This is a genomic window from Pseudomonas sp. PA-7-1E (assembly GCF_021605325.1).
Lineage (GTDB): Bacteria > Pseudomonadota > Gammaproteobacteria > Pseudomonadales > Pseudomonadaceae > Aquipseudomonas > Aquipseudomonas fluorescens_BV.
Genome location: NZ_WKFA01000013.1, coordinates 56,512 through 111,382 on the forward strand (window position 1 = coordinate 56,512; position 54,871 = coordinate 111,382).

Sequence of the window (54,871 nt, forward strand, 5' to 3'; positions counted from 1 at the left end):
GGCGTGGTACGCGCCCGCCGCTGGCACGGCGACGGCGACGTGCGCGGCTACCGTCCGCCCTCGGGCTGGTCAGCCCGCGCCGACCTCACCGACATTCACCCCATCACGGGCCGCGCCTTGCCGCGTGCCGTGTGGTGGCTCATCGAGACGAAGGAATAACCCGAACAGCACCGCGCCCAGGCCGTTCCGCCCTGGGCGCGGTGAAAAGAAAATCCGGGCGCGGCGGTGGCCGCGCCCGGTGTTCAAGGCCAACAGCCGAATCAGAACGCCGCCGCCTTCGCGGTGGCTCAGGCGGCGGCGTTAGAGCAGCCGAGCATTCGCCCGGCCCATACCTGCGCGCTACGCTTATGTCCAGGGGAAAGCCCTGCGGGCTATCCCCCGCCGCGCAATGCTTGGCGCCCCTTGATGCCGCCGAACCGGCTGCGCCGGATCGGCTCGGCCAGCGCCCCGCCGCGATGGACGGCGTGCCGGCGAACACGCTGGCGCTTGCTGCGGCGGGTTGTGCAAATGCGTGCGGTCCTCAACGCTGGCGGTTCCTGCCTGTCACGTCACGAAGGACGGTTCACGGACAACCCGCCCGACATCGCTATGGAGCTTCCACACCACGCCTCAAGACCGGCACCGCAAGGTGCGGCAGGGGCGTTCTCGCCTGTCGTCGGGTGGTTGACCTGGCCCGCGTCAGCGGGCGAGCCGGAGCAGCCTTCATGCGGGGATGCCGAGCCGGCCCCATCTCCTTTCGGAGCGGTTCGGCCCAAGGCGTCCTTGTCTCGTTGTGAATCCTGGCGGTGGCGCGGCTGCGCCTCGGGCTTCATGACTGCAACCGTCCGGCGAAAACAATTTCCCCGCCGCTGCGCGGCTTCCTCGCGCAGCAAATTCTTTTCGCCTTCCGGTTCTCCACTGCGTTTCGACCGCAAGCGGTGCAGCCAGCCCGTCTCCCGCCAGCCGGATCACAACAAGGACGCGATGGGCGCGAACCTTGTTCAACCGACAGGAGAAAACATCATGGCCAACATCGGCACCTTCACCGCAGACAAAGACGGCTTCACCGGCACGCTTCGCACCCTGACGCTCAATGTCAAGGTCAAACTGGTTCCCAACGACAAGGGCAGCAGCGAGAACGCTCCCGACTTCCGGCTCCAGGCCGCCGGTCACGACATCGGCGCGGCATGGAACAAGAAAAGCGAGGCCGGGCGGGATTACAAGTCCGTGAGCATTGACGATCCTTCGTTCCCGGCGCCGGTCTATGCCCGCCTGATCGAAGGCGAGGACGGCACGCACGACCTGATCTGGTCGCGCAGCAAGCCCCAGGCGGCGTGACCGCCACAGCGCCCCGCCCATCGCGGCGGGGCGCTGTGCTGCTGATCGCAGCACATCACCGCATCACGCACGCGGCTTCGCCGCGTCGCGTTCGCTCAACACCGCCTCTAGCTCCTGGCGCACCTGCGCCAGCAGCTCGTCGGCCTTGCTCGGGCTGTTGCCCGCATAGGCCAGCGTCAGCAGCGTGAGCGGGTGGATCTCCATCACCTCGCACAACTCCGCCAGCTTGTAGAAGGTCGGGCTTTTCAGATCGCGTTCGAGGGTACTCATATAGGTGCGGCTGGACACGTCAGAGAAGGCTTCCTGGCTCAAGCCACGCGCCTTTCTGACCGTCTTCAACGCCTTTGCCAATGAATACCCAGCCGCCACCTATGGTTTCCCTCAAAAAACCAAGATGACAGCCCATTGCGCCCTATAGGACTACAATCTATAGTGTTCATTTGGTGTTGCTATCCGTTTTTGTGCCTTTACGGAAATCCGCATCGGCGGGTTCCAGCAAAGCCACGGAACCGCGTCCGTGCTTGCGCACGAAGGCACAAATCCGGCTCGGCAGTTCTGCGCTTTGGCGCGAAACCGCATCCGTGCATCATTGGATTCGTGGGATTACCGACCATGCCCCAGCCACTCGCCACCGACCCAGAGCGCGCGCAACTGCTCGCCAACGGCGAGGCCCGTGCCGCTGGCCGGGCCATCGACCCGGTGCCCGTGGTGCGGCTGTTCACGCCCGACGCGCATGTGACTTGGCTGCTGGCGGCGCTCGATCCCGCCGATGGCGACACCGCTTGGGGCCTTATCGACCTGGGGATCGGGATGCCCGCGCAGGGCACCGTCAAGCTGTCCGAGCTGGCCGGCATCGTCGGGCCGCGCCAGCAGCCCGTACTGCGCGACCTCTATTTCCGGCCCACGCGCACGCTGTCGGAGTACACCCGCCTAGCCGAGCGAGACGGGGCCATTCCAGATTGACCACCGCCGACTGTGACTTTTTCAGTCTTTTGTCATACCGGGCAAGTCTCAATCGGGATTATTGCGGCATACCCACGCCAGTCTGATCCAAATAGACATGATGCCCCGCGCGGGCTGCGGCAGGCTGGACGATACGGCGTCCCACGGCTGGGGCGCCGCTGCCCCGCCATTGAGACGACTACCGCAACGCGTCGGAGCCAATCGGTCTTGACAGGTCCATCCATCTTTTTTAACCCATGACGTTCTGACGATACCGATGTAGCGCGTAGTTCTTCCGTGGCGGCCAGTCCTGTTCGCAGGGAGGTTGCGTCATGGTCGATCGCAGCGCCGAGCCTTGGTATCCGACTGCCGCGTACCTGTACGCGCTGCATTTGGACGACCTCGCGCTCGCCTGGGAATACCTGCGCAGGCATCCCGACTACCGGCTCGACTGGCTGCGCCGTCATCGCCGGCCGCAGGCGGCACAGGACGCGGCGCATCGCTGGGGCTTGCGCCTTCTGGAAGACCCGGTGCTGGATGTGCGCGACGCGCATCCAGCCTGGCTGCCCGGCCACGCTGCCGTGGTGCAGCTCTATCCCGACGCCGACCCGCCGCTCGATGCGGCGGTCTTTGCGTTCTGGCACATCCCTGGGCACAAGCAACTGCTGCATGACGGCAAAGGGCTGGCGCTGATCGCGCGCAGCCCTGGCCGATGCGTGCGCTTCGTGCTGGCGCCCGGCCTGGAGGACGGCATGGCTGTCGCCTATGCCCACCGCGGCGGCGCTGCCGCGCCGGTGCATGGGCATCTGCCCAGCTCCGACATGGCCGATACGAAGCCCCGGCCGACACTCGCCGCGCTGCTGGAACTGCACACCTTGCAGGCGCTCGACGCAGCCCTGGCGGGCGCGTCCTTGCGCGAAATCGCCGAAGGGCTGTTCGGCGCCGATGCCGTGGCGGCCGACTGGCACGCCGACGGTGATCTGCGCGCCCGCGTGCGCCGTCTGGTACGGCGCGGCGATGCGCTGATGCGCGGCGGCTATCGCCGCCTAGCACAGCTTGCGCCGCTTGAGAAGGGACGTTTTGCAGCCGACGCAAAACGTCCCTGATCGAAAACCCCTCGCTTCTTGAGACTGCCTCCATCCGGTCGCGCTGTGTGGCTGGTCGTTTTCAACCGATGGAGGTTCACACCATGCGTCCCGCTCCCTTGCGGCCTGCCGCCACTGTCTCGACCGCTGCCGCGCAGCCGCAGCGTTACCTCACCAACGACGAAGCCGCCGAGTACCTGCGCCTGTCGCCGCGCACGCTGGAAAAGCAGCGCGTGATCGGCGGCGGCCCACGCTTTCGCAAGTTCGGCCGGCGCGTCATGTACGCCGTGGCCGACCTCGATGCTTGGGCCGCCGACCGCAGCTTCGAGACGACTTCCGATCCCGAGTACGCCGAGCACCACTCGGCGGACAGCCGTGCGCGCTGATCGCTGGCGCGCGTCAGGCCATCGTCATGTCCAGCCCCGCGCTGCCCGTGCGGCAGCGGCCGATGCAAGAGCGCGAACAGCTCGACCTGTTCCGCGCCTTGCCGGGCGACATGGCGCCGCGCGACAGCCAGGACTTGATGGCCTTTCCGTTCTTCTCGCTGGCGAAGTCTCGGCGCGTTGCGCCAATCGACTTCCGGGCCGGCAACGTCACGATCCGCGTGGAGGGCACAGCCGAGCACGGCATCGCCACGATTTGGGATGCCGACATTCTGATCTGGGCCGCCAGCCAGATCGTGGAAGCGCGCGACGCGGGCCTGCGCCCGTCGCGGCTGATGCAGGCCACGCCCTACGAGATCCTGCGCTTCATCGGGCGCGGCACGTCGCTGCGCGACTACCAGCGCCTCAAAGCGGCCTTGGATCGCCTGCAATCGACCACCGTGGCCACGTCCATCCGCGAGACGACAGGCCGGCGCCTGCATCGGTTCTCATGGATCAACGAATGGAAGGAACTGGCCGATGCCAGCGGCACGCCGCTGGGCATCGAGCTGATCCTGCCGGACTGGTTCTATGCGGGCGTGATCGACGCCGCCCTGGTGCTGACCATCGACCCGGCGTATTTCCGATTGACCGGCGGCATCGAGCGGTGGCTGTACCGCCTGGTGCGCAAGCACGGCGGCAGGCAGGAACACGGCTGGCAGTTCGACTTTCAGCACCTGTACCGCAAATCGGGCAGCGTGGCGCGCTACTACGACTTCGCCGCCGACCTGCGGGCATTGGTCGCGCGGCAGTCCTTGCCCGGCTACCACTTGGGCATCGAGCACGTATCCGGGCTTTCGTCGCCGCTGCTCACGTTCCGGCCCGTGCCGTCCACGGCACGGGGATAAGTGCGGGAGAGCCTGTGGACGGACTCGTGCTATCAGGCAACAGAAGTATCGTGCTATCAGGCAACGAACTATCGTGCTATCAGGCAACAAAATCGGCCGCAAACCCGCGCCAGCACTGGGTTTGCGCGCCCTCTAACTTCCCTAACTTAATTTCTCTAACTTTTAGTAGGGAAACGCCGCTGCGGTGGATAACCGCCACGCGGCCATCAACGCAGCAGCAACAGCCGGGCTTTCCAACATGGAGGGCCAAGCCATGATCGTCGCGCTACTCAACCAGAAAGGCGGCGTGGGCAAGACCACGCTCGCCACCCACATCGCTGGCGAACTGGCAATGCGCGGCCAGCACGTCGTGCTGCTGGACGCCGACCCGCAGGGTTCATCACTGGACTGGACGCAACGCAGAAGCCAGCAAGGCTTGCCACGGCTGTTCAGCGCCGTGGGCCTCGCACGCGAGACGCTGCATCAGGAAGCGCCAGAGCTGGCACGCCGCGCCGATCACGTCGTCATCGACGGCCCGCCGCGCATCGCCGCCTTGGCGCGCTCCGCGCTGCTGGCGGCCGAGCGCGTGCTGATCCCGGTGCAACCCAGCCCCTACGACTTGTGGGCCAGCGCCGAGATGGTGGCGCTGATCCGCGAGGCGCAAGTCTTTCGGCCTGCGCTGCGCGCGGCCTTCGTCATCAACCGGCGTGTCAGTACCACCGTGATCGGGCGCGAAGCACGCCAGGCGCTCGCCGACCAGCCGCTTCCTGCGCTGCGCGCGGAAGTGCATCAGCGCATCGTGTTCGCCGACAGCGTGGCCGCTGGCCGGCTTGCACGCGAGACGGCACCGGACAGCGCCGCCGCCCGTGAAATCACCGTCCTGGTGGACGAACTGCTGCGGTGGACGACATGACAGCGAAGCCACCACCGAACGGCAAGCGCGCAGCAAAGCGCGTCGGCATAGGCGCGCGTCCGCCCGCGAATCCGCACGCTGAAGCGTGGATTCGGCAAGGCGACGCCGATGCGCTGGGCAAGGGCGACCTCTACACCGCCCGCCTCACGCTCGACATCACGCCCGCCATGCGGGCGCGCATCAAGGTATCGGCCTTCACGCAAGGCGTGACCGTGGCCGACCTGCTGCGCGGCCTGCTGGAGCGGGAGTTTTCCGAGAACCGCAGGGAGAACACACCATGACCGCATCCACTGCACCTGCTGCCGCGCCTGCCGCTGGCGCGGCCACGGCTGCGCCACAGCCATCATTCAGCGCGCCTTCCGGCCAGCCCGCCAGCGCGCCGCTGACGCGCGTGGCGCTGGCCTACATCGAGGCCCGTTTCAAGCTCTACCTGCGCTTCGGCGAACCCGCGCGCACGCACCAGCTCGACCGCTGGCGGCGTAGCGCGGTGTTCCTGCCGGGTGCGGTGTTCTGCCGCGTGCGCTGGCAGTCCAACGATTTCGGCACCGTGCGCTGGCAGCTCATGGTGATGCAGGCTTGCACGCCGCTGGACGGCGCGCAGCGCATCCCCGGCGTGCAGCCGGGCGCGCGCCTGCTGCTGCACGCCGAGGGCGACGGGCAAGTGCGCGCCGTGCTGGAGCGCATCGACGCCATCGAGGCGCTGGGCATCGCAGCCATCGCCGTCTCGCCCGCGTACTGGCGCACGCTCGCCAACCGGCTTGCTGCGCGCCTGCCGCTGCCCGAATACACCACCGAGCGGCACGCCGCCTGGCTGACCGGGAGGGCGCTGCCATGACCGCCGTTTCCACTGGCGGCACTGCGCCGCGTCCTCGCTCGCACACCCGCTCACGCTTGCGCGCTCGCATCGTGCTCGCGGGCCTCGCCGCCTGCGGCCTCGCTGCGCTGGCCTGGGCGTCCTTCGTTCATCCGCTGCCGCGCCTGATCTACAACCCGTCCGACAGCGTGGCGGTCGGCTGGTATCGCATCGACCCGTTCGACCCACGCACCGCCTCGCTGCCACGTCCCTTGTCCGTGGACAGCATCGTGCTGGTGCCGCTGCCGACCACGGCCGCCGCACTCGCTGCGCAGCGCGGCTATCTGCCGGTGCGCGTGCCGCTGCTCAAACGTGTAGGCGCAGTCGCGCCGCAGCACGTTTGCGTTTTCGATGCGCTGGTGTGGATCGACGGCGTGCCGGTGGCTGCCGTTCGGCCCGCCGACCGGCTGGGCCGCCCGCTGCCATCCTGGCCGCAGTGCCGGCAGCTTCGGCCTGGCGAACTGTTCCTTCTCAGTGTGACCAATCCGGCGTCGTTCGACAGCCGGTATTTCGGGCCGGTCAGCGCATCTGCCGTGATCGGCGTCGCGCGCCCGATCTGGCTGGAGGCCCACCCATGATGGCCGCCGACTCACTGCACGTTGCCGTGCATCTTGTCGTGCCATCGGGCGTGCCGATCCCGTGGCTTTCCTCATGTCGTCGCGCGTGCCGTGCGAGCGCCGATCCTACGTATCGGGCGCCGCACTTCGCGCTGCCTTCCCATGTGCAGGCGTCTTGCCTCGAATGCGCCCGGCCTTTGGCCGTCGCTGCGTTCGCCGGCGCGCTGGCTGCTCGCGCAGCAACGCCGCCGGGCCGCCGCTGCCCGGAGCGTCAGCGAGGGGCAAAGGCGGAAGGCAAGACAAAAGGGTTCGGCACTCTGCCGCCCGCAAAGCCAGTCTGCACGTGGGGGTGGCGCGGCACGGCGCGGCTTCGCCGCCGTGCCGCGTGGGGCGCGAGGCACGCGCCGATGCAGGCATGTCCGCGTGCTTCGCACGCTCGGACACGCCGGAGCTTGCAGGGAGCACAGCCATGACCGACCGCGGCGACCATGATTTCTGGGTGCGCCCTGGCGCGCCGAAGAACCGAGGCAAAGGCCAGGGCCAGAGCTTCGTTTCCAAGGTGCTCAAGCAGGCTGGCAAGGCCAGCGGCGGCAAGTCGGCGGTGCGCCGTCCTACCGCTGGCGGGAGCGGCCAGCACGCCGGCCAGCGGCCCGGCTCACGGCTTGGACGCGGCCATACGGCGGCGCGCTTCGCAGGCGCAAAGCTGACCCCTATGTCACGGCGCGTGACCATCAAGACGCTGCTGGTCAACCAGCGCAACGCCAGTCCGCAGTCGCTCGCCAAGCACCTGCGCTACATCGAGCGCGACGGTGCCGGCCGGAACGGCGAGCCGGGCCGTGCCTACGGGCCGCAGACCGACGAAGCCGACCTCGATGCCTTCAAGGAACGCTGCCAGGACGACCGACATCATTTCCGCTTCATCGTCTCACCTGAAGACAGTGCGGAGCTGGACGACCTGCGCACCTACACCCGGCACCTGATGAACCGGATGGAGGCCGACCTGGGGACGCGGCTGGATTGGGTGGCGGTCGATCACTGGAACACCGACAACCCGCACACGCACCTGATCGTGCGCGGACGCGACGATACCGGCAAAGACCTCATCATCGCGGGCGACTACATCGCCCACGGCTTCCGCCATCGCGCCGCCGAGCTGGCGACGGAATGGCTGGGGCCGCGCACCGAACTGGAGATCCAGCAGACCTTGCAGCGCGAGGTGGAGCAAGAGCGGTGGACGAGCCTCGACCGCACGTTGCAGCGCGAGGCCGGCGAGGATGGCCGGGTGCAGATCGAACGCTTCAACGAACCCCGGCTGCAACGCCAGCGCCTGCTGCTGATCGGCCGCCTGCAACACTTGCAGCGCCTGGGCCTGGCCGACGAGGTGCAGCCCGGCACCTGGGCCGTCCATGCGGACGCGGAGAAGACCTTGCGTGCCCTGGGCGAGCGTGGCGACATCATCCGAACGATGCAGCGGGCCATGAGCGGCAAGCCTCGCGAGCTGGCGGTGTTCGAGCCGGGCGACGACGGCCGCACTATCGTCGGTCGCGTGGCTGCTAAGGGTCTGGCCGACGAGCTGCACGACCGCGGCTATCTGGTCATCGACGGGTTGGACGGCAAAGCCCACTACGTCGCGTTGGACGCCCGCGACGAGCTGGCGAACTATCCCATCGGCGCGGTGGTGGAGGTACGCGGTTCCGCCGAGGTGCGGGCGGCCGACAAGAACATCGCCACGCTGGCGAGCAATGGCCTGTACCGCACCGATCACCACCTGGCGATCGAGCAAGGCCGAGCCAAGCCCGGCCGCGACCCGCAAGAGGCTGTGGCGGCCCATATCCGCCGGCTGGAAGCCCTACGGCGGGCCGGCATCGTGGAGCGCGTGGCCGAGGGGTTATGGAAGGTGCCGGACGACTTGGCCGAGCGTGGCCGCCAGTACGACGCGCAGCGGCTGGGCGGCGTGGCGGTCGAACTGAAATCGCATCTGCCGATTGAACGGCAGGCCCGCGTCATCGGCGCGACCTGGCTGGATCAGCAGTTGATCGGCGGCGGCAAGGGACTGGGCGACCTGGGCTTTGGCGGCGATGCTAGGCAAGCCTTGCAGCAGCGCGCCGACTTCCTCGAAGAACAGGGGCTGGCCCAGCGGCGCGGGCAGCGGCTGATTCTCTCCCGGAATCTGCTGGAAACGCTGCGCAATCGGGAGCTGGCGCAGGCCGCCCAGCACATTGCCGCCGATAGCGGATTGGAGCATCGGCACGTCACAGACGGGCAGCGCGTAGCCGGCATCTACCGGCGCTCGGTCATGCTCGCCAGCGGTCGCTATGCGCTGCTCGATGACGGCATGGGATTCAGTCTGGTGCCTTGGCGGCCGATAATCGAGCCACGACTGGGGCAGCAGATCGCCGCGACTGTACGCGGCGGCGGTGTGTCATGGGAGGTTGGACGGCAAAGAGGTCCTGGGATTGGATCGGGGCCGTAGGCTGTCGTACCGAGTTAAGGTGTCGAGCAGCGTTTTGGCCCTAGCTTCTGTGCTCCGTTAAGACGACTAGTCTGTGCTTATCGACGACGCTGTGGGTGCATGGTTGCTTGCCAATTCCGGTGCAACTCGCAAACGCGCTGCCCCGACCTGAACTGCCCATTCAACGATCTGCCCGGCCAATATATCCGTGGCGACACCGAACGCGCTCACCACATCGGCCTCTCGCTTGCTGCCTGTGGCTTGGATTGCTTCGAAGCGTCTACTGGCAATAGCAGTCCGTTTGGCCGGATCGACCAGTTGCACATCGAGCCGAACCGCGGCGATCGCTTCAGTGCCGCGGTATTCGAGCTGGAACGCCCGCAGCGTACTGCGCAACTCCATATCGGCGCTCATTGGGGTGCTATCGGTAATCACGGAAGTCGACCGCCCATCGCGCATGAAGGCTTCGACGATTCGGTCACGCAGCAGCACCGGTGCGGGGTCGGCCCAACGCACTCCTTGCCAAGCCGACAAGCGACCATCGGGCTGCGCAATGAACAGCCGCTCCGAATCCAGGACGCGACTACTCTCAGGGGCGTAGACGCGCAGCGCCCCGGGTCCCGGAACGGCGCGCGGCGTACTCTCCGCCTGGGCGATGTGATAGTCGGGCAATTTGTAGGTGACCATTGGAGCTGCTTTGGGAAGCACACTGCACGCGGACAAGCCGAGTACTAGCGTCATAGTCACGGCAGCGACGGGAATCATCCTGGCGGAAGTGTTCACGGCTTGGTTTCCTCAATGTTCTCTCCACCGAGCAGGTATTGCGCCGGATTGCGATCCAGTCGGCGCAGCACGGTGTTTAGATTGGCCAGCGCCTGCTGGAGTTCGTGCATGGCAGGACCTGTGGCGGCCAAGCCCTGGTTCAGCGATTCCTGATTGTTTTGCAGTAGCGTCTCAACCCTGAAAGCGGCGCGTTCGAGGGATGCCGTTGCATCACGCGTGTTCACCATGATTTGCTTACCATCGTTATTTAGTAGCAGGTTGGCATCGCGAAGAGTGCTATTTGCTTGGCGCACGGCAGCTGTCGATTCTCTGCTTGCTTCGGTCAGATTGCTGATTAACGTCGCGATCTCGGCCCTCTGGTCAGCGACCGCGCCCGTGGTCTGTTCAAGATTCACCAGACTGCGGTGCACAAGAGCCAAATTCTCCTTCGACAGTAACTCCTGCGTGCGCAGCAAGATGCCGTTGAGTGTCGTCATGCTGTTCCCCTCACCGGAGACCAGGGATGCCATCGCCGAACGTGGTGCGAGGATCAACGGTTCCTCGTCCTCTCTCCGATCCAGCAATGGCACGTTTGGCCCACCGTCGCTCAACTCGATCACCGCGTTGCCGGTAATTCCCGTGATGACCAATTCAGCGCGGGTATCCTGCCGGACCGGGATGGTGGCATTGATGCGTACGCGCGCTATCGCCCGCCTTGGGTCTCGCGGTGAAAGAGAAAGTGCAACGACTTCGCCAATCGTGATTCCGCTGTACTGAACCTGGCTGCCGGGCGTAAGCCCGGTCACTGGCTCATCGAACATAATCCGGTAATACTGGTAATCGTGGTCGGAACGTGTGTCGCTGAGCCAAAGCGCGAAGCCAATACCAATCGCACCGAGCAGCACGACGAACAGACCAATGAATACATGATGGGCACGTGGTTCCATGATCAGACCACCTCGTTCTCAGAGTTTAAATATTGCGTGCGCCCAGCCCAATGCGTGCGCGACGGAAGAATGATGCAGATGCGGAGGGGTTTCATGGCTGCGTCTCTTGGCTGGAAGCACCAGTGGCCTGTGCGGCCGCACGGCCACGGGGGCCGTGAAAGTATTCCTGTATCCACGGGTGCTTGAAGCGCTCGACTGCCTCGATGCCGTCGTTGATGAGTACCTTCTGGTTCGCCAGGACCGCGACACGGTCGCATATGGTGTACAGCGTATCGAGGTCGTGGGTTACCAGAAACACCGTGAGGCCCAGTGCATTGCGCAGGGTCAGAATCAATTGGTCGAAAGATGCAGCCCCGATTGGATCCAGTCCTGCGGTGGGTTCGTCAAGAAACAGGATGTTCGCATCAAGCGCCAAGGCTCTCGCCAGTGCTGCTCGTTTCACCATGCCTCCGGACAACGAGGCCGGATACTTGTCTCCCGCTCCGGCAGGCAACCCCACCAAGCCCAGCTTGCTTCTTGCCAAACGCTCGGCAAGAGGCCGCGCCAGACCGACATGCTCGATCAAAGGAAGAGCGACGTTCTCCAAGACGGTCAGCGATGAATACAACGCGCCCTTCTGGAACAGAATGCCGAACCTTCGCTCCATACGCGCGCGCGCAAGCCATTGGGCTCGCAGTAGGTCGCGCCCCCCGATACGGACCACGCCCGAATGCGGCTTCTGCAGCCCGACGACGCTACGCAAGAGCACGGATTTCCCGGTGCCTGACCCTCCCACCACGCCAAGGATTTCCCCGCGCCGCACGTCCAGGTCTAGGTCCTGATGGACCTGCTGGGTTCCAAACCTGTTGTCCAGGCCGCGCACTTCAATAGCGTGTCGCACACCGTTGTCGGTGTCTTGCTTCACCGCGCTCACCAGCCCATCTCCATGAAGAACAGTGCAGCGATGGCGTCTATCAGGATCACCATGAAGATTGATTGCACGACACTAGACGTCGTGTGGTCGCCTACCGACTCAGCGCTACCGGCGACCTTGAACCCTTCATGGCAGCCGATAGCGGCGATCATCACCGCGAAGAGCGGGGACTTGCTCATTCCGACAAGAAAATGGCGCACCTCGATTTTTTCCTGCACGATGGCAAGGAACTGTGCGGGAGGAATTTCCAAGCTCAGTGCGCATACGGTGGCGCCGCCCGCAATGCCAGCCAAGATGCCTACTAAGGTGAGCAGTGGCAAGGACACAAGAAGCGCCAGCACGCGTGGCAGCACCAGTAACTCGATGGGGTCGAGCGCGTTGGAGCGAAGCGCATCGATCTCTTCATTTGCCTTCATCGAACCGATTTGGGCGGTGTACGCGCTTGCGGTACGGCCTGCAATCAATATGGCCGGGAGCAGCACTCCGAACTCGCGCATGAACGAGAAGGCGACCAGATGCACCGAGAAGATGCTCGCACCGAAGTTGGCCAGCACCGTTGCTCCCAGGAACGCCACCACCATTCCTACCATGAAGCTCAGTAGCGCCACGATGGGAATGGCGTCCACCGCTGATCGCTGGATTTGAGCGATCACCGAGGTCGCGCGCCAGCGACGCGGGTGACGAACGGTACGGCTCCATGTTTCGATGATCTGGCCCACGAACCCGGCCAGACCAAGACACGCACGACAGCCCTGTTCCAAGGTCAGGCCTATGCGTCCCAGACCGCGGAGCAGAGGATTCCCGCTCACCGCTGCTTTCTCCGTCTTCTGCTGATCGGTAGCAGCGGCGGCCAGCGCTCTCATTAGGGCGAGGCGATCCGAGGACAGATTTGGAGCTGCCTCCGGCCGGTCGAGTATCGAGTCTGGCCCGAGAATTTCCACCAGCAGAGCCGCGCCGGCGGTGTCCAGTCTCTGGACTTGCGTCCAGTCGAGTAAGGGAGTGGCGTACCCCTCGGCATGACTGATGCGGGCGGCGGACACGGATTTTGCCAGACTGGCGTAGTGCTCTATCGTCCAGTCGCCACCCGCCAGCCATTTGTGATCACCGCCGACCATGGCATCCTGCCGGAGCCAAGCCTGTGAAGCGTTGCTCATGGCTGCGTGTCCCGCCAAGCGCTGTCGATGCGCTCGATGCAGTTCGTGATCGCCGCTTTGGCATGACCCAGCAATGTGTACGAACCGGCGAACTCTTTAATGACGTTGCCGCGCTCGAAGCAACTGGCGGCAGCAACCCGGCGTCCCGTCCTTAAATCGACTGCTTCGAACTCTAGGCTGGCACCACCCGTCGTCACGGGTCCAACCAGCAGGGTCGTCATTGCATTGACTGCCCGATTCGGTGTCTGCAGTTCGGTGACCGCTACACGCACCCGAACCTGTCCCGCGCCACCTGGGGGGGCGGGACTTTTGCCTTCCTGGCGTTTCAGTTCGCTCGTCACATGGTCTAGCACTTCGCGCTGCTGCGCGTCATCGAGCCCATCGATGCGACCCGAGGCGGTCTTGATCTGCGCTTCTTCCACCACGACAGCGGCATAACGCTTGGGCTCGAATCCCGCTGCGCGGTACATCAGTACGTTCTCGTATCGTGTCGGCGATAACTTCTCGTAGTCGCCGAGAAATCCGGAGCGCGTCATGCTGTTGGTCGCGCATCCAGAGAGCGCGCCTGCTACGCAAAAAAAGATGCCGCCGCGGATCAATGCAGTTTTGCTCTTCATAATGGGTCTCCTTGATCAAACGAAACTAAGACAGGCAATGCCTGCTGCGATGAGGGCGGTGCCAGACCAGCGCGTTACCGATGCGACATCGCCTAGTAGGAGGGCGCCGACGCCCAAGTTTCCAAGTAGCCCGATTCCTGCCCAGGCTGCAGAGGCCGCGCTGATCGGAATCCGCTTGAGCGCGAACCACAAAAGTGCGCCGCTGGCCGCCATGCACGTCACTGCCACACAGAGGCCGACCCAGCGCATCGGACCGCCCGCCGTGATGGCCCGCAGGCCCAGTGGATAGCCCGCTCCTAGAACCCCTGCGGCAATGACAATCGACCAGGATTTCCAGATCAGCGGATGGGTGCTGAATCGCATAAGCCTAGCGAGACATACGCATGAAGCGTGGGTGCATACGAATTCTGAGAATGCGCAGCACGCGGCGGCTCGCAAGAGACTCATGAGCGATCTCCATGCGCGGTGGCGACACTCAGGTTCCACGGCCCAATTCGCTTGATTCCAAACAGGACTTCGTAAAGCAGCGGAATCAAGCCCAACGTCACCAGCGTTCCGAGTGCCAGCCCACCGATCATCGCGATCGCCATCCCTTTCCATAATGGTCCGGAGAAGAGCATGAGTGGCACCAGTCCCGAAATGCAGGTGACCTTGGTCATCACGATTGGACGAAGCCGTTGTATCGCGGCCCCAACCAAGGCTTCATGGCGTGGCAGGCCTTCCGCTAGCCCCTGGTCGATGCGTTCCAGCAAGAGCACGGCGTTGTTGACAATGATCCCGAACAGGGCCAGTACGCCGAAGGTCGCCATGAAGCTGAAAGGTGTGCCGGTCAGCTTCAGAGCCAATACCACGCCGATAAGCGTGAAAGGGATCGTCGCGAGGATCACACCGAGCTTGCGGAAAGAATTGAACTGCCATACGAACAGCATCAGCATCGCCAGAAATGCGAGGGGCATGTAGGTCGACAGCGCGGCGTTCGATTCGGCGGCTTCCTCGATCTCGCCGCCAAGTTCAACCGAGTAGCCCGCGGGCAGGTCCAGGGCAGCGACGCTAGGCGCCAGGCGGTTGATGATCTCCTGGGCGGTGTAAGAGGTGTTCTGTCCTTGCACGGTGATCGTGCGGATGAGATTGCGCCGTTGGATGACCGAGGGCTCGCTCGCGAGCGATACGTCTGCGACCTGAGCCAGCGTCACCGCTGGACCGCCGTTGGTGGGATAGATGAGCGTCGCGCCTACGTCTGCCGTGCTGCGACGCTCGCTTACGATACTGCGCAGGACGATCGGGACGGAGGTGTCACCGTCGCGAATAACCGAGATCGATCTGCCGCTGTAGCGGACATCCAGCCCGCCAGCGATGTCTTCAGTCGTCACGCCCGCCCGACGCGCGCGGTCCTGGTCGACCCGTACGTCGATGCGGCCAACGCGCGTATCCCAATCGTTCTTGACGTTGATGGTGCCGGGCAGCTTGCGCAGCGCTGCTTCGATTTTGGACGCGGCCCCCAACAATACCTCCTCATCCGGACCGCTGACGCGATAAATGGCAGTCCCTGACTCGGTCGCACCGAGCGAGAAACGCTTGGGCTCGGCGCGCACGTCGCCATGTGCTTGCGCAAAGTAGCTGCGGGTGCGGGCGAGGACGGCGTCGATGTCGCTCTTCGGCTTCAATGTGACAACGAAGTACGCGATGTTCGATGCCGGCAGTGGTGGATTCAGGCTAAGGATGAAGCGCGGGCCACCATCGGCGACGTAGCCGATGTGATCGGAGACTTCTGGATTGATGTTCGTGTCGCCCAGCCAACCACTGATCTGCTTCACGCGGGCGAGCGTTTCGCGCGAGTCGGTACCGGGGGCGAGCTGCACCGGAATCTGGAACTGAAGCCGGTCGGACTTGGGCATGAAATCGTACGGCAGGGTGGTGAAGCCATACAGCGCAATGGCAAGCGCCGCGATCATCGACGCTACATAGACCGCCTTATGGTGGAGCACCCACTCCAGTACGCGCCGGTAGCCACGGTAGAAGCGGGTGTCATAGGCGTCGCCCTGCTCCTGCTTGTGATGGGGTTTGGCGAAGTGGTAGCACAATAGGGGCGTGACAGTCAGGCACAGCAGCCACGAAGCGAACAACGTCAGTGCCAGCACGACCACGAGATTGTGCAGATACTCGCTCGTGGCGTTCTGGCCAAAAAAGAACGGCGAGAACACGATCACGATCACGAGCGAGGACGTGAGCAGCGGAATGGCGAGCGTGCGGCCCGCCTCGAGGCAGGCATGCTTACGATCTTCGCCACCGGCCAGGCGGCGTTCGATGTCTTCGGCAATCACAATGCCGTTGTCCACCAACAAGCCGAGCGCAATGATGATGGCGCCCATCGAGACGTTCTGAAGCTCGATGTTCATCGCGCGCATGACGATGAGTGCACTGAGGATCGTCAACGGCACGATCATGCCCACGATGATCCCGGTGCGCCAACCGAGAAATAGCACGACGACACCGAGGACGACGATGATCGTCTCCATCATGACGTGGTTCATTTTGCCCATCTCGTGCTTGACGACATCGGCCTGGAAAGTGACGTATGACAGATCGAAACCCGCCGGCAGCAGCTTCTCCTGGTCTGCAACCCGTGCTTTGAGCGCTTTTCCGAACTGCTCCACGTTCTGACCGGAGGCCATCGAAACCGCCATGACGACAGCGGGCTGGCCTTTGTAGATGGCAGCAGATTCCGGCGGATCGGCTGGCCGCACACTCACCTGCGCCAGTTCACCCAATGCGATCGTCGGCACGGGCGCCGTACTACTTTGCGGTCGTGGCAGCGCGATCGGCATTGCTCGCAGGGAGGGAGCGTCACGCACTTCGCCACTGACCGCCAAGGTTGCATTGATGCCGCCGACAACAATTTGTCCACCCGAAGCGACGACGTTCTGTTTGACGAGTTGGTCGATCACCCCCTGTGGTGTCAGCTCCAATCGCGCGAGCCTAGGCCGATCGAATTCGAGATAGACGCGCTCTTCCTGCAGGCCGTAGAAAGTGATGCGCTCAATACCAGGCACGGTGTACAGGCGGTCGCGCATCTGCTTGAGCGCGACGCGCATCTCGCTCATGGAGTAACCTGGTGCAGTGACCGCAATCGAGGCAACCGCGACGCGGCCGAAGTCTTCGTCGACGAAAGGCCCCATCGTGCTCTGTGGTAAGGCATCCTTCGAATCGGCGACCTTGGCCCGGACGCGCTGCCAGATCGGTGCCAAGTCGGTGTAGCGGTCCCAGATCGTGACCTGGATCATGGCGCTGCCTGCGCGCACGGTGCTCGTCACGCGCTTGACCTCTGCCAGTTCGCGCAAGCGCTCCTCGATCGGCCGGGCAATGAGTTGCTCAACGCGTTCGGCGGGCAGCCCCGGGTTCAACGCCGTGACCATCGCATCGCGGACCGTGACAGTCGGCTCCTCCTGAGAAGGAAAATTCAGGAAGGTCGCGATGCCGGCGACGAAAATGATGAGCGCTACAAAGTAGGTAAGTCGACTGGCGCGCAGCGCCATCTCGGTGATCTTCATGATGAAGTAACCTGGTGGATCGCGTTAGCGCTTGGTCAATTGAGTGGTGGCTTCCAGTGGTGTCACTGGCTGTCCATCGGTGAGCCATCCTCCTCCGGCGGCAACCACCGTCTCGCCGGGCTTGAGTCCAGCGAGGACGCGCGCGCTGTCTCCTTCCTGTACCGGCGTGAAGCGCACCGCGCGACGGTGCACCTTCTTATCTTCAGGGGTGTAGACGAAGACGGAAGCCTCGCCCGGCTTCGTGCCGAGCACCAGCGAGGCATAAGGTATGGATACAGTCTCGGGCCGAGAGGTCTTGGAGGTTGCCGCAGGTGCGTCGAGCACGACCTGTACGGGAATACCTGGCCGAAGTGCGCGCGCTTGCGCGTTATCTTCAGGCACTAGCACCACGGGTAGGAGCGAGCCATTTTCGGCGCGCAGACCGACACGACGTACCACCGCTCGGATTGGTTGTTCGGCTCCGCTCCAGCTCAGTTCTGCGCGTTGGCCGACATCTATGTGAGGTGCCTGTGTAGTAGACGCGTTCGCGATGATCTCAGTGCCACTGCGCACGCCGTCGACCTGAAATACCGGCGCACCAGCAGCAATGTCGGTGAACGCCAAAGCCAGCTTTTCCGCCACGACACCATCGAAAGGAGCGACGATCATCGTGCCACGTTGTGCTCGTTCGGCCAGGCCAAGCGCCGCCTTGGCAGTGCGCGCTTGACCCTCTGCGACCGCTAGCTGCGCCTTCGCGCTCTCGAACGCAGCAGGGGAGATGACTTCGCTTTCGAGCAACCGGCGCTGTTGATCTGTCTGTACACGTCGATCCATCAGGCCGGCTTCGGCGGCCGCCAGGGATGCTTGCGCTTGTGTCACGCGAAGCCGGTCAGGTTGCGCATCAAGTTCTGCCAGGACTTGGCCGCGGGAGAACCGTTCACCCACGTCGACGTTCAACTTGGCGATCCGTCCTCCTGTTTCAAATCCTAGGATGCTGCGCTCGGTTGCTCGCGCCGAGCCAGTCAATTCGATGCGAGAGCTATGCGGGAGATCCGACTGCGCGGCGGCGAGCTTCACTGCGCGCGGAGGCTCGGATACGGTGGATTGCGAGTTTCCGCACCCTGAGAGCAGAGTCGAAATGGATAGTGTGCAAGCAACCGCCAAGGAGCGCGGTGCGCACGCGGTCATGACACCGCTACGGACGCGACTCATGTGCGTCCTTTTGCCGGGACAAGTTCGAGATGGCCCGAGGCGAGATCCTGGAGCGCCCGAAAGAAATGCCGCCGCTCTGCGGGTGCGAGTATTGGCAAACCCAGAAGATCGGCGAACAGGGCGCCATCCAATGCCAGCATGATGAGTGCCGCGGTCTCGGTGCCACGCGGGGATCGACGCACGCGTTCGTACTGCACGCGGTACCACTCGCGCAGTGGGTCGAGAAGTGTTGGATCTTCCGCAGCTGCCGCGAGCAGCGCTGCGCCCATCTTCTGCATCTCGTCGTCGGGCATCGCTTCCACCTGGCTCGACAGCCAGGGGTCCGGATCTCCGGCAAACCTGCGCTCGTGATTGGCTTGTACCGCGTCGAACGCCCGGATCATCTCGTCGATCAGTGTCACGAACAAATCGCGTTTGGTCTTGAAGTGATAGAGAAACGCCCCTTTGCTCAACCCGGCCCGCACAACGACGGCGTCCAGTGTCAAGCGACTGGCACCTTCCTCCAGCACCAGTTCGCGGGCGGCCTGCAGGATGCGGTCGCGAGTTCGCTGGGCTCCTTGCTGGAGGCCGGGCTGCGCATCGGCGCTGCTATGGGCAGTGGACGGGGGGGGCAACTTTGTTTTCGCGCGGGGCGGCATGGTCGTGCTCCAAAAAAGCTTGAGTCATATACAGTCCAGACGGTATAGTAGAAGCCATACAACAGTCCGTCAAGACTTTTTCGGAACGCAAGGAGCTGCCATGTCTCAAATTCTTGAACGCTATCGCCTCATTGCCATGATTTCTCCGCTACTGCTTCTTGCGGCCTGCAGCCATGCCCCGCACTCTGCCGATCCACCTCGCCTGGATGTACCGGCCCATTTCTCAAATGAAGAGGGAGGTGAAGGCATCTTGGACAAATCGTCCCGCCGTACTCTTCCCGTCGATTGGTGGACGGCCTACGGCGATCCGCACCTCAATGCCTTGGTCCGGGCGGCGCTGGAGCGCAATACCGAACTGACGATTGCGCGAGCGCGCGTGGACGAGGCATCGGCCGCCACGCGGCGAGCACGGGCCTCCCTGCTCCCCTCGTTGTCCGCGGGCACGCAGGCAACTCGAGGACGCGACTATTCAGAGAACGTTGCAATCGGCAATGATGGCCGCGCCACGTTGTCCGCATCGTGGGAGGCAGACCTGTCGGGACGGCTTTCGCAGGCAGCAGAAGGTGCGCGCCTGGATGCGGTGGCAGCCGAACAAGCGTGGGTTGCCACGCGGTGGCAGGTCGCGTTTGAAACAGTGTCGGCGGCTGTGCAGCAGCGCCAAGCCAGTGAGCTCGAAGCGCTAGCCGCGGCGCGGCTGGCATCCGCAGAACGACTCGTCTTGCTGATGCAACGGAAGTTCGAGGCCGGACAAGCTACCGGCTTCGACATCGAGCGTACCCGCGCCGGCGTCGTCGCACTGCGCGTGGAGCAAGAGCAACTGCGGCGTGCGCGCGGCGAGGCGACGCATGCACTCGATGTACTAGTGGGACAAACGCCCGGAGCGCCTGCAGCTTCCCCAACTCTTGCGTCGCTCGCCGTCCCGGACTGGACACCGACACGCATACCTGCGGACCTGCTGAGTGAGCGGCCCGACGTGCGCGCCGCCGAAGCGAAGTTCGCCGCCGAAACCGCGCGCTGGAACGCAGCCGAAGGCGAACGCTTCCCCAGGCTGGTGTTGGACCTGAGCGGCGGACGGCAGCGCGTAGAGAGTGTGGGAACCCGCATCACTGGAAACATTTTTTCACTTGGGGCCGGGGTGTCGTTGCCGATCTTCGATGGTGGCGCGATCCGTGCCGGCATCGAGACCGGAGAGGCGCGCAGCCGAGCTGCCCGTGCGGAGTTCGAGCGCACTTTGTTGAGTGCTTTGCAGGACGTAGAGAACGCATATCTCGGTTGGCATACGCAGCACGCAGCACTGGAGCATCAGGCCGAGGGTGTCGCAGTCGCGGAGCGTCAGCTCGATCGCAGCCGACGTCTGTTCGAGGCGGGACAAGTGGACGCCACGGTGGTGGCCGAGGCTGAGGCCGGGGTGCTGTCAGCGCAGGCTTCGCTGATCCGCACGCGGGCCGAGACAGCCATGCAATGGGGCGTCCTGGCAAAAGCATTATCCGGCTCTCCTGTTTGATCGCAGAAACATGCTGGAGCAGCTTGCGAAGGCTAGCTAAATAGCGTGACGCAAGGCGAAGGTGGTGAGGCCTGAGTGATGAGGAATGCGAACATGGAAATTCGACACCTGCGCTACTTTCTGGCGGTGGCAGAGGAGCTGCACTTTGCCCGAGCCGCAGAGCGCCTCCACATAGAGACATCGCCGCTGTCGCGCGCCATCAAGGAACTTGAGGAAGAGTTGGGCGTAGCGCTATTTGCGAGAACCACTCGGAGCACCCGCTTGACTCGTGCGGGCAGGCTCTTCTTTGAGAGCGTGCCGCGTGTCTTCGCAGCTTTGCAGCAGGCGCGCGACAGTGTGAACGCCGCAGCCAATGGCTTTCATTGCCAGCTCCGTATTGCATTGTCTGATGGAATCACGCCATCGCGCCTGCCTGCGTTGTTGGCGCTCTGCCGGCAGGAAGAGCCGGAAGTGGAAGTTCGCTTCTTCGAGGTGCCTTTGGCACAGCAAATCAAGGGATTGTGTGGCGAACTGTACGATCTCGGCTTCGCTCAATCGGATGAAGTCGGCGAAGGCATCATCGCCGTGCCGGTGTGGAGTGACCCTCTGATGGTAGCTGTGCCCGCACGGCACCCCTTGCTATCCCACAAACAGATTCCCCTAGAAGAGCTGTTGCGGTATCCGCTGGTGCTCTGCGACGCGGTGGCGTGTGAGGGCCATGCTCGGCAAGTTGAACGGGTGCTACGTCGCGTGGACATAGAGCCACTGATTGCCGAACGCGTGACTTCCAGCGATCTAATGATGGTCCTGGTTTCGGCGGGACTTGCACTAGGCCTCACAGGAGGCGCGCATATCACAGCCAGCAGGGAACAGGGGGTGGTCGCACGGCCGCTGACTGGACGTTCGCCAATGCTCACGACCTATCTACTACGGCCGGCCAGCGAGCCGTCAGAAATGCTGACTCGCTTCATGGAACGCGTTCATTCGATCAAATCTCCAGATGCCAAAGGTCGGCGGTAAACCATCACACAATCTCCCAAAGAAAATTAACCATGAAGAAGATTGCTCTCATATTGCTTTCCTCGACATTGGCAGCCTGCAGCCCATCTGGGAAACCAGATAAAGCCAACCTTCCGACAGTCGATGAATTAGCGCTCAATCCTGAGCGTCTGAAAGAGTTGCGCAAGCAATGCAAGTTGGATCGACCAATGCTGGGCGACCAACTATGTAACCGGGTTGCCGAGGCTACGCGAAAGCGCTTTTACGAAGATGGCGATGTGCCCCACACCACGCCTAAAGAGCCGCCGAAGTTCTAAGCTGGTGGTCATGCCGGAGTATGTATGCCGGATATGAAAAATTTGAAGGAGAATCGCAATGGGTTGGATCTATCTTGTTTTGGCTGGATTGTTTGAAATCGGATGGCCGGTCGGGCTGAAAATGGCGCAAGAGCCAACATCGCGTTGGAGTGGGGTCGCAGTAGCCGTCTCTTTCATGACAATTAGCGGCGCCTTCCTATGGCTTGCTCAGCGTCAGATACCGATTGGGACTGCTTATGCGGTGTGGACGGGTATCGGAGCGGCGGGAACTTTCTTAGTCGGAATTCATTTCTATGGCGACCCAACCTCCCTGATGCGATACCTTGGCGTGGCGTTGATCATCCTGGGCGTTATCACGCTCAAGTTATCGAGTTGATCGCTAGCTCCATTGGTAGCGTAGTCGCTAGGCGACCCAGCTCCCAGAGTGGATCGGGCGCTGGGAACTCGTACGGTCACCTCCTCTCTCTAGTCGCTATGTGACGAGCTTGCCGGCGCCTCGGGAGAGTTCGAGCCAGTGCGCGTAAGGCGGTGGGAGCACCCATTCCGGGTGGCTCCACCTTCAGTGCCTGCGCCAAGGTGACCTGAGTACGAACTTTGTAGCCAGTCAGGCAGTGAGTTCGGAGGGGATGCTATCGGATTGGATCCAGTTGCGCCGGATCGTCGCCGGCGGTTTGTAAGCATGCGCGCTATGCGGCCGCTGCTCGTTGTAGAACTGTCGCCAACGTTCGATCAGCACCTTCGCTTCGGTCCGACTGCGGAACCATTCGCGGTTGAGCAGTTCGTCGCCCATCGTTGCCTGCGAAGTCAGGACCAGCAGAATCCTGAGGGGAGTTCTCATCATGGTTTTCTCCGTTCAGACGCTTGGGATCAAGCGGCCGGAGACCACTACGCCTGCTTGGCTTTGCGCGCTGCCTCGACCAAGCTGTCGAGCCAGTCCTGATGGCCGTTGATCATCGGGTTGGGTTTGGCGTTGTGCAGCTCCTCGGCCGGTTTGCCCTTCTGAGTTTCCTGCGTGAGGATGCGCACGCGCCTGCCGTCCAGGTTCTCAACCAGCCAGGCGTGATGCACATCCAGGCGCGTATCTGTGCCTTCCTCGCCGGACCAGCCGTGCCAGGCCACGCGGCCGGGTTGCCCATCCGCAGGTGGCACGTATTCGTTGCACTGCCCCTCTACCGGGAAGCCGAAGGTCTCGAAGTAAAACCGATCGCCGTCGGCCAGTACCGGGCCTTTGCCGTCATGAAAGCACACGTTAGCCGAGTTGGCGTAGTAGCTTGGCCACAGCGATGGTGTGACGAGTAGAGGCCATACGTCGGCCGCGCTCAAGCCGGCGGCGATGATCTCATTGGAGGCGAAATTCTCAGTAAAGCCCGGCGTGTAGCCTTCGGGCCAGAGGATGGCGTTCTGTTGCTTGCTCATATCGAAGCTCCTTCACAAAATGTCGATGACGCAACAGGGGTGGCTGCGTCATTCAAGTGGTCATGGAGCAAATCATGAGCCTCCATCTGCAATAAGTGAAATCCTAAGTTTCTATTTTTGATATCATAAAATATGATATCAAGGCCTAGGTTCTGCCATCCACCGACTAGGCTATCTCGCAGCGGCGCTACGAAAGGGCGCGTCTCCAATTGAGCCGACTGATTGCTTATTTGTAGTGCGAGGTAGAGTTGTGCTGAGCATGACGATAGGAGCGATCTTGCCTACTTGTTGTTAGCACAGGAAGTGAACAGCAGTGCTCGTATCCAGCGATGTGCTGGATCGTGATGGGTGCGTTCGTGCCAAGCAGCCGTCTTGGTGAACCCCGGTATCTTCACCGGCGGCAGGGAGATAGCCAGCTTGTCCATACCGGCGACCAAGCGGCTCGGCAAGATCGCAACCATGTCACTGGCACGCAGGATGTCTGGCAAGATCAGAAAGCTCTTGACCGACAGTGTGACGCTGCGTCGTTTGCCCAACTGTTCTAGCGCATCGTCGGTGACGCCGCGGAAACCTCCACCATCGTAGGAAACAAGCGCATGGTCGAGAGCACAGAACTGTTTAACGGTCAGCTTGCGCCCCATAGCCGCAGGATGGTCTTCCCGCAGGACACACACATAGTGTTCCTTGAACAGCTCTCGGGCATGCAGATTTGGCGGAGTGATCTCTGGCGTCAGGAGGGCTAAATCGATCTGACCGCGCTCAAGCTGGTTCTGTAGCTGCCCGCTCTCGACTGGCACTAATGAGACTCGTACACGCGGTGCGTGCCGTTTAAGTGCCGATAGAAATGGGACAGCAACGGCACGCAGCGCATAGTCCGTCGCGGCGATGGAGAAGGTCAGTTGTGCGGTGGCCGGATTGAAGGAAGGTGGCTGGAGCAGCGCGTCGATTTCGGCGAGCACCTGCTTGACAGGCATCCCTAGATCCAGCGCCCGCTGCGTTGGAACGATACCCCGCTGCGAGCGCGCGAAAAGCGGGTCACCGAAGCTCTCGCGCAACCGCGTCAGCATGCCACTCAAGGCCGGCTGGGTTAGTCCCAGACGGGCCGCCGCCCGTGTCACATTGCGTTCGTCTAACAATGCGTCCAGCGCCTTGAGCAAGTTGAGATCCATACTCTTGATATTTTTCATTTTTATTCCAATCTTAAATATCATCGTTTTTCATGATATCTAAATATTGCCTATGAGTGGAAGCAAGGCCCATTGACGGCTTTTTTTGGGTAACTTGCTTGGAACTCTGTATGCGCCGCAGTGCGCTTTCGCTTGCGGCGCTTTTCTTTGACTCGCCACCGCGCTCATTCTTTCTTTTCCCTCGACCATTGTGCTGCGAACGGTCTTTGACCGGCACTAGCCCAGAACCGATCCTGACGCCTGCGACACCCCCTGTGCAACGCTTTCAATGAGACACCAGCGCAGGAGAAATCGGAGGACAGGTCATGCAAGGGACGAACGTTCTGTTCGGCCAGATCGCTGTGGTAATCGGCATCGTGATCGCCGGCGTCTGGGGCGCCACACAATGGACAGCAGCGACCCTTGGCTATCAAGTACGCCTCGGATCGCCCTGGTTCGATCTTCTAGGTGTACCGGTTTATCACCCGTGGCGCTTGTTCGAATGGTGGTTCTTCTTTGATGCCTACGCGCCGCACGTCTTCGACACAGGCGGTGCGATTGCGGGTGGTAGCGGTTTGTTCGCTTTACTCGTCGCCATCGCCATGTCGGTATGGCGTTCTCGGCAGTCGCGGCTGGTTACGACTTATGGTTCGGCACGCTGGGCCGATGCCGTCGACATCCGCAAAGCTGGACTGACCCTCCCGGCGGGCGTCTTCCTCGGCCAACACGACGACCAATACCTCCGACATGAGGGGCCGGAACATGTCCTGAGCTTCGCACCCACGCGCTCGGGCAAGGGCGTGGGCTTGGTGGTGCCTACGTTGCTTTCGTGGCCGGCGTCCGCCGTCATTCACGACATTAAGGGAGAGAACTGGAAGATCACGGCGGGCTGGCGTTCGCGCTTTTCGCACTGCCTGCTTTTCAACCCCACCGATAGGCAGTCGGCCGCCTACAACCCGCTGCTTGAAGTCCGGCGCGGCGCACATGAAGTGCGCGACGTGCAGAACATCGCCGACATTCTGGTTGACCCTGAAGGTGCGTTAGAGAAGCGCAATCATTGGGAGAAGACCAGCCACGCGCTACTGGTCGGTGCAATCTTGCATGTTCTGTACGCAGGCGAGGACAAGACGCTGCGCGGCGTCGCCAACTTCCTCAGCGACCCGGCGTGTCCGTTCGAGCTGACGCTGCACCGGATGATGACGACGAAGCACCTGGGCGATGCGCCTCACCCGGTTGTCGCATCCGCTGCCCGCGAAGTGCTCAACAAGTCGGACAACGAGCGATCGGGCGTGCTCTCCACCGCCATGTCGTTTCTCGGCCTGTACCGCGACCCGACCGTGGCCGAAGTCACATCGCGCTGCGATTGGCGCATCGCCGACCTGATTTCCGCCGAGCACCCGGTATCGCTCTATCTGGTGGTGCCGCCCTCCGACATAAGCCGCACCAAGCCGCTGATCCGGCTCATCTTGAACCAGATCGGGCGGCGGCTGACCGAATCGCTCGACGGCAGCGATGGCATCGCGCGCCGGCACAAGCTGCTGCTGATGCTGGACGAGTTTCCGGCGCTGGGTCGCCTCGATTTTTTCGAGTCCGCGCTTGCCTTCATGGCCGGCTACGGCATCCGCAGCTTTCTCATCGCTCAAAGCCTGAACCAGATCGACAAGGCGTATGGGCAGAACCATTCCATCCTCGACAACTGCCATGTCCGGGTGACTTTCGCCACCAACGACGAAAGGACGGCGAAAAGGATTTCCGAAACCCTCGGCACCGCCACCGAGCTTCGCGCGCAGCGCAACTACGCGGGCCACCGCCTCGCTCCGTGGCTGGGGCACCTGATGGTGTCGCGTCAGGAAACTGCACGTCCGCTGCTGACGCCCGGCGAGGTGATGCAGCTTCCACCTGAGGACGCCGTAGTCATGGTGTCCAGCGTTGCCCCGATCCGCGCGAAGAAGCTGCGTTACTACGTCGACGCCAATTTCAAGGATCGCGTCCTGCCACCGCCCGTGCTCGCAGTCGGGAGGTACGCCGACGCGCCGCCAGCCCGCCCCGACGACTGGAGCGGCTTGGCGATCCCGGCCGTACCTACGGCGCCGACCTCGGTATCCGCCGATGGTCCGGGCGGCACCGATGACGGCGGCCCGCGCCGCCAGCTCGAACTCTCCGAAACCGTCGCCTACGAGCCCGAGTTGGACGCGTGTGCGAACGACCTGGAGCTGCTCGATGACGACGACCTGGCGCTCCCGCTTCCCGGCCAGCTCGACCCGGCCATGCAGCGCACGGCCCGGCTGGCTTCTCTCGACCCCAACGACGGAATCGACCTATGAGCCAATACCGCCTCAATCTTTTCATCCAGCCCGAGCACGCCAAGCGCCTGGATGAACTTGCCGCCAAGAAAGGCGTGTCCAAGTCCTCCATCGTCGCAGCGGCCTTGGCGTCCTGGCTGTCACCCGATGCGGGCGACCAGCGTGAGGCCGCCATTGCCAAGCGGCTGGATCGACTGTCGCGGCAGACCGAACGCATGGAGCGCGACCAGAACATCCAGATCGAAACGCTGGCGCTGTTCATCCGCTATTTCTTGACCATCAGCACGCCGGTGCCAGAAGCCCACAAGGACGCGGCCCGCGCCCAGGGCAAAGCGCGCTTCGAGCAGTTCGTCGAGCAGTTGGGTCGCCACCTGCTGCGTGGCCGCAGTCTGGTGCGCGACGTGGTGGAGGAACTGCACCCCGATCCGATGCGGATGGATGACGCAGCAGCGATGGCGTCCGCCGATGAGCGAGCTGCAGAGCGTGCGTCATGAGTGCCGTTCCGCAGATTCCGCCTGAATCTCGCTCATCCGCCGCGGCGTCCCAGGATCGCCGCATCCAGATGCTGCGCACGGCGATGGGGCCGCTGATCGCCGCTGCGCTCGAAGATCCGGATGTTGTGGAAATCATGCTCAACCCCGATCGCACCCTGTGGGTGGATCGGCTGTCGTCGGGTCGCTCGCCGCTGGGCGTGGAGATGCCCGAGGCCGATGGTGAACGCATCATCCGCCTGGTCGCCGCGCATGTCGGCGCGGAGGTGCATCGCGGCCAGCCGCTCTTGACCGCCGAGTTGCCGGAAACCGGCGAGCGTTTCGAGGGCATCCTGCCTCCGGCCGCCCCGGGGCCAGCCTTCGCGCTACGCAAGCGGGCCGTGAGCATCATCGGCCTGGATCGCTACGTGGCCGACGGCATCCTGACCGCCGGGCAGGCCGAGTTCCTGCGCCGCGCCGTGCGCGAGCGGCAGAACATCCTGATCGCCGGCGGCACCAGCACCGGCAAGACCACGCTGGCGAACGCGCTGCTGGCCGAGATCGCCGCCACAGGCGACCGCGTGCTGGTGCTCGAAGACACCATCGAGCTGCAATGCGCGGCCCGCGACCATGTGCCGCTGCGCACCCGCGCCGGCGTCGTCACAATGACCGAGCTGGTGCGGGCCACGATGCGCCTGCGGCCTGACCGCGTGATCGTCGGCGAAGTGCGTGGCGGCGAAGCCCTGGACTTGGTGAAGGTCTGGGGCACCGGCCACCCCGGCGGCATTGCCACCATCCATGCCGGCTCCGCCTTGGGCGCACTGCTGCGTCTGGAGCAACTGATCCTCGAAGTGGCAGTGAATCCGCCCCGCGCCCTGATCGCCGAGGCGGTCAACGTGGTGATTCACATCGCAGGCCGTGGCCGCAAACGTCACGTCGAAACCATCTCCCGTGTCGTCGGCTTCGACGGTGCGGGCTATCGCCTGACAGATGCGCTGGAAACGCCGTTTCCCGAGCTGCCGCCGGTTCCTCTTGCAGCCGCTGCCGCTGCGCCTTCCTCGACCCCTGACCAACCTGGAGAACTGCCATGACGCACGTTGATGCTTTCCGTCTTTCCGTAAATCCTATTTCTCGCCTGTCCAGCATGGCGCGGCTGCGCCACCTGGCCCGTCCCGCAGGGCAAGGGCTGCTGCTGGCCGCGCTGATGCTGTTGCTGGCGGGCACGGCGCAGGCCGCCGGTTCCTCGATGCCGTGGGAAGGGCCGCTGACCTCCATCCTCGAATCCATCCAAGGGCCAGTCGCCCGGATCGTGGCGGTGATCATCATCATCTCGACGGGGCTTGCGCTGGCGTTCGGTGATACCAGCGGCGGCTTTCGCAAGCTGATCCAGATCGTGTTCGGCCTGTCCATCGCGTTCGCCGCGTCCTCGTTCTTCCTGTCGTTCTTCAGCTTCTCCGGAGGGGCCGTCGTATGAGTAAGGCCACCGATCTTCCGGGCTTTGAAGTGCCGCTGCATCGCTCGCTGACCGAGCCGATCCTGCTGGGCGGTGCGCCGCGCACCGTGGCGATTGCCAACGGCACGCTAGCCGCCGCCGTCGGGCTGGGCCTGCAACTGTGGATTCCCGGCGTGGTGCTCTGGATCGTCGGCCACTCGCTGGCCGTATGGGGTGCGCGCGTCGATCCGCAGTTCATGCAGGTCTTCGCGCGGCATATCAAACACCGCCCGCTTCTGGACGTGTGAGGGGAGGACGCCATGCTGAACCTTGCCGAATATCGTCAGCGCCCGGCCTTGCTTGCCGACTGGCTGCCCTGGGCCGGGCTGGTCGCGCCGGGCGTTGTGCTGAACAAAGATGGTTCGTTTCAACGCACGTTCCAGTTTCGCGGCCCCGACTTGGACAGTGCGACACAGGGCGAGCTGATTGCCACGTCGGCGCGGCAGAACAACGCGCTTCGCCGTACCGGGTCTGGCTGGGCCTTCTATATCGAGGCCGAGCGGATGCGGGCATCGAGCTATCCGCAATCCTCCTTTCCCGAACCACTGTCCTGGCTGGTGGATGAGGAGCGACGCGCGGCGTTCGAGGAGTCGGATGGCCATTTCGAGAGCGTCTATCACTTCACGTTGCAACACCTACCGCCGCAAGAGTCTCGCGCCCGTGCGGCTGGGATGCTGTACGAGAACCGGCCCACTGAGGGTGTGGACTGGCGTGGTCGGCTTGATTCCTTCGTGGCAGAGACCGATCGCGTGTTCGACCTGCTCGATGGTGTGATGCCGGAGATTGCCTGGCTGGACGATAGCCAGACGCTGACCTACCTGCATGCCACAGTCTCCACGCGGCGCTATCGCGTCGGCGTGCCCGACGTGCCGTTCCATATCGACGCACTGCTGGCCGATGCCGCGCTGGTCGGCGGCCTGGCGCCCATGCTGGGCGATCAGCACCTGCGCGTGGTGTCGGTACGAGGCTTCCCGACCTCGACCTGGCCGGGGATCTTGGACGACCTCAACCGCCTGGGCTTTGCGTATCGCTGGAGTACGCGCTTCCTGTGCCTGGACAAAGCCGAGGCGGAACGGGAATTGGGGCGCTTGCGGCGCCAATGGTTCGCCAAGCGCAAGAACGTCATCGCGCTGCTGCGCGAAACGATCTTTCAGCAGGAAAGCCCGCTGGTCGATACCGATGCCAGCAACAAGGCCGCCGACGCCGATGCCGCCTTGCAGGAGCTGGGCAGCGATCAAGTCGCCTTCGGCTACCTCACCGCCACGGTGACGGTGCTCGACGCCGACCCGGCCGTGGCCGACGAGAAGCTGCGCATGGTGGAGCGCGTCATCCAGGGCCGGGGTTTCGTGACCATCCCCGAAACCCTCAACGCAGTCGATGCCTGGCTGTCGTCCGTCCCCGGCAACGCATACGCGAACGTGCGTCAGCCCATCGTTTCGACGCTGAACCTGGCGCACATGATGCCGATGTCAGCGGTATGGGCTGGGCCGGAGAAGAACGAACACCTCGATGGCCCGCCGCTGATCGTCACCCGCACCGATGGCGCGACGCCGTTCCGGCTGGTGACGCACATCGGCGACGTGGGGCACACCCTTGTCGCCGGGCCGACCGGCATGGGCAAGTCGGTGCTGCTCGCCATATTGGCCATGCAGTTCCGGCGCTACTTCGGCTCGCGGATCTTCGCCTTCGACATGGGGCGCTCGATGCGCGCCACCATCCTCGGCCTTGGCGGTGAGCACTACGACCTCGGTGCCGATGGCGGCATCGCCTTCCAGCCACTCGCGCGAATAGCCCACGAGGGCTACCGCACCTGGGCCGCCGAATGGGTGGAGGGCCGGCTGCTGCACGAAGGCGTGACGGTCGGCCCGGACGAGAAGGCTGCCATTTGGTCGGCGCTGCGAAGCCTTGCCGGTGCGCCAGTGGAGCAGCGCACCATGACCGGCTTGTCGGTGTTATTGCAGTCCAACGCGCTGCGCCAAGCGCTCGCGCCCTATGTGTTGGGCGGCGCCCACGGCAAGCTGCTGGACGCTGACCACGACCGGCTGGGCATGGCCGACGTGCAGGGCTTTGAGATGGAAGAACTGATGCACAGCCCCGCCGCCGTGCAAGCAGTGCTGCGCTACCTGTTCGCCCGCTTCGACGAACGTTTTGACGGCGCGCCCACGCTGCTGATCCTCGATGAAGCGTGGCTGTTCCTCGATGAGCCGTCCTTCGCGGCCCGCATCCGGCAATGGCTCAAGACGCTCAGAAAAAAGAACGTCAGCGTCATCTTTGCCACGCAGTCGCTGGCCGACATCAAGGACTCGACCATCGCGCCAGCCATCATCGAAAGCTGCGCGAGCAGGATCTTCTTACCTAACCCGCAGGCCACCGAGCCGCAGATTCGCACGATCTACGAAGGCTTCGGCTTGAACAGCCGCCAGATTGAGATCGTGGCGACCGCACAGCCCAAGCGCGATTACTACTACCAGTCGCGCCTCGGCAATCGCCTGTTCGACCTCGACCTGGGGCCTGTCGCGCTCGCATTCGCGGGCGCATCCACCCCTCAAGACCAACGCGATATTGACCGCGTGCTGACGCAGGCCGGCGCTCCCGGCTTCGCCGGCGCGTGGCTGCGCCATCGCGGCCTCGGCTGGGCCGCCGACCTGCTGCCGTCCGCTCCGGCGGCAGCTTCCTTTCTCGCTTCTCAACCGCTGGAGGTTTCACCATGAAGACCAAGCCCCGTTTGCTCTCTGTCTCACTCGCTGCCGTGCTGTCGGTATCGCTGCTGGCCGTGCAGCCCGCATCCGCGCTGACGGTGTTCGACCCGTCCAACTTCGTGCAGAACACGCTGACCGCCGTGCGCACGCTGGAACAGATCAACAACCAGATCAACCAGCTTCAGAACGAGGCGCAGATGTTGATGAACCAGGCCAGGAACCTGGCAAATCTCGACTTCAACATCGTCAACCGCCTGCGCTCGACGCTCGCCACCACCGAGCGCCTGATCGCCGAGGCGCGCGGCTTGGCCTACGACGTGCAGAGCATGGATGCCACGTTCGCCCGCCTGTACCCGGAACAGTACGCCGCCACCATCAGCGGCGACCGCATGGCACAGGACGCCCGCGAACGCTGGCAGAACACCTTGAACGGCTTGCACACCGCGATGCGGATGCAGGCGCAGGTGTCGCAGAACCTCGCCCAAGACGAAAGCGCGCTGGCCGATCTCGTGAGCCAGAGCCAGTCGGCCACCGGCGCGCTGCAAGCGATGCAGGCGACGAACCAGCTCCTGGCTTTGCAGGCCAAGCAGTCGATCCAGGCGCAGCAGCTCCAGATCACGCAAGACCGGGCCGCTTCACTGGAACTGGCGCGGCAAGCGGCGGCTATGGAGCGCGCCCGCGAAGTGCGGCGGCGCTTTCTGGGCACCGGCACGCCGTACACGCCGCAGTCCGTCAACTTCTATAACAACTGACCGGAGGCGGCCATGCGATGCGCTTCCGTCCTGATGGCCGTGCTGCTGACCGCGTGCGGCCAGCAGCCGGCCGAGAACCTGGCCGACGCCCTGGCCGCAGATCCGGTGCGGCTCAAGGCGTTGCGCGGGCAATGCGCGGCCGACCGGCAGGCCGTGGGCGAGGATGCCTGCCGCGCCGCCGCTGAAGCCTTCCGGCGGCGCTTCTTCGCCGGCCATACCGGGCCGGATGAATACAACTCGCTGGCTGAACTCCCGCCGATTCCGCCGAGCTTCGATACGCCCGCAGATGAATTGCCAGAGGGCGCCGTTCCGCTCACTCCGCCCGAGGATTCGCCATGAACGACGTGACCATCATCGACCGTTTCCTCGATACGTTCTCGCGCTACATCGACTCGGGCTTCGGCTTATTGCAGGGCGAAGTGGCATTTCTCACCGCCACGCTCATCGTCATCGACATGACGATCGCTGGCCTGTATTGGGCCATGAGCCACGCCACCGGCCAGGGCGACGACGTGATCGCCAAGCTGCTGCGCAAGGTGCTCTGTGTCGGCGCGTTCGCCTACATCATCGGCAACTTCAACTGGCTGGCGAGCATCGTGTTCCGCTCGTTCGCCGGCTTGGGAATTACCGCTACCGGCTCGGCCATCACGATGGAGAACTTCCTTCAGCCGGGCCGGCTGGCGAAGACCGGCATCGACGCAGCCGCGCCGATTCTGGAACAGATCGGGGACATGGCTGGGTTCCCCGAGGTGTTCGTGAACATCGACCCTATCGTGGTTCTGTTCATCGCCTGGCTGGTGGTGATCCTCTGCTTCTTCGTGCTGGCCGTACAGCTTTTCATCACGCTGATCGAGTTCAAACTGACTACGCTCGCCGGCTTCGTCTTGATCCCGTTTGCACTCTGGAACAAGACCTCGTTCCTCGCGGAAAAGGTGCTAGGCAACGTGGTGTCGTCAGGCATCAAGGTCTTGGTGCTGGCCGTCATCGTCGGCATCGGTTCAGGCCTGTTCGCCGAGTTCCAGGTGCATCCCGACGAACCATCCATCGACCACGCGCTGGTCGTGATGCTGGCCTCGCTCGCGCTGCTGGCGCTGGGCATTTTCGGCCCCGGTATCGCCACCGGCCTGGTGTCCGGTGCGCCACAGCTTGGTGCGGGCGCGATGGCTGGTGCTGCGGTCGGGGCTGTCGGCACCGGCGTTGCCATCGGCGCCGCCGTAACGGGCGTGGGCGGCGCCGTCATGGCCGGGGCACGAATGGCCCCGGCGGCCGCAAAGCTGGCCGGTGCCGGTGCGCGTGCCGCGACTTCGGCGGCCGGCAGTGCCCGATCGGCGTTCCAGGCCGGTTCCGCTGCGGCCGGCGGCGGTGCCAAGGGCGCGGCGGCTGGCCTCGGCAATGTCGCCAAGACTGGCGCACAAGCCGCAGGCCGCAGCGTCACCTCTGGTGCTTCCGCTGTTGGGCAGAAGGTGGCCGACTCCTTCCGCGCTGGCTGGAACGGCACAGAAGCCGGCAGCGACGGTGCTGGCCCCGGCCAGACCGCAGACGGCACCGCAGGCTCGCAGAAGCAAGAGCAACCGGCCTGGGCCAAGCGGATGCACCGCCGCCAGCAGGCTACCCATGCCGCGACCACTGCCGCCCACACGCTGCGCGGCGGCGACGGCGGCGGCTCCGGGCAAGGCCCGAGCCTGCGGGATTCCGATACCTAACCTTCAAGGAGAACACCCATGCGATTCAAACGACCGCAGGTGCGCTACGCCGATACGCCGCAGCCTGCCACCCCGTATCAAGCCGCCGCCCAGGTGTGGGACGACCGTATCGGCTCCGCCCGCGTGCAGGCGAAGAATTGGCGCCTGATGGCCTTCGGCTGCCTAGTGCTCGCGCTGTTGATGGCCGGCGGCCTGGTGTGGCGCTCGGCGCAGTCCATCGTGACGCCCTATGTCATCGAGGTCGATCAAGCCGGGCAGGTGCGCGCCGTGGGAGAGGCCGCCACGCCGTACCGGCCCGGCGACGCGCAGATCGCGCACCACCTGGCGCGCTTCGTGACGCTGGTTCGCTCGCTGTCCATCGACCCCATCGTGGTGCGGCAGAACTGGCTCGATGCCTACGACTACACCACCGACAAGGGCGCGGCGGTGCTCAACGACTACGCCCGCACCAATGACCCATTCGCCCGCATCGGCAAGGAATCGGTAACGGTGCAAATCACCAGCGTGGTTCGCGCGAGCGACACGTCTTTCAACGTGCGCTGGACAGAGCAGCGCTATGTCAACGGTGCGCCCGCCGGCACCGAACGCTGGAACGCCGTGCTTTCGACCGTCCTGCAAACCCCGCGTACTGAACAGCGCCTGCTCAAGAACCCATTGGGTATCTACGTCAACGGCCTGTCATGGAGCCGCGAACTGGATTCTTCCGAAGGAGCCAAACCATGAAACTTCGTTTCCGCCTTTACGTTGTTCCTTTGACGCTGCTGGCCCTCGCGGGCTGCGCCTCGCAGGGGAAGCCGCCGCCATCCATCTCGCTCGACGAGACGGTGCTGGCCCAGCCGTTGCCCGAACCGCCCAAGCCCGTCGAAGTCGTCGCCGTCCCTGAACCGCTGGCGCTGCCGGCGCAGTTGAAGCCCCTGCCGGAACTCGATGAGGCCCCCGTTGCGCCGGAGCCGGCCGACGAAAAGGTGCGCGTTTCCCGTGCCAATGCAGAAGCGCGTATCGCGCCTACCCGTGAGGGCTACGTCAACGCGATTCAGGTGTGGCCGTTCACCGATGGCGCGCTTTATCAGGTCTATGCGTCGCCGGGGCGCGTGACGGTGGTTTCGCTTCAACCGGGCGAGGAACTGGTAACGGTCGCCGCCGGCGATACCGTGCGCTGGATCGTGGGCGACACGTCCAGCGGCGGCGGGGCCGATCTGCGCGTCAATGTGCTGGTCAAGCCTATCCGCTCCGGTCTGAAAACCAATCTCGTCATCACCACCAGTCGGCGCACCTACCTGCTGGAGCTGACCTCGACCGAGAGGGCATGGATGGCGTCGGTGTCCTGGGACTATCCGAAAGACCGAATGCTCGCGTTGCAGCGCCAGGCGCAGGCAGCGCAGGCAACAACGCCTGTCGATACGGGCCTGTCGCTGGACAAGATCCGCTTCCGCTACGCGGTATCGGGCAGCAACCCGCCGTGGAAGCCTCTGCGCGCCTTCGATGATGGAGAGAAGGTCTATATCCAGTTCCCGCCGGGCATCGCCCAGGGCGAGCTGCCGCCGCTGTTTGTCATCGGCGCGCAGGGCGACGGGCAACTGGTGAACTACCGTTTTCGCTCGCCGTACTACGTCGTGGATCGCCTGTTCGGCGCGGCCGAACTGCGGCTGGGCGGCGATGGCGGCGACGTGGTGCGGATCGAGCGCACCGATGGTGTTGCACGGAGGAACTGACCATGAGCCAGGATGACACTCCCGACCTTGCCGCGCCGCAGGCGGACAAGGTGGCGCCGGAGGCAGTGGCGCTGCGCGCCCAGCCGCGTCCAGTCACACGCCTGAACCGGCGCTCGCTGGCCATCCTTGCCGGCGTCCTAGCGGTCGCCGTGCTCGGCGCGCTGATGTGGTCGCTGCAACCTCATCGACGCAGCACAGGCGAGCAGACCGAGCTTTACAACGTCGATCGCGTGTCAAAGTCGGAAGGACTGGATGCGCTGCCGACGGACTATTCCAAGCTGCCGCCGGCGTTGCTGCCTGCCGTTCCCGAACTAGGGCCACCGCTGCCGGGCGATCTTGGCCCGGCTATCGTGAAGTCGCAGCAACCGGCGACGGCTGCCTACGCGGCCCCCGGTCACGACCCGAACGATGCCCTGCGAAAAGAAGCCGAGGCGGCCGCGGCCTCGTCCGTGTTCTTCCGCTCGGGTGGGCAGAATGCGGCGCCGGTAGCGCAGACACAGGTGGCCGCTGCGCCGGGCTTCGCCGCCAATGCGGCGTTTGACCCGCTGGCGGCCGGGCCGGCCTCCACGGCGGCCCAACCTGCTGACCCGACAGCGGTGCAAAACCGGCAAGACCAGAAAGAGGCTTTCATGAAAGCTGGCCCCACTGAAACCCGTAATTCCGGCAATCTGACTCTGCCAATTTCGCCGTATCAGGTTATGGCCGGAACAGTGGTCGCAGGTGCCTTGGTGACGGGCATCAAGTCGGACTTGCCCGGCGACGTGATCGCCACGGTGACGGAGCCGGTCTATGACACAGCCACCGGGCGCTTCCTGCTGATTCCGCAGGGTTCGCGCATCCTGGGCAAATACAACAGCCAGGTCAGCTACGGGCAGAGCCGCGTTCAAGTCGTCTGGAACCGGATCATCCTGCCGGACACGTCTTCGCTCACGCTCGACAACCTGGCCGGCACCGACCCAGCCGGCTATGCCGGGCTGGAGGACGATGTGGACTACCACTGGGGCCGCATCTTTGCCGGTGCGGCACTCACCACGCTGCTGGGCGTCGGTGCCGAGCTGGCCGCGCCGGAGAACCGGCAGGATGGTGATCGCGTCATCATCGCTGGGCGCGACAGCGCGCAGGACAGCATCAATCAGGTCGGCCAGGAGATGACCCGGCGCAACCTCAACATCCAGCCGACCTTAACGCAACGGCCGGGCCTGCCGGTTCGCATCATCGTCAACCGGGATCTGGTGCTGCGGCCGTACCAGCCGCTGTTCTTCAACCGGGGGACTTCACGATGAGCACGACCAAGAAGCTGCGGCTCGGCCCGCTGCCGAAGACCGAGAGCACCAAGCTGACTTTCGTTTGCCCGACCAGCTTGAAAGTCGACCTCGACCGCTACGCCGCGCTACACGCGCAGGCGTATGGCGAGGCCGTTGATGCGGCGACGCTGATCCCGCATATGCTGGAAGCGTTCATGGCGGGGGATCGAGGATTCAGGAAGGGCACGGCGACCCGCAGCACACCACCGAAGCCGCCATGATTGCACCGCATGCTATTCAACGGCATCCATCGAACGCGCAGCCCAGGCTGCGCGTTCTTCATTCTGGATGCCGCCGAGCCTGTTGGGCTATGATGATGCGACAGGCCCGCCGTTCCTCGGCAATCCAGCACTACACAGTGCGATGCGGCTTTCTCTCCCAACGCTCCTATGTCGCTCCTAGCCGACAACGCCGCTCTTCTTCTAAGCGGCCCCGAAAGGAGCTAACCTACTGTCCCATATACGGTTTCAAGTCCTTCTTGATTTGCGCGAAAGAATTGACACCGGCACTTTTTTGTCCGCAGCGCAGGAAAGCGGGTGCGACGCTGTGCGATTTCTTGCAGGCAGGCCGCCCATTCCAGAGCCATCCTTGCTCCATGTTCGTCGGCGTTGCCGACACATGCCCTGGCAGCCGAGACCTTCAAGGCTGCAAGTGCGGGAAACCGTGCTGGTCGTTTCTTCCTATGGACGTACCCCGTCCGTTCACGCCACCCACAAGGGACCTCTCCCTTGCGGGCGGGGAATCCCTTGTTCTTCCTCAAGGAGATTCCCATGGACCGTTCCCTCATCAAATCCATGATGCCTTCGCTTGTCGCGGGCCATGTCCCTCGCAACGTGCGTTCGTTCAAATACCGCGTATTCGATGATCAGCCGCAGTCCTCGACGTTGGGCTTCGCCATTGACCCTCAGCCCTTCAACGGCAAGGTAGTCTCCGCGACCGACGATGCCATCGTCGTCAAGCTCAAGCCTTCCGAGTTCGCCGTGCTCGATCCCAACCTGGTGACCACCGTTCCCAGCGAGGGCGCCAAGGTCCATGTCCAACCCTACGCCCGGCGACGTTTCGACGGGCTTCGCGCGGACACCCCGGAAGTCGTCACCGAGAAGACTTCGGATGGCACGCCTTACACCATCACGAGGCATATCCTTGGCAAAGCACCCGCCAAGCTGCCCATTCCCGAGCCGCAGTGCATGGAGCTGGGCCAACTCATCGAGCAGTTGGAGGAGATGCCCGCGCCCGACGGGTTCCGGTGCATCACCCACATGCTGGTCGATGCAGGTGCCCGCGACTTCGCCTGGGTCGATCCCAAGCCCTCCAGGATCATCGAGACCCCGCCGGCGATCAGCTTCACGGTCTCAACCACCAAGTTCGAGGGTCAGGTGACGATCCTCTACGACCGTGGCGGCGACACCTACGTGGTGGAGCTGCACCGCGACGGTGAGTTGGTCGATAGGCACGACGAGGTGTATTTCGACATGCTCGGTGAAGTGCTGGAGCGGCTCATCGACGACGGGCGCTGGCGCCTGATCGACGTGAGCGTGATCGACGCCAAAGCCTTTCGGCAACGTCAGGCGGTTCCAGCCTGACGTGCCAGACAGGAAGCCTAGCGGCACGACTGATCAGTCCACAGCCTACCGGCGACTGCCCCACAAGCCTTCCATCCGTTTCGGTGGAGGGCTTTTTTCTTCATCCATACAGGAGATTTCAACCATGTCACTGCGATTCAGAGGCTCCGACCTGCGCCCCGTGCTTGCCGAAGCCATCGCCAACCAATGCCGCGTCGCCCTGGCCAAGGACCAGGGCGTGTACTTCCTCGCCGAGCGCGGAGAGCGCCGCCCCGATGGCCGCGTGAAGCTGCTGGCCTATGCCGTCGGCTGCAACCCGGATACCGACCCGTTCGATGACTGGTGGGAACTGGCACGCGCCGAGCTTGGCGGCGACGACTTCGGCGAGTTCTTCGACCCGAAAGACAGCGTTTTCACTCGCATTCTGCAAAGCTCAGATGATCTGGAGCTGTCCGCCACCGCTACGTATCTGTCGCTGGCGGCGGTGGAATCGGCGTAGTCCAAAAATGTCCGCATACCCCTTGAAGCCCCCATTTCGGGGGCTTTCTTTTGGGCGGAACTGGGCAGCCTGGAAAAAATGGGAAGCGCCCGGATGCCGATTGATTGCTGTCGCGCGCGCGAGGCCCGGCCATGCTGACCCCATGCCTGCTGACGTTGTCAGCGACATGCCAAGCAACCATCGGTCTTCAAGGTTGCGTCGCAGTTCCCACTGCGTGACCGAGCCAGCTCGCACCGCATCCATCCGCGAGCGGCCACCAGTCTCTGGTGGCGGATGCTTTCGCCTTATCGACCCACCGCGGGGTTACGCACCTTTCCCCGCATGCGTGGGGCTGGTGTGTCTCCGCTTCTTCCCTATGGAGATTCACCATGAACACCACGTCCAACGAGAAATCGTATTTCGACCTCCACACCTCGGGCATCGGCTACATCCAGCGTGTCCGTGAAGTGCCTGTCCGGGGCGGCCGCCGTGCGCAGCCTTTCCTGGCATGCACCGTTGCCGCGCTGGTCGGCCCCGCCAGGGACCCCAGCTACCGCTACTTCGACGTCAAGGTCTCGGGTGCCGAGGCCAAGAACCTCGTCCAGCGCTACATCGGCGTTGACGATCCCAAGCAGCGCCCGCTGGTGCGCTTCCGCCTCGGCGACCTGTGGGGCGATGCGTACATCCGCGACAAGGGCGAGCGCAAGGGTGAAGCCGCCGCGTCCCTCAAGGCGCGACTGCTCAAGGCCGAGCCGCTTGACCGGGCCGAACTGGCTTCCATCAAGCAGCACGAGCTGATCACCCGCGGCATCGGCTACCTCAGCCGTCCGAAGGACGTCACCCCCAAGGATGGCGATCCGTTCCTGTCGTGCTGCGTCGCGGCTCTGGCCGGGCCTGTCGGTGAACCGGACTATCGGTACTTCGACACCATCGTCGCCACCCCTGAAGCCGAGCACCTGGTTCGCCGGTGCGTGCAGGCCATCGAAGGGGACCGCAAGGTGCTGATCGCCTTCAAGTTGAACGACATGAAGATCGATCCGTACATCCGCACCAAGGGTGAGCGCGCCGGGGAGCCGGGAGCGAGCCTGGAATCGACGCTGATCCACATCGGTCTGATCAAGATCGACGGCACCCAGGTCTATCCGACGAGCCAGGCGCAAGCCGAGGCGTCGCAGGCCGAGGACGCACCCGCGCCCGAAGCCGAGGACGCCGCCGACACCGCTGCCGACCAGCCTATCGAGCCCGCCGAGCGCGAGCCCGCAGGTGAAGTCGAAGAGCAGGAGCCGGCATTGGCTGCTTCGTTCTGATCCGGCATGGCCCCTCACGGGGCCTTGCCTTTTTCCTATTCCTCAAGGAGAAGCATCATGGCAGTCACATCGGCACCCGAGAAATCGGCCACTCCCATCATCGTCCCGGGCCAGCTCGCGCTGCGCACCATTCATGGCCGCAACGGAAAGTTCAATGTTGGCAAGCTCGAATGCCAACTCGGAAAATTCACGATTAAAGACGCGGAGTTGGAGCAATACCCCGAGGGCAAGTATCAAGGGGAGTTCGTCCTTCGCTACATCTTCCTCAAAGGCTATCCGATCAGCGACGGCAGCATGCGTTTCGAGATGCGCGCCAACCTGGACGGTATGACACTTTTCGGCATCGACAAGCTGAGCAAGGCCGAAGCACATAGCTTCGCCCCGCAGGAAGTCGATCCGCTCGATGAAGATCAAGGGACACAGCCTGCGACAACGCCGGCCAAACCCGCCAAGGCATCCAGGTCCGCCAAACCTGCACCCGTGCAGACGTCCGCGGACCCGCTGGTCGATACCACGCCCTTCGGCGTGGACGCGCCGCCTGCTGCGGCTGCTGCCCCCGGCAGCACCGAGGATGGCGACGCCGCGCTGTTCGGCCTGTTGTGGCCGCTGGGCGAGTCTGTGAAGCTGGATTCGACCATCGACCGCCGCGCCCTGCGCGCCCAGATCGCCCGCCTGGGCGAACTGGGCTACGCGCTGGACTTCAAGACGCAGGAGTGGAGCCGCCAGGCCGAACTGCAACCTGCGTGATTGCAGACACCGCATCCGCGGTGTTCTTCATCCACCCGCTGGGGTTCCTTCCCCATGCGGGGGTGGCCTCGGCTTTCTTCTGGAGGTCTCCATCATGTCCACCATCACTTGCGATACACCCCGTTCCGCGCTGGACGAAACCGCGTGGCGCGCCGTTTGCAAGACGGCCGCCGAGCATGCCCAACGTGGTTGCGGCCTGTCCTGGGATCACTGGGTCACGCTTTTCAGCTCGGAGATCGACGCGCAAGCCAGTCGATTGCCGGAAAGCCAGCGCGTTCATGCGCTGGAAATCGCGACCCAGGAATGGGACTACGCAACACCTGCCGAACGGCAGGAAACCCAGGACTGGCTCGCTGAAAACGGCTGCTGTTCGCATGGGATCACGCTGGGTTGCTGCCCGGCCGGTTGCGGTTCCTAGCCCGCACTGCATTCCATCGCCGCACACGCGGCATTCCATCACCCGCTGGGGGTTCTTCCCCACGGGGAGGCCTCTGGCTCTACTTCTTCAGGAGGCCTCTCATGGGCTGGTATTTCTCTCCCCAATCGCGGTCTGAACTGATCGCCGAACTGATCGCACCGCAGGAGACCGAGCGCGCCAGCGTGAAGGTCATCGCCCACACGCTGCGCGGCAACGTCCTCTGGTCCGTCGCGGAAGTGACGGCCAGGGCCGAAGGCGTGCATCGTGATCTCGCGCCGGGCCAGTCCCTGCGCTACATCCGCTGCGATCTTCTGGAGCGCAGCGGCAACCAGTGGGGCTACAAGCCGCTGGACGAGTCCATGCACCCGTACTACTACTCGTGCCCGCTGTCCTATCTGGACCTCGCACCGGAGCAGTCCGCCGACTGGCGTGCAGGCGTTCGCGCCTACCACGCGCGGCGTCGTACACCCACGGTTGCCACGGCACCCGCCGCGGCACTATTGGCCTGAGCCAGGAGGAACCAACATGGACCCGATCCTGGCTGCGCTCCCCGCCTCGCTGTTAAAGCTCGTTGAAGGCAGTTTGTCCAACGACGAAGTTTCCTCCGACGAGGAAATGCTGGCGTACTTCATCGACAACGGCCTCACCGAGGAGCAGGCACGGCAGGCGCTGACCTATCGCGACCAGTACCTCAACAACATCTACCTGGACGGCTTCACGCCGATCACCGCGGTGGACGAGGCGCTTCACTTCAACCCGCACACCCGGCAGTTCGAGCCGGACTGAGCGGTTTTCTTCCACCCCCCCCGGGGCAGTACCTGCCCCGACGGGCGGTGCTGTTCCCGCTCATCCGAGGACACCACCATGCCCGCAAACACTTCTTCCACGCTGTACCGCATCGACGAATGCCCGGACGTGATGGCCGACGCCTGCGTTGGCGATGACCAGGGCAACCTGATCTTCCTGTCCATCTGGGCACGCGACACCGCCGTCCAGCAATTCCTCGCTCGCCTGACCCTCGGGCGCGACGAGCAGGGACTGGACCAGTTCCACGTCATCACCGACCAGGGCGGCAGCGTCCCGGTGTTCATCGGCAACGTCGATCGCCTGGAAAAGCGCATGACCCGCGCCTACCGGCGAACGCTGTTCGGTTCGCTGTCCAACGTGTGGCTGTTCGACCGGCGCTGCGTCAAGCCCGACAAGGCCAACGCCAGCGCATTGGCACTGCTGCCGCGCGACAGCGCCCACCGGCTTGACCGCCTGTGGATGCTGGTGCGGGACACCTGCCCGTTGCCGCTACTCGACCACTGGCGCGAGACCGTGCTGGAACTGCTGCAAAGCCGCGAGATGCTGGCCCGCCTTCCGTTCGCCCTCGGGCCGCTGGAAGGCCATCGGCTCGCCATCGACGTGCCGGCGCTGACCCTGGCGCTGGGCTCCCTGATCCGCAGTGACGCGCTCACCGCCTATCCCTATCCGACCAAGATTTGGACGCCGGAAGCGGTAGCGGCTTGACCCCCTCGGAGGCACGTCTCGGCGTGCTTCCGTCTTTCATCCCCGCCAACCAGGAGACTTCCATGGCCCTCATGTTCCCGCGGCTCGCCCGCAATTTCGCCAAGAACGGGTACTACCCGACCGACGAACCCACGCTCGAAAGAGCCCTCAACGCACTGATGCCCAGCGACGGGCCGATGTGCATCCTTGATCCCTGCGCCGGCGAAGGCGTGGCGATCGCCGAAGCCGCCTATGCCCTCGGGCGTGACCAGGCCAAGGCATTCGCGGTCGAGTTCGACGCGGAGCGGGCACGCCATGCCCGAGGCTTGGTCGATCACTGCCTGCACGCGGACCTGATGGACACGATGGTCTCCAAACAGTCCTTCGGGTTGCTCTGGCTCAACCCGCCGTATGGCGACCTGTCCAAGGACGTCAACGGCAACATCGGCTATCAAGGTCAGGGACGTGCCCGCCTCGAAAAGCTGTTCTATCAGCGTTCGCTGTCGCTGCTGCAGTACGGCGGCATGCTGGTCTTCATCGTCCCCGGCTACGTGCTCGACGCGGAGCTGGTTGGTTGGCTGACACGCCACTACACCGATCTGCGGATCTACCGAGCGGTGGAAACGCAGTTCAAGCAGGTGGTGATCTTTGGCCGAAGGGTGCGCCAGCGCGAGCAGGCCCCCGATGGCGTCAAGGCCGTGCGCAACCTGCTGCTGCAGGTTGGGCTTGGCGAAGTCGAAGCCGAGGAACTGCCGAGCGAATGGCCGTTCCTGCCGTACATCGTCCCCGCCAGTCCGGTCGAGCCGGAGCATTTCTTCCGCGTGACGATGGAGCCGGAGCAGTTCGCCGATGAGGTCGGTCGGCTGCAAGGCCTCTGGCCGTCGCTGGACACGCACCTGGGGGCCGCGCAGCAGTCGCTGCGTCCACCGGCGCGAGCCTTGTCCCACTGGCATCTCGCCCTGGCCTTGGCAGCGGGCGCGATCTCCGGCGTTGTGCGCTCCCAGACGGGGCGCGTGCTCGTCGTCAAAGGTGACACCCACAAGGACAAAACGCTCCAGCGGGAATTCACCGAACGCGAAGACGGCTCCATCGCCGAGACCCGCATCCTCACCGACAAGTTTGTGCCCGTCATCCGCGCGTGGGACATGACGCCTGGCTCCGCGACACGGGGCGAGGTGTTGACCATCCGCTGATCCACCGGACGCGCTGCCGTCCTGCTGTACCACATCGAAGGAGAAACACCATGTTCCCGAATCCGTTCAAGCGGCCAGCGCCGCACAAGCAACCGTTGTTCGCACCGAGTACGTTGAAGTTGAGCGAGAAGGTGCATTGGCTGGCCCGAAGAGGCCTGATCGACCCCTTAGCCTATGTCCAGCGCCATGTGCGCGGGGACTGGGGCGAGATCGATGAGGCCACACGCCAAGCCAACGACGTGGCGATCCAACAGGACAACCTGATGATCTCGCAGTTCAGGATCACGCCGGACCTGGCGCTAATCGTCAAGACCAGCGAGGACCACCAGACCACGGTGATCCAGCTTCCCGAAGAGCGGGACCTGATCTGACGTCCCCACATCGTCATCCTCATTCTCCTGACGGAGCCACTTCACTCCGGCAGGGGTGTCGTGGCTCAATGACTCATCAAGGAGGAGCCCATGGCATCACATCGCATCGAAACCTACTGTCAGAACCTGGCGTTCCCCATCGGGGCGCTTATCTTCAGCAAAGGCATTGACCGCCTGGTCCGCTCGGGTCGCCTCGACCCGATCCCGTACTTCAGGCGCCACACCCGTGGCGACTGGGGCGACGTCAACGTCCAGCAATGGCAGGCCAACAGCACCGCGCTTCAATCAGGCGCATCGCTGGCATCGCACTACGTGATCCATCCGGGGCTGGCCATTCGCATCGTTACCGACGCGGAGCGCCACGCCACCGTCATCGTTCTGCCGTCCGAGGACTGAGCACGGTTCAGCCGCTGGCCACCCAGGCCAGCACCTTCAACCACCGTCGGCCACGCGTCGATTTACTTCCCACCACGGGGCATGCCACTGCCCCGCTGGGGGTGGTGCATGCCCCTTTTTCTTTGGAGCATCACCATGTCCCTCGATCTCGAAACCAATGCCGCTGAAGCCGCGCCCGTACAGGGCGAACTGCTCGACGCGGAATCTTCCCCTCTGACCCTGAGCCTTCAGGATTTCGTCGGCGAGTTCGGCGACGAACTGCTCGACGCCCTCAACAGCGCCAACCCGCCGGTCTATACCGGCCAACCGCAAGCACATCGCCAGCTCATCGTCGCCAGCCTCAAGCGCAAGCTGTTCCAGGCCCAGGCCGAAGTCGTCCACGCCGCCGCGGAGCTGCTGATTGACCGTGGCGAGCGCGCCGCGATCGTCAATGGCGAGATGGGCTGCGGCAAGACGACCGTCGGCATCGCCACGGCCGCTGTGCTCAACGCCGAAGGCTACCGCCGGACCTTGGTTCTCTCGCCCCCGCACCTTGTTTACAAGTGGCGGCGCGAGATCCAGGAGACAGTAGCGGGCGCGAAGGTCTGGGTGCTCAACGGCCCCGATACCTTGGTCAAGCTCATCAAGCTGCGCGAGCAGTTGGGTGTGCAGCCGACCGGCCAGGAGTTCTTTGTCCTGGGGCGCGTCAGGATGCGGATGGGGTTCCACTGGAAGCCTGTCTTCACCACGCGGCGCACCCGCCACGGCGACGTGGCGGCCTGCCCGGACTGCGGCACGGTCATCACCGACCTCGACGGCGAGCCGGTCAACCCGATCGCGCTCCAAGCCGAGGAGTGCCGCAGGAAGTGCAGCCATTGCGCAGCGCCCCTGTGGACGCTGATCCGCCCACGCAGCCTGTCCGGCAGCGACCAGTCCTCGGCCGTGCTGAAAGCCTTGAAGCGCATCCCGACCATCGGGGCAGTCACCGCGCAGAAGCTGATGCAGAAGTTCGGAGACGGCTTCCTGGCCTCGATGCTCGGCGACAACATCCATGAGTTCATCAACCTCATGGACGGCAACGGCGAGCTGGTGTTTTCCGACCGTCAGGCCACCCGCATGGAACGTGCGATGGCCAACATGGAGTTCGGCTTTGGCGAAGGCGGCTACCAGCCGTCCGAGTTCATCAAACGCTACCTGCCGCAAGGCACGTTCGACCTGCTCATCGCCGATGAGGCGCACGAGTACAAGAACGGCGGCAGTGCCCAAGGCCAGGCCATGGGCGTGCTGGCAGCGAAGGCTCGCAAGACCTTGCTGCTGACTGGCACGCTGATGGGCGGCTACGGGGACGACCTGTTCTACCTGCTGTTCCGAGCCCTTCCGGGGCGGATGATCGAAGACGGCTACCGCCCGACCACGAGCGGCAGCATGACCTCGGCCGCGATGGCGTTCATGCGCGATCACGGGGTCTTGAAGGACATCTACTCCGAGAGCACCGGCACGGCGCACAAGACGGCCAAGGGCACCAAGGTATCGGTGCGCACGGTCAAGGCCCCGGGCTTCGGCCCCAAGGGCGTCTTGCGCTGCATCCTGCCGTTCACGATCTTCCTCAAGCTCAAGGACATCGGCGGCAACATCCTGCCGCCGTATGACGAGGAGTTCCGCGAAGTCGCGATGGACACGGCGCAAGCCGCGGCCTACCGCGATCTGGCGGGTCGGCTGACCGCGGAGCTGAAACAGGCTCTTGCACGACGCGATACGACCTTGCTGGGTGTGGTGCTCAACGTGCTACTGGCCTGGCCAGATTGCTGCTTCCGGTCGGAGACCGTGGTGCATCCGCGCACGCGCAACACCTTGGCGTTCGTCCCGGCTCAGTTCAACGAGTTCGAGATCAGCCCCAAGGAGCGTGAGCTGATCGACATCTGCAAAGAGGAGAAGGCGCAGGGCCGCAAGGTGCTGGCCTACACGGTCTATACCGGCACGCGCGACACGACCAGCCGGTTGAAGGTGCTGCTGGAGCAGGAAGGCTTCAAGGTGGCGGTGCTGCGCGCAAGCGTGGATGCCAGCCGCCGCGAGGACTGGATCGCCGAACAACTGGACCGTGGCATCGATGTGCTCATCACCAACCCCGAGCTGGTTAAAACGGGACTGGACCTGTTGGAGTTTCCGACGATCGTGTTCATGCAGTCGGGCTACAACGTGTACTCGCTGCAGCAGGCGGCACGCCGCTCCTGGCGCATCGGGCAGAAGCAACCCGTGCGCGTGATCTACCTTGGCTACGCCGGCTCCTCGCAGATGACCTGCCTCGAACTGATGGCCAAGAAGATCATGGTCTCGCAGTCCACCTCGGGCGACGTGCCCGAATCAGGGTTGGACGTCCTGAACCAGGATGGTGATTCGGTCGAGGTCGCACTGGCCCGGCAACTGGTCGCCGCCTGATCCCCACGCCAACGCTGGCCTAACGCCGCCGGCTTTCCGCTGTTCCCACCTTGCAGCCACGTCCACGGTCTCCGTGGGCGTGGCTGCGCTTTTTCGATCCCAAGGAGATTTCCATGAACACCAATACCCAAGCAACGACCAAAGTCGTCAGTGCTCGCCTCACGCTGGACGTGACTTACCTGCTCAACGGCGAGGCCGAATCGGAAATGCTGGCACGGCTGCGCAGCATGTGCGAATACGCCATCGATGAGGGTCTGCTGACCGGCGAGACCGCCGCGGAAGTGGATAAGTGGTCGATCGATGTGTCCGAGCAGCCCTCGGAAGCTGAGAGTGACACCCTGGTAACCGAGATCGCCTCCTTCATGCGGCAGCGCATCGAAGACGGCAATCTGAACGCTGAAGACATCCCCGTGCGCCTGGCGCGCTACGGCCTGATGGCTCCCGAGGCATTCGCCGACGAGATGCGCGAGCGCATGGGTATGGCCGACGAAGAACCCGAGAGTCAGGCTGTCATCCCTCCGACCGAGCCTGCTGAAGGCGGCGAGATCGAGATGCAAGTCGCTGTCGCCTGCGTCGATGCTTCCGGCACCCCCAACATGCCGGTCTTCAAGGTCAGAACCACCCAGGAGGAATACGACCAGGGTGCCCACTACCACAAAGCCAAGGATCTGGCCGAAGAAGCCCGGTACGAAGGGCCGTTCGTCTGCTTCGACGCTGCCGAATATGGCCCCATCCTGTCGGCCGCCCGCGAACTGGGTCTTGTCCCGCAGGTCGTCGTGGTCGATATGACCGACGGCCAGATCCACTCCATCCGCTGCGACACCGGCGAGATCAAAGTCGTCTGCTACGACACCAGCGATACCGACGAGTACTCGGTGGCGATGGCGGACCGGCCGCTCGGCGAGAACGGCCAACTCGTGCGCTGCTGGGCGCATGCCCAACTGGCACAGGTCGATCCTGGCCTGAAGCTGGCTCGGGGTTGATTCGGCAGGGTCCGACCTGCGCTCTCATTGGCCCCTTCGGGGGCCTTTTTCTTTGGAGGGAGGCTGTCGGAAAATCGGACGGGGCGTGATTCGCATTGTTTGCTGCCGCGCACGACCCCAGCGGCGATGGTGAGGGCTCGATGTTTCAGGACGCCGAGCTATGTGCCCCTCTCCACCCTGGTTTCACCATCCCGAACGCCGCCTGCTGACGGGATTTCTCGGCCTGCTTTGGTCGGTACTGGCTGGCGGCTGCGCGACAACGACTGCGCCGCACGCACCCGATGCCTTCGAGGAAGTCTCGACCGCGCCCGAACCCGAAGCGCCCGAGTACATCCCCGTTGTGCGCTATGGGCGCTACACGTTGGTCGAGCTGGCCCCCACGGCGGCGCAGCGCGACCTGCTGTTGCAGACCATCGATGTTTCGATGCCGGCGGATGCCCGCGTCACGGTCGGCGATGGGCTGCGGCACGTGCTCAAGCGCAGCGGCTACAGCCTGTGTCAAACGGCACATGCCGTGATCGAGTTGTATGCGCTGCCGCTGCCGGCGGCGCACCTGCATCTCGGTCCCATGACCTTGCGCGACGCGCTGATCACCCTAGCTGGTCCGGCCTGGGAACTGCACGCGGATGACCGCGCACGACAAATTTGCTTCGAGCGGCCCGGCGACAGCATGGCCGTCGAATCCATGCCTGAACCGGCCGCCGCCGATGCGGTGCAGACCTTCCCACTGATGCCCTCCATTCCAGGCGGCCAGCCATGAACACTCCCCAATCCTCGCGGCGCCCGGCTGCCGCCGTGGTGGCGCAAAGCCTGCTCTGGCTCTGGCTGCTCGGTCTCAGCGTCATCGTGGCCCTCGGCTACCAGGCGATGAGCGACCAGGCCGACGAGGAACGGCTCGACTCCCGTTTGCAACGCCTCGAAGCGCAGGCGGTGGCCTTGGCCGAGACCATCGGAACCATCCAGCAGCGTCCGCAGGTCGCAACGGCGGCGGACCTCAAAGACACCCGCCAAATCCTGGAAGCACGCGCTTCCCAAGTTGAGAAGACATTGAGCAGCTACGCAGCAGCCGACGACCTTCAGGCGCTGCGCGCGGAGATCGAGCAGATCAAGACGCGTCAGACCGCCGCGCGTGCAGCAACACCCGCCCAGCCGCGCACATCGAGCAAGCCCGCCGCCAAGCCTGAACCGCCGCCACTGCCGTTCCGCATCGTCGGCGCCGAACTGCGCGCCGGCCAGCTCAGTGTGTCCGTCGCGCCGAGCAGCGGGGACTTCACGCCCGACCAGCTTCAGGTGCTGTTGCCCGGTGATGCGGTCGGTCCATGGCGCTTGCAGGCAATCGATGGCAGCGCTGCGGTGTTCCAAGCCGGCGAACAGATCCGTCGCGTGGCGATTCCCTGATCGGAGCACACGACATGAAGCCGTCGATCATCCTTTCCGCACTCCTACTGGCTTCAGTCCAGTGGCCCGCGTGGGCGCAACAGCCAGCCACAGCTCCAGCCCGCAATGCGCAGAGCCAGGAGCGCCCGCTGGCCGCCCGCGTCCTGGACGACCGAGTAGCAAGCAACTGGGGGCTCCAACCCCAGGAATGGGCGCGTTACCGCGAGCTGATGGATGGGCCGCTGGGCATCTACTCGCCAAACCTGGACCCGCTGTCTGCCCTAGGCATCGAGGCACGCACCGACGAAGAACGGCGGCGCTATGCAGAGCTGCAGGTGCAAGTCGAGGCTCGCCGCGTCGAGAAGCTGCTCGCCTACCAACGTGCCTACGACGAAGCCTGGCAGCGCCTGAACCCCGGCATGCAGCGCGTGAACCTGCCCGACGACGGGCCGGGCACCGGCACCGCGCGCGGCAGCGGTCGCATGGCGGTGTTCGTCAAGGACGGCTGCGCGGCCTGTGGGCAGCTCGTGCAGCGGCTGCAATCCTCGGGTGCCGAGTTCGACCTGTATATGGTGGGCAGCCGCCAGGACGACGCACGCATCCGCGACTGGGCCAAGCGCGCGCAGATCGACCCGGCGCGCGTGCGCAGCGGCAGCATTACCCTCAACCACGACGGCGGCCGCTGGCTGTCGCTGGGCCTGCCCGGTGACTTGCCCGCGGCTGTGCGCGAGGTGAACGGCCAATGGCAGCGCCAGCCGTAGCGGCCACCTCCTTCTCGCAGCTCTTGTGCGCACTGGTGCTCGCTACCGGCCTGTGCGCCTGCGCCGTCCATGCCCAGGAGATTCCGCCACCTGCCTACCAGCTCGCCGCCCAGCAGGCGGGCATCCCCTCGACCGTGCTCTACGCCGTGGCCTTGCAGGAGAGCGGCGTTCGACGCAACGGGCGCATCGTGCCGTGGCCGTGGTCCCTCAATGTCGCCGGCCAGTCGCGCCGCTTCGCCACGCGCGCCGACGCCTGCTCGGGCTTGCAACAGGCAATGCGTACCACGCCCCACACGCGCATCGATGCAGGCCTGGTCCAGATCAACCTCGGCTACCACAAGCATCGCTTCACCAGCGCGTGCGACCTGCTGGACCCGTATCGAAACCTCGCCATCGCCGCTGAAATCCTGAACGAGCAGCACACGTCCGGCGAAGACTGGCTGCTCGCGATCGGCCGCTACCACCGTCCTGCGGGCGGCGAGCCCGCCGCCCGCTACCGGCGCAGCGTGTCGCGCCATCTCGCGCGTGTGCAGGGCGCACATCCAAACGCCGCGGTGCTCGCCGCGCGCCAGGAGACTTCCCCATGACAAAATCCCATCTGGCCCTGCGGGGCCTGCTTGTGCTGCTGGCAGGTCTGCCGCTGGCATCGCGTGCCGGCGATCCGCTGATCGTGGTCGAAGATCGCGGTGGCACGTCGGCGCTGCCGTACTACGAGGCCCTCAACCTCCAGGCGCGCGCCGATGTCCCGGGCCGGCCGCCCATTCCGACGCCACAGGTTCCCGCCACACCCGCGGACGAGGCAGCGATGCTGCCGGTGCGTAGCGCCAAGCTCACGCCCGGCACCGTCGCGCGGCGCGTGATCGAAGCGCCCGGCCTGCGGCCGTTCGTGGTCATCGGCGACGACGACGCCTCCCGGGCCTGGCTGCAGCGCCGCGGCGTCGCTTTGCGCGAACGCGGCGCGGTCGGCCTCGTGGTCAATGTCGAGACCGCGCAGGGCCTGGCACGGTTGCGTGCCCTGGTGCCGGGCGTGCCGCTCGCGCCCGTAGCCGGAGACGACCTGGCCGATCGCCTGGGGCTGCGGCACTACCCGGCGCTGATCACGGCCACCGGCATCGAGCAATGAAGCCATGTCGGGGAAACAGCCGGTCGAGGTTCTGCTACGCCCAGCGGTGGAGCTATACACCGTCGCGGCGTGTGCAGGCGCCGCGTTTCTGTGCCTGGTGGCCCCATGGTCGCTCGCGCTGAGCCCGTCGATGGGCGTCGGCAGCGCGCTGGCTTTCGGCGCTTACGGCGCGATCCGCTATCGCGATGCCCGCGTGATCCTGCGCTACCGACGCAACATCCGCCGCCTGTCGCGCTACGTGATGACGAGCAAGGACGTGCCCGTCAGCCAGCAGCGGCTTTTCATCGGGCGCGGGTTCCTGTGGGAACAAAAACACACCCATAGGCTGATGCAGACGTACCGGCCGGAGTTCCGCCGATACGTCGAGCCGACGCCTGCCTACCGGCTGGCACGGCGACTGGAGGAGCGGCTGGAGTTCGCGCCGTTCCCGCTATCCCGGCTGTCCGCGCTCACGGGCTGGGATGCTCCTTTCAACCCGGTGCGTCCGCTGCCGCCTGTGGGCGGCCTGCCACGCCTGCACGGCATCGAACCGGACGAGGTGGACGTCAGCCTTCCGCTCGGCGAGCGTGTCGGGCACTCGCTGGTGCTGGGCACCACGCGCGTGGGCAAGACGCGACTGGCCGAGTTGTTCGTGACCCAGGACATCCGCCGCAAGAGCGCTGCCGGCGAGCACGAAGTCGTGATCGTCATCGACCCCAAAGGGGATGCGGACCTCTTGAAGCGCATGTATGTCGAGGCCAAGCGCGCCGGCCGTGAAGGCGAGTTTTACATCTTCCACTTGGGCTGGCCGGAGATCAGCGCCCGCTACAACGCGGTGGGCCGATTCGGTCGCATCTCGGAAGTCGCCACCCGTATCGCAGGGCAACTCTCCGGTGAAGGCAATAGCGCGGCCTTCAGGGAGTTCGCGTGGCGCTTCGTCAACATCATTGCTCGTGCCCTGGTGGAACTGGGACAGCGCCCGGACTACATGCTGATCCAGCGGCACGTCATCAACATCGACGCGCTGTTTATCGAGTACGCCCAGCACTACTTCGCCAAGACCGAGCCCAAGGCCTGGGAGGTGATCGTCCAGATCGAGGCCAAGCTCAACGAGAAGAACATCCCGCGCAACATGATCGGGCGAGAGAAGCGCGTGGTTGCGCTGGAGCAGTATCTCTCCCAGGCGCGCAACTACGACCCGGTGCTCGACGGACTGCGCTCGGCAGTTCGGTACGACAAGACCTACTTCGACAAGATCGTCGCGTCATTGCTGCCGTTGTTGGAAAAGCTAACCAGCGGCAAGATCGCGCAGCTCCTGGCACCGAACTATTCCGACCTGGCCGACCCGCGCCCGATCTTCGATTGGATGCAAGTCATCAGGAAGCGCGCCATCGTCTATGTGGGACTGGACGCGCTGTCCGACGCCGAGGTTGCCGCAGCGGTCGGCAACTCCATGTTCTCCGACCTGGTTTCGGTCGCGGGCCATATCTACAAGCACGGAATCGACGATGGCCTGCCAGACGCCTCGGCTGGCGCGCGCGTACCGATCAACGTCCATGCGGATGAATTCAATGAACTCATGGGTGACGAATTCGTGCCGCTTATCAACAAAGGCGGCGGCGCCGGGCTGCAAGTCACCGCGTACACGCAGACCCTCTCGGACATCGAGGCCCGCATCGGCAATCGCGCGAAAGCTGGCCAGGTGATCGGCAACTTCAACAACCTGTTCATGCTGCGCGTGCGCGAGACTGCCACTGCCGAACTGCTGACGCGGCAGTTGCCGAAGGTCGAGGTCTATACCACTACCATCGTCTCCGGGGCAACCGACAGTTCGGACATCCGCGGCGCGACGGATTTCACGTCGAACACCCAGGACCGCATCAGCATGTCCAGCGTGCCGATGATCGAGCCATCGCACGTAGTCGGCCTGCCAAAAGGCCAATGCTTCGCGCTGCTGCAGGGCGGCCAGCTTTGGAAGGTTCGCATGCCGCTGCCGCTACCAGACCCGGATGAAGTGATGCCGACGGACCTGCAACAACTGGCAGGGTACATGCGCCAGAGCTACAGCGAGGCTACGCAGTGGTGGGAGTTCACCAGTTCCCCGGCCTTGCAGGATGCGGCCTTGCCCGATGACCTGCTGGATGATGCTGCTCCAGCCGAGCCTGCTGCGGTGGCCACCGACACCGACCACAGTGGCGACGAGGCCGCGCCGTGAAGGACGCCGCCTCGACCGCGCAGCGGGAGCAGAATCAGCGCCAGGGCCTGATCGTCGGCACCATCACCTTGCCGTTTCGCTTGCTTGGAGTGCTGATCGGCTCGCTGCTGTTCTCGATCGTGGTGGAGTGCGTCGGCATGCACCTGTTCTGGAAGGACCAGGGCTGGCGCCATTCCCAGCAGATGTTGCAGTACGAGCTTGGGCATCTGTCCAACCACTTCACGCGCAGCGTGGTCGTGCAGGAGCCGGGGCGCACGGCGCACGAGTTGGTGGATACAGGCTACGAATGGGTGTTTGTTCGCTCCGGGCTGCTGGCGCGCATGAGCCAGACCGCCGAGCGCGTCCGCGCGCCCAGCCACGAGCAGGCGCGCAACTTCCGCTACTACATCAGCCAAGCCTATGTCTGGGCCGAGAGCTACCTGATCGCCGCGGCCTTCACGACGCTGACCTTCCTAGTGCGCCTGCTGGTCCTGGTGCTCACGCTGCCACTGATCTTCACGGCTGCTTTCGTCGGTCTGATTGACGGTCTGGTGCGACGTGACGTGCGCAGGTTCGGCGCGGGCCGCGAATCCGGGTTCATCTACCACCGCGCGAAAGCCAGCCTTATGCCCCTGGCCGTGCTGCCGTGGATCACGTACCTGGCACTGCCGATCTCGGTGCATCCATTGCTGATCCTGTTGCCGAGCGCCGCCTTGCTGGGACTGGCCGTGAGCCTGACTGCGGGCAGCTTCAAGAAGTACCTCTAGCCGATCAATCCGGTCATCCGCAGGTTCCTATTGTTTGCGGCCTGAAACAGCCCTGATCTCCACGATCTAGCCATTGCTGATCACACAGGAATGGCGCGATGTTGGCTCCGATCTGGCTGCGCGCCGCGCATCGCGGCGTGCCCACTTTTCTCGTGACGGCCCTTGTGTTGGGCCAGTCCTCGATGGCCTTGGCCGAGTCCCCAGCGCAGCGTCAGGAGCTGGTCGCAGCGCTGCGCCAACTCGACGCGCTGGAGCGCACGGTCGCCGACAGCGCCGCGCATGCCCCCATCCAGCCGGGCGAGCGCTACCACTTCGACTACCCGAGGCTGCTGGCTGACCTGGCGCGCGTGCGCGC

The 54,871-nt window shown here is 64.2% G+C and carries 61 protein-coding genes and 1 pseudogene (2 of these 62 running past the window's edge); 49 read left to right on the top strand and 13 right to left on the bottom strand.

Annotation, left to right across the window (positions count from 1 at the left end; all coding sequences use genetic code 11):
* Positions 1-159, top strand: the 3' portion of a protein-coding gene (locus GIW79_RS11280; protein WP_023121645.1) for a hypothetical protein. Its footprint begins 51 nt before the window's first position; 159 of the gene's 210 nt are visible here — the last part of the coding sequence; its start codon lies beyond the left edge, outside the window; the stop codon is at positions 157-159.
* A gap of 843 nt (positions 160-1,002) precedes the next feature.
* Positions 1,003-1,317 carry a DUF736 domain-containing protein gene (locus GIW79_RS11285; protein ID WP_023121644.1) on the top strand — a complete coding sequence of 105 codons (315 nt, stop codon included), beginning with the start codon at positions 1,003-1,005 and terminating at the stop codon, positions 1,315-1,317.
* A 63-nt stretch (positions 1,318-1,380) separates the two neighbouring features.
* On the opposite strand, the gene GIW79_RS11290 is transcribed toward GIW79_RS11285, so the two are convergent.
* Positions 1,381-1,686 carry a helix-turn-helix domain-containing protein gene (locus GIW79_RS11290; RefSeq protein ID WP_023121643.1) on the bottom strand — a complete coding sequence of 102 codons (306 nt, stop codon included), beginning with the start codon at positions 1,684-1,686 and terminating at the stop codon, positions 1,381-1,383.
* Between the two features lie 243 nt (positions 1,687-1,929).
* Between GIW79_RS11290 and GIW79_RS11295 the strand changes: the two genes are divergently transcribed.
* The 9 genes from GIW79_RS11295 to GIW79_RS11335 all read left to right on the top strand — a co-directional run bounded on the left by GIW79_RS11295 (position 1,930) and on the right by GIW79_RS11335 (position 9,389).
* Positions 1,930-2,280 carry a DUF2958 domain-containing protein gene (locus GIW79_RS11295; protein ID WP_023121642.1) on the top strand — a complete coding sequence of 117 codons (351 nt, stop codon included), beginning with the start codon at positions 1,930-1,932 and terminating at the stop codon, positions 2,278-2,280.
* Between the two features lie 311 nt (positions 2,281-2,591).
* On the top strand, positions 2,592-3,365 hold the full coding sequence (locus GIW79_RS11300) for a DUF2285 domain-containing protein (RefSeq protein WP_023121641.1): 774 nt from the start codon (positions 2,592-2,594) through the stop codon (positions 3,363-3,365).
* A gap of 98 nt (positions 3,366-3,463) precedes the next feature.
* Entirely contained in the window at positions 3,464-3,730 is a 267-nt protein-coding gene (locus GIW79_RS11305) for a helix-turn-helix domain-containing protein (RefSeq protein WP_020228437.1), read from the top strand.
* 26 nt (positions 3,731-3,756) lie between these two features.
* Positions 3,757-4,614 (top strand): replication initiator protein A, encoded by an 858-nt coding sequence (locus GIW79_RS11310; protein ID WP_023121640.1) that lies wholly within the window; start codon positions 3,757-3,759, stop codon positions 4,612-4,614.
* A 253-nt stretch (positions 4,615-4,867) separates the two neighbouring features.
* On the top strand, positions 4,868-5,506 hold the full coding sequence (gene parA / locus GIW79_RS11315) for a ParA family partition ATPase (RefSeq protein WP_023121639.1): 639 nt from the start codon (positions 4,868-4,870) through the stop codon (positions 5,504-5,506).
* The gene (locus tag GIW79_RS11320; protein WP_023121638.1) at positions 5,503-5,787 is read left to right on the top strand and encodes a hypothetical protein; all 285 of its coding nucleotides are present in this window, start codon (positions 5,503-5,505) and stop codon (positions 5,785-5,787) included. The genes parA and GIW79_RS11320 overlap by 4 nt, the downstream gene beginning before the upstream one ends.
* Positions 5,784-6,341, top strand: coding sequence for a DUF2840 domain-containing protein (locus GIW79_RS11325; protein ID WP_023121637.1), 558 nt, complete (start codon positions 5,784-5,786; stop codon positions 6,339-6,341). Before GIW79_RS11320 ends, GIW79_RS11325 begins: the two co-directional genes overlap by 4 nt.
* On the top strand, positions 6,338-6,937 hold the full coding sequence (locus GIW79_RS11330) for a S26 family signal peptidase (protein WP_033457388.1): 600 nt from the start codon (positions 6,338-6,340) through the stop codon (positions 6,935-6,937). Before GIW79_RS11325 ends, GIW79_RS11330 begins: the two co-directional genes overlap by 4 nt.
* A gap of 448 nt (positions 6,938-7,385) precedes the next feature.
* Positions 7,386-9,389, top strand: coding sequence for a relaxase/mobilization nuclease domain-containing protein (locus tag GIW79_RS11335; RefSeq protein ID WP_000132148.1), 2,004 nt, complete (start codon positions 7,386-7,388; stop codon positions 9,387-9,389).
* 66 nt (positions 9,390-9,455) lie between these two features.
* Here GIW79_RS11335 and GIW79_RS11340 read toward each other — a convergent pair whose 3' ends face one another.
* The 9 genes from GIW79_RS11340 to GIW79_RS11380 all read right to left on the bottom strand — a co-directional run bounded on the left by GIW79_RS11340 (position 9,456) and on the right by GIW79_RS11380 (position 19,138).
* Entirely contained in the window at positions 9,456-10,055 is a 600-nt protein-coding gene (locus GIW79_RS11340; protein WP_003124411.1) for an ABC-type transport auxiliary lipoprotein family protein, read from the bottom strand.
* Positions 10,056-10,147: 92 nt separating this feature from the next.
* On the bottom strand, positions 10,148-11,077 hold the full coding sequence (locus GIW79_RS11345; RefSeq protein ID WP_000433686.1) for an MlaD family protein: 930 nt from the start codon (positions 11,075-11,077) through the stop codon (positions 10,148-10,150).
* Positions 11,078-11,168: 91 nt separating this feature from the next.
* Positions 11,169-11,981 (bottom strand): ABC transporter ATP-binding protein, encoded by an 813-nt coding sequence (locus tag GIW79_RS11350; protein ID WP_024944155.1) that lies wholly within the window; start codon positions 11,979-11,981, stop codon positions 11,169-11,171.
* A 5-nt stretch (positions 11,982-11,986) separates the two neighbouring features.
* Positions 11,987-13,144 (bottom strand): MlaE family ABC transporter permease, encoded by a 1,158-nt coding sequence (locus GIW79_RS11355; protein WP_000063629.1) that lies wholly within the window; start codon positions 13,142-13,144, stop codon positions 11,987-11,989.
* Positions 13,141-13,761 (bottom strand): DUF3313 family protein, encoded by a 621-nt coding sequence (locus tag GIW79_RS11360; RefSeq protein ID WP_000837791.1) that lies wholly within the window; start codon positions 13,759-13,761, stop codon positions 13,141-13,143. The genes GIW79_RS11355 and GIW79_RS11360 overlap by 4 nt, the downstream gene beginning before the upstream one ends.
* A 15-nt stretch (positions 13,762-13,776) precedes the next feature.
* The gene (locus tag GIW79_RS11365) at positions 13,777-14,124 is read right to left on the bottom strand and encodes a DMT family transporter (protein ID WP_038421338.1); all 348 of its coding nucleotides are present in this window, start codon (positions 14,122-14,124) and stop codon (positions 13,777-13,779) included.
* Positions 14,125-14,204: 80 nt separating this feature from the next.
* A complete protein-coding gene (locus GIW79_RS11370; protein WP_003092293.1) occupies positions 14,205-17,309 on the bottom strand; it encodes an efflux RND transporter permease subunit in 3,105 nt (1,034 codons plus the stop codon).
* Positions 17,310-17,333: 24 nt separating this feature from the next.
* Positions 17,334-18,500 carry an efflux RND transporter periplasmic adaptor subunit gene (locus GIW79_RS11375; RefSeq protein WP_003092290.1) on the bottom strand — a complete coding sequence of 389 codons (1,167 nt, stop codon included), beginning with the start codon at positions 18,498-18,500 and terminating at the stop codon, positions 17,334-17,336.
* Entirely contained in the window at positions 18,497-19,138 is a 642-nt protein-coding gene (locus GIW79_RS11380; protein ID WP_023093369.1) for a TetR/AcrR family transcriptional regulator, read from the bottom strand. The genes GIW79_RS11375 and GIW79_RS11380 overlap by 4 nt, the downstream gene beginning before the upstream one ends.
* A 100-nt stretch (positions 19,139-19,238) precedes the next feature.
* Between GIW79_RS11380 and GIW79_RS11385 the strand changes: the two genes are divergently transcribed.
* The 4 genes from GIW79_RS11385 (at position 19,239) to GIW79_RS11400 (ending at position 22,313) form a co-directional block, all read left to right on the top strand.
* Positions 19,239-20,642, top strand: coding sequence for an efflux transporter outer membrane subunit (locus GIW79_RS11385; protein ID WP_000078291.1), 1,404 nt, complete (start codon positions 19,239-19,241; stop codon positions 20,640-20,642).
* A gap of 93 nt (positions 20,643-20,735) precedes the next feature.
* Positions 20,736-21,641 (top strand): LysR family transcriptional regulator, encoded by a 906-nt coding sequence (locus GIW79_RS11390; protein ID WP_000405670.1) that lies wholly within the window; start codon positions 20,736-20,738, stop codon positions 21,639-21,641.
* A gap of 32 nt (positions 21,642-21,673) precedes the next feature.
* On the top strand, positions 21,674-21,937 hold the full coding sequence (locus GIW79_RS11395) for an EexN family lipoprotein (RefSeq protein ID WP_000717310.1): 264 nt from the start codon (positions 21,674-21,676) through the stop codon (positions 21,935-21,937).
* 58 nt (positions 21,938-21,995) lie between these two features.
* A complete protein-coding gene (locus GIW79_RS11400; RefSeq protein WP_000539741.1) occupies positions 21,996-22,313 on the top strand; it encodes a DMT family transporter in 318 nt (105 codons plus the stop codon).
* A 228-nt stretch (positions 22,314-22,541) separates the two neighbouring features.
* On the opposite strand, the pseudogene GIW79_RS11405 reads toward GIW79_RS11400, so the two are convergent.
* The 3 genes and pseudogenes from GIW79_RS11405 to GIW79_RS11415 all read right to left on the bottom strand — a co-directional run.
* A pseudogene (locus GIW79_RS11405) lies at positions 22,542-22,721 on the bottom strand (integrase core domain-containing protein); the annotation flags it as partial.
* 101 nt (positions 22,722-22,822) lie between these two features.
* Positions 22,823-23,353, bottom strand: a complete 531-nt coding sequence (locus GIW79_RS11410; RefSeq protein WP_000043569.1) for a hypothetical protein — start codon at positions 23,351-23,353, stop codon at positions 22,823-22,825.
* A 281-nt stretch (positions 23,354-23,634) separates the two neighbouring features.
* Entirely contained in the window at positions 23,635-24,540 is a 906-nt protein-coding gene (locus GIW79_RS11415; RefSeq protein ID WP_023093368.1) for a LysR family transcriptional regulator, read from the bottom strand.
* A gap of 305 nt (positions 24,541-24,845) precedes the next feature.
* Here GIW79_RS11415 and GIW79_RS11420 point away from each other — a divergent pair, with 305 nt between their 5' ends.
* From GIW79_RS11420 to GIW79_RS11585, 34 genes are all read left to right on the top strand, one after another.
* The gene (locus GIW79_RS11420) at positions 24,846-26,843 is read left to right on the top strand and encodes a conjugal transfer protein TraG (RefSeq protein WP_001163195.1); all 1,998 of its coding nucleotides are present in this window, start codon (positions 24,846-24,848) and stop codon (positions 26,841-26,843) included.
* Positions 26,840-27,316 (top strand): ribbon-helix-helix protein, CopG family, encoded by a 477-nt coding sequence (locus GIW79_RS11425; protein WP_000085131.1) that lies wholly within the window; start codon positions 26,840-26,842, stop codon positions 27,314-27,316. Before GIW79_RS11420 ends, GIW79_RS11425 begins: the two co-directional genes overlap by 4 nt.
* Positions 27,313-28,383 (top strand): P-type conjugative transfer ATPase TrbB, encoded by a 1,071-nt coding sequence (gene trbB, locus GIW79_RS11430; protein WP_023093367.1) that lies wholly within the window; start codon positions 27,313-27,315, stop codon positions 28,381-28,383. Before GIW79_RS11425 ends, trbB begins: the two co-directional genes overlap by 4 nt.
* Complete coding sequence (locus tag GIW79_RS11435) at positions 28,380-28,766, top strand: TrbC/VirB2 family protein (protein ID WP_000150010.1); 387 nt, start codon at positions 28,380-28,382, stop codon at positions 28,764-28,766. The genes trbB and GIW79_RS11435 overlap by 4 nt, the downstream gene beginning before the upstream one ends.
* Positions 28,763-29,032 carry a VirB3 family type IV secretion system protein gene (locus GIW79_RS11440; RefSeq protein ID WP_003092280.1) on the top strand — a complete coding sequence of 90 codons (270 nt, stop codon included), beginning with the start codon at positions 28,763-28,765 and terminating at the stop codon, positions 29,030-29,032. The genes GIW79_RS11435 and GIW79_RS11440 overlap by 4 nt, the downstream gene beginning before the upstream one ends.
* 12 nt (positions 29,033-29,044) lie before the next feature.
* Positions 29,045-31,495 carry a conjugal transfer protein TrbE gene (gene trbE, locus GIW79_RS11445; protein ID WP_000933135.1) on the top strand — a complete coding sequence of 817 codons (2,451 nt, stop codon included), beginning with the start codon at positions 29,045-29,047 and terminating at the stop codon, positions 31,493-31,495.
* On the top strand, positions 31,492-32,235 hold the full coding sequence (gene trbJ / locus GIW79_RS11450; protein WP_003092277.1) for a P-type conjugative transfer protein TrbJ: 744 nt from the start codon (positions 31,492-31,494) through the stop codon (positions 32,233-32,235). The genes trbE and trbJ overlap by 4 nt, the downstream gene beginning before the upstream one ends.
* 12 nt (positions 32,236-32,247) lie before the next feature.
* Positions 32,248-32,574, top strand: a complete 327-nt coding sequence (locus GIW79_RS11455; RefSeq protein ID WP_014603538.1) for a hypothetical protein — start codon at positions 32,248-32,250, stop codon at positions 32,572-32,574.
* Complete coding sequence (gene trbL / locus GIW79_RS11460; protein ID WP_001000746.1) at positions 32,571-33,938, top strand: P-type conjugative transfer protein TrbL; 1,368 nt, start codon at positions 32,571-32,573, stop codon at positions 33,936-33,938. Before GIW79_RS11455 ends, trbL begins: the two co-directional genes overlap by 4 nt.
* An 18-nt stretch (positions 33,939-33,956) precedes the next feature.
* Positions 33,957-34,661: a conjugal transfer protein TrbF gene (gene trbF, locus GIW79_RS11465; protein WP_001211312.1), complete on the top strand. Its 705-nt coding sequence runs from the start codon at positions 33,957-33,959 to the stop codon at positions 34,659-34,661.
* Positions 34,658-35,650, top strand: coding sequence for a P-type conjugative transfer protein TrbG (gene trbG, locus GIW79_RS11470; protein ID WP_000776560.1), 993 nt, complete (start codon positions 34,658-34,660; stop codon positions 35,648-35,650). The genes trbF and trbG overlap by 4 nt, the downstream gene beginning before the upstream one ends.
* 2 nt (positions 35,651-35,652) lie before the next feature.
* Positions 35,653-36,933 (top strand): TrbI/VirB10 family protein, encoded by a 1,281-nt coding sequence (locus GIW79_RS11475; protein ID WP_003092274.1) that lies wholly within the window; start codon positions 35,653-35,655, stop codon positions 36,931-36,933.
* Positions 36,930-37,175, top strand: coding sequence for a DUF2274 domain-containing protein (locus GIW79_RS11480; protein WP_000108283.1), 246 nt, complete (start codon positions 36,930-36,932; stop codon positions 37,173-37,175). Before GIW79_RS11475 ends, GIW79_RS11480 begins: the two co-directional genes overlap by 4 nt.
* A gap of 549 nt (positions 37,176-37,724) precedes the next feature.
* Positions 37,725-38,537, top strand: coding sequence for a hypothetical protein (locus GIW79_RS11485; protein ID WP_023103925.1), 813 nt, complete (start codon positions 37,725-37,727; stop codon positions 38,535-38,537).
* A 124-nt stretch (positions 38,538-38,661) separates the two neighbouring features.
* Entirely contained in the window at positions 38,662-39,015 is a 354-nt protein-coding gene (locus GIW79_RS11490; RefSeq protein WP_009459699.1) for a DUF3085 domain-containing protein, read from the top strand.
* A 368-nt stretch (positions 39,016-39,383) separates the two neighbouring features.
* On the top strand, positions 39,384-40,301 hold the full coding sequence (locus tag GIW79_RS11495) for a DUF3577 domain-containing protein (protein WP_023103924.1): 918 nt from the start codon (positions 39,384-39,386) through the stop codon (positions 40,299-40,301).
* Between the two features lie 57 nt (positions 40,302-40,358).
* Positions 40,359-41,048: a DUF3275 family protein gene (locus tag GIW79_RS11500; RefSeq protein WP_023103923.1), complete on the top strand. Its 690-nt coding sequence runs from the start codon at positions 40,359-40,361 to the stop codon at positions 41,046-41,048.
* A 94-nt stretch (positions 41,049-41,142) separates the two neighbouring features.
* Positions 41,143-41,466 (top strand): hypothetical protein, encoded by a 324-nt coding sequence (locus GIW79_RS11505; RefSeq protein ID WP_023103922.1) that lies wholly within the window; start codon positions 41,143-41,145, stop codon positions 41,464-41,466.
* Between the two features lie 101 nt (positions 41,467-41,567).
* The gene (locus GIW79_RS11510; RefSeq protein ID WP_023103921.1) at positions 41,568-41,975 is read left to right on the top strand and encodes a hypothetical protein; all 408 of its coding nucleotides are present in this window, start codon (positions 41,568-41,570) and stop codon (positions 41,973-41,975) included.
* A gap of 16 nt (positions 41,976-41,991) precedes the next feature.
* Complete coding sequence (locus tag GIW79_RS11515; RefSeq protein WP_023103920.1) at positions 41,992-42,252, top strand: hypothetical protein; 261 nt, start codon at positions 41,992-41,994, stop codon at positions 42,250-42,252.
* 78 nt (positions 42,253-42,330) lie between these two features.
* Positions 42,331-42,978, top strand: coding sequence for a hypothetical protein (locus GIW79_RS11520; RefSeq protein WP_023103919.1), 648 nt, complete (start codon positions 42,331-42,333; stop codon positions 42,976-42,978).
* 62 nt (positions 42,979-43,040) lie between these two features.
* On the top strand, positions 43,041-44,150 hold the full coding sequence (locus GIW79_RS11525; protein WP_028690959.1) for a DUF6094 domain-containing protein: 1,110 nt from the start codon (positions 43,041-43,043) through the stop codon (positions 44,148-44,150).
* Between the two features lie 50 nt (positions 44,151-44,200).
* Complete coding sequence (locus tag GIW79_RS11530; RefSeq protein WP_023103917.1) at positions 44,201-44,521, top strand: hypothetical protein; 321 nt, start codon at positions 44,201-44,203, stop codon at positions 44,519-44,521.
* Positions 44,522-44,611: 90 nt separating this feature from the next.
* Positions 44,612-44,917, top strand: coding sequence for a hypothetical protein (locus tag GIW79_RS11535; RefSeq protein ID WP_023103916.1), 306 nt, complete (start codon positions 44,612-44,614; stop codon positions 44,915-44,917).
* Positions 44,918-45,052: 135 nt separating this feature from the next.
* Positions 45,053-47,332 (top strand): helicase-related protein, encoded by a 2,280-nt coding sequence (locus GIW79_RS11540; RefSeq protein WP_058655498.1) that lies wholly within the window; start codon positions 45,053-45,055, stop codon positions 47,330-47,332.
* A gap of 113 nt (positions 47,333-47,445) precedes the next feature.
* Positions 47,446-48,315 carry a hypothetical protein gene (locus GIW79_RS11545; protein WP_028690957.1) on the top strand — a complete coding sequence of 290 codons (870 nt, stop codon included), beginning with the start codon at positions 47,446-47,448 and terminating at the stop codon, positions 48,313-48,315.
* Positions 48,316-48,475: 160 nt separating this feature from the next.
* Positions 48,476-49,075, top strand: a complete 600-nt coding sequence (gene pilL2 / locus GIW79_RS11550; RefSeq protein WP_028690956.1) for a PFGI-1 class ICE element type IV pilus protein PilL2 — start codon at positions 48,476-48,478, stop codon at positions 49,073-49,075.
* The gene (locus GIW79_RS11555; RefSeq protein ID WP_023103912.1) at positions 49,072-49,713 is read left to right on the top strand and encodes a hypothetical protein; all 642 of its coding nucleotides are present in this window, start codon (positions 49,072-49,074) and stop codon (positions 49,711-49,713) included. The genes pilL2 and GIW79_RS11555 overlap by 4 nt, the downstream gene beginning before the upstream one ends.
* Before the next feature lie 14 nt (positions 49,714-49,727).
* Positions 49,728-50,453 (top strand): TIGR03759 family integrating conjugative element protein, encoded by a 726-nt coding sequence (locus tag GIW79_RS11560; RefSeq protein ID WP_023103911.1) that lies wholly within the window; start codon positions 49,728-49,730, stop codon positions 50,451-50,453.
* Positions 50,435-51,040, top strand: a complete 606-nt coding sequence (locus GIW79_RS11565) for a transglycosylase SLT domain-containing protein (protein ID WP_028690955.1) — start codon at positions 50,435-50,437, stop codon at positions 51,038-51,040. The genes GIW79_RS11560 and GIW79_RS11565 overlap by 19 nt, the downstream gene beginning before the upstream one ends.
* Positions 51,037-51,576, top strand: a complete 540-nt coding sequence (locus GIW79_RS11570) for an integrating conjugative element protein (protein ID WP_017515759.1) — start codon at positions 51,037-51,039, stop codon at positions 51,574-51,576. Before GIW79_RS11565 ends, GIW79_RS11570 begins: the two co-directional genes overlap by 4 nt.
* Before the next feature lie 4 nt (positions 51,577-51,580).
* On the top strand, positions 51,581-53,770 hold the full coding sequence (gene traD / locus GIW79_RS11575) for a type IV conjugative transfer system coupling protein TraD (protein ID WP_023103909.1): 2,190 nt from the start codon (positions 51,581-51,583) through the stop codon (positions 53,768-53,770).
* On the top strand, positions 53,767-54,516 hold the full coding sequence (locus GIW79_RS11580; protein WP_023103908.1) for a TIGR03747 family integrating conjugative element membrane protein: 750 nt from the start codon (positions 53,767-53,769) through the stop codon (positions 54,514-54,516). Before traD ends, GIW79_RS11580 begins: the two co-directional genes overlap by 4 nt.
* A 98-nt stretch (positions 54,517-54,614) precedes the next feature.
* Positions 54,615-54,871 carry the 5' portion of an integrative conjugative element protein, RAQPRD family gene (locus GIW79_RS11585; protein WP_023465080.1) on the top strand. Its footprint extends 127 nt past the window's final position, so only the first 257 of its 384 coding nucleotides appear in the window; it begins with the start codon at positions 54,615-54,617; its stop codon lies beyond the right edge, outside the window.

Coding starts and splice junctions, on each gene's coding strand:
- GIW79_RS11345 (WP_000433686.1), bottom strand. CDS start 11,077: ATGGAACCACGTGCCCATCATGTATTCATTGGTCTGTTCGTCGTGCTG.
- parA (WP_023121639.1), top strand. CDS start 4,868: ATGATCGTCGCGCTACTCAACCAGAAAGGCGGCGTGGGCAAGACCACG.
- pilL2 (WP_028690956.1), top strand. CDS start 48,476: ATGTGCCCCTCTCCACCCTGGTTTCACCATCCCGAACGCCGCCTGCTG.
- GIW79_RS11540 (WP_058655498.1), top strand. CDS start 45,053: ATGTCCCTCGATCTCGAAACCAATGCCGCTGAAGCCGCGCCCGTACAG.
- GIW79_RS11485 (WP_023103925.1), top strand. CDS start 37,725: ATGGACCGTTCCCTCATCAAATCCATGATGCCTTCGCTTGTCGCGGGC.
- traD (WP_023103909.1), top strand. CDS start 51,581: ATGTCGGGGAAACAGCCGGTCGAGGTTCTGCTACGCCCAGCGGTGGAG.
- GIW79_RS11475 (WP_003092274.1), top strand. CDS start 35,653: ATGAGCCAGGATGACACTCCCGACCTTGCCGCGCCGCAGGCGGACAAG.
- GIW79_RS11335 (WP_000132148.1), top strand. CDS start 7,386: ATGACCGACCGCGGCGACCATGATTTCTGGGTGCGCCCTGGCGCGCCG.
- GIW79_RS11400 (WP_000539741.1), top strand. CDS start 21,996: ATGGGTTGGATCTATCTTGTTTTGGCTGGATTGTTTGAAATCGGATGG.
- GIW79_RS11320 (WP_023121638.1), top strand. CDS start 5,503: ATGACAGCGAAGCCACCACCGAACGGCAAGCGCGCAGCAAAGCGCGTC.
- GIW79_RS11370 (WP_003092293.1), bottom strand. CDS start 17,309: ATGAAGATCACCGAGATGGCGCTGCGCGCCAGTCGACTTACCTACTTT.
- GIW79_RS11505 (WP_023103922.1), top strand. CDS start 41,143: ATGTCCACCATCACTTGCGATACACCCCGTTCCGCGCTGGACGAAACC.
- GIW79_RS11535 (WP_023103916.1), top strand. CDS start 44,612: ATGGCATCACATCGCATCGAAACCTACTGTCAGAACCTGGCGTTCCCC.
- GIW79_RS11515 (WP_023103920.1), top strand. CDS start 41,992: ATGGACCCGATCCTGGCTGCGCTCCCCGCCTCGCTGTTAAAGCTCGTT.
- GIW79_RS11395 (WP_000717310.1), top strand. CDS start 21,674: ATGAAGAAGATTGCTCTCATATTGCTTTCCTCGACATTGGCAGCCTGC.
- GIW79_RS11410 (WP_000043569.1), bottom strand. CDS start 23,353: ATGAGCAAGCAACAGAACGCCATCCTCTGGCCCGAAGGCTACACGCCG.
- GIW79_RS11340 (WP_003124411.1), bottom strand. CDS start 10,055: ATGGTCACCTACAAATTGCCCGACTATCACATCGCCCAGGCGGAGAGT.
- GIW79_RS11375 (WP_003092290.1), bottom strand. CDS start 18,500: ATGAGTCGCGTCCGTAGCGGTGTCATGACCGCGTGCGCACCGCGCTCC.
- GIW79_RS11545 (WP_028690957.1), top strand. CDS start 47,446: ATGAACACCAATACCCAAGCAACGACCAAAGTCGTCAGTGCTCGCCTC.
- GIW79_RS11425 (WP_000085131.1), top strand. CDS start 26,840: ATGAGCCAATACCGCCTCAATCTTTTCATCCAGCCCGAGCACGCCAAG.
- GIW79_RS11495 (WP_023103924.1), top strand. CDS start 39,384: ATGAACACCACGTCCAACGAGAAATCGTATTTCGACCTCCACACCTCG.
- GIW79_RS11490 (WP_009459699.1), top strand. CDS start 38,662: ATGTCACTGCGATTCAGAGGCTCCGACCTGCGCCCCGTGCTTGCCGAA.
- trbJ (WP_003092277.1), top strand. CDS start 31,492: ATGAAGACCAAGCCCCGTTTGCTCTCTGTCTCACTCGCTGCCGTGCTG.
- GIW79_RS11295 (WP_023121642.1), top strand. CDS start 1,930: ATGCCCCAGCCACTCGCCACCGACCCAGAGCGCGCGCAACTGCTCGCC.
- GIW79_RS11565 (WP_028690955.1), top strand. CDS start 50,435: ATGGCAGCGCCAGCCGTAGCGGCCACCTCCTTCTCGCAGCTCTTGTGC.
- trbE (WP_000933135.1), top strand. CDS start 29,045: ATGCTGAACCTTGCCGAATATCGTCAGCGCCCGGCCTTGCTTGCCGAC.
- GIW79_RS11420 (WP_001163195.1), top strand. CDS start 24,846: ATGCAAGGGACGAACGTTCTGTTCGGCCAGATCGCTGTGGTAATCGGC.
- trbG (WP_000776560.1), top strand. CDS start 34,658: ATGAAACTTCGTTTCCGCCTTTACGTTGTTCCTTTGACGCTGCTGGCC.
- GIW79_RS11330 (WP_033457388.1), top strand. CDS start 6,338: ATGACCGCCGTTTCCACTGGCGGCACTGCGCCGCGTCCTCGCTCGCAC.
- GIW79_RS11440 (WP_003092280.1), top strand. CDS start 28,763: ATGAGTAAGGCCACCGATCTTCCGGGCTTTGAAGTGCCGCTGCATCGC.
- GIW79_RS11380 (WP_023093369.1), bottom strand. CDS start 19,138: ATGCCGCCCCGCGCGAAAACAAAGTTGCCCCCCCCGTCCACTGCCCAT.
- GIW79_RS11355 (WP_000063629.1), bottom strand. CDS start 13,144: ATGAGCAACGCTTCACAGGCTTGGCTCCGGCAGGATGCCATGGTCGGC.
- trbF (WP_001211312.1), top strand. CDS start 33,957: ATGCGATTCAAACGACCGCAGGTGCGCTACGCCGATACGCCGCAGCCT.
- GIW79_RS11560 (WP_023103911.1), top strand. CDS start 49,728: ATGAAGCCGTCGATCATCCTTTCCGCACTCCTACTGGCTTCAGTCCAG.
- GIW79_RS11510 (WP_023103921.1), top strand. CDS start 41,568: ATGGGCTGGTATTTCTCTCCCCAATCGCGGTCTGAACTGATCGCCGAA.
- GIW79_RS11555 (WP_023103912.1), top strand. CDS start 49,072: ATGAACACTCCCCAATCCTCGCGGCGCCCGGCTGCCGCCGTGGTGGCG.
- GIW79_RS11300 (WP_023121641.1), top strand. CDS start 2,592: ATGGTCGATCGCAGCGCCGAGCCTTGGTATCCGACTGCCGCGTACCTG.
- GIW79_RS11285 (WP_023121644.1), top strand. CDS start 1,003: ATGGCCAACATCGGCACCTTCACCGCAGACAAAGACGGCTTCACCGGC.
- trbL (WP_001000746.1), top strand. CDS start 32,571: ATGAACGACGTGACCATCATCGACCGTTTCCTCGATACGTTCTCGCGC.
- trbB (WP_023093367.1), top strand. CDS start 27,313: ATGAGTGCCGTTCCGCAGATTCCGCCTGAATCTCGCTCATCCGCCGCG.
- GIW79_RS11365 (WP_038421338.1), bottom strand. CDS start 14,124: ATGCGATTCAGCACCCATCCGCTGATCTGGAAATCCTGGTCGATTGTC.
- GIW79_RS11530 (WP_023103917.1), top strand. CDS start 44,201: ATGTTCCCGAATCCGTTCAAGCGGCCAGCGCCGCACAAGCAACCGTTG.
- GIW79_RS11435 (WP_000150010.1), top strand. CDS start 28,380: ATGACGCACGTTGATGCTTTCCGTCTTTCCGTAAATCCTATTTCTCGC.
- GIW79_RS11360 (WP_000837791.1), bottom strand. CDS start 13,761: ATGAAGAGCAAAACTGCATTGATCCGCGGCGGCATCTTTTTTTGCGTA.
- GIW79_RS11570 (WP_017515759.1), top strand. CDS start 51,037: ATGACAAAATCCCATCTGGCCCTGCGGGGCCTGCTTGTGCTGCTGGCA.
- GIW79_RS11520 (WP_023103919.1), top strand. CDS start 42,331: ATGCCCGCAAACACTTCTTCCACGCTGTACCGCATCGACGAATGCCCG.
- GIW79_RS11390 (WP_000405670.1), top strand. CDS start 20,736: ATGGAAATTCGACACCTGCGCTACTTTCTGGCGGTGGCAGAGGAGCTG.
- GIW79_RS11415 (WP_023093368.1), bottom strand. CDS start 24,540: ATGAAAAATATCAAGAGTATGGATCTCAACTTGCTCAAGGCGCTGGAC.
- GIW79_RS11310 (WP_023121640.1), top strand. CDS start 3,757: ATGTCCAGCCCCGCGCTGCCCGTGCGGCAGCGGCCGATGCAAGAGCGC.
- GIW79_RS11325 (WP_023121637.1), top strand. CDS start 5,784: ATGACCGCATCCACTGCACCTGCTGCCGCGCCTGCCGCTGGCGCGGCC.
- GIW79_RS11455 (WP_014603538.1), top strand. CDS start 32,248: ATGCGATGCGCTTCCGTCCTGATGGCCGTGCTGCTGACCGCGTGCGGC.
- GIW79_RS11525 (WP_028690959.1), top strand. CDS start 43,041: ATGGCCCTCATGTTCCCGCGGCTCGCCCGCAATTTCGCCAAGAACGGG.
- GIW79_RS11480 (WP_000108283.1), top strand. CDS start 36,930: ATGAGCACGACCAAGAAGCTGCGGCTCGGCCCGCTGCCGAAGACCGAG.
- GIW79_RS11500 (WP_023103923.1), top strand. CDS start 40,359: ATGGCAGTCACATCGGCACCCGAGAAATCGGCCACTCCCATCATCGTC.
- GIW79_RS11385 (WP_000078291.1), top strand. CDS start 19,239: ATGTCTCAAATTCTTGAACGCTATCGCCTCATTGCCATGATTTCTCCG.